The organism is Baekduia sp. (assembly GCF_035318805.1).
Lineage (GTDB): Bacteria > Actinomycetota > Thermoleophilia > Solirubrobacterales > Solirubrobacteraceae > Baekduia.
Genome location: NZ_DATHDY010000019.1, coordinates 1 through 41,384 on the forward strand (window position 1 = coordinate 1; position 41,384 = coordinate 41,384).

General features: G+C 72.4%; 42 protein-coding genes. 22 read left to right on the forward strand and 20 right to left on the reverse strand.

What is annotated here, in order from left to right:
- The 9 genes from rplM to VK501_RS04990 form a co-directional block, all read left to right on the forward strand.
- A partial coding sequence (rplM, locus tag VK501_RS04950) for a 50S ribosomal protein L13 (protein ID WP_324335241.1) occupies nucleotides 1-334 on the forward strand: 334 nt, incomplete at its 5' end.
- Nucleotides 335-336: 2 nt separating this feature from the next.
- Nucleotides 337-1,194 (forward strand): 30S ribosomal protein S9, encoded by an 858-nt coding sequence (rpsI, locus tag VK501_RS28875; protein ID WP_414641061.1) that lies wholly within the window; start codon nucleotides 337-339, stop codon nucleotides 1,192-1,194.
- A 2-nt stretch (nucleotides 1,195-1,196) separates the two neighbouring features.
- Nucleotides 1,197-2,534, forward strand: coding sequence for a phosphoglucosamine mutase (glmM, locus tag VK501_RS04960; protein WP_324335243.1), 1,338 nt, complete (start codon nucleotides 1,197-1,199; stop codon nucleotides 2,532-2,534).
- 214 nt (nucleotides 2,535-2,748) lie between these two features.
- Nucleotides 2,749-4,623: a glutamine--fructose-6-phosphate transaminase (isomerizing) gene (gene glmS / locus VK501_RS04965; RefSeq protein ID WP_324335245.1), complete on the forward strand. Its 1,875-nt coding sequence runs from the start codon at nucleotides 2,749-2,751 to the stop codon at nucleotides 4,621-4,623.
- Between the two features lie 2 nt (nucleotides 4,624-4,625).
- Nucleotides 4,626-4,985 carry a holo-ACP synthase gene (locus tag VK501_RS04970; RefSeq protein ID WP_324335247.1) on the forward strand — a complete coding sequence of 120 codons (360 nt, stop codon included), beginning with the start codon at nucleotides 4,626-4,628 and terminating at the stop codon, nucleotides 4,983-4,985.
- Entirely contained in the window at nucleotides 4,982-6,511 is a 1,530-nt protein-coding gene (locus tag VK501_RS04975) for an NAD(P)H-hydrate dehydratase (protein WP_324335249.1), read from the forward strand. Before VK501_RS04970 ends, VK501_RS04975 begins: the two co-directional genes overlap by 4 nt.
- A gap of 27 nt (nucleotides 6,512-6,538) precedes the next feature.
- A complete protein-coding gene (locus tag VK501_RS04980) occupies nucleotides 6,539-7,009 on the forward strand; it encodes a CBS domain-containing protein (RefSeq protein WP_324335251.1) in 471 nt (156 codons plus the stop codon).
- A 5-nt stretch (nucleotides 7,010-7,014) separates the two neighbouring features.
- Nucleotides 7,015-8,145 (forward strand): alanine racemase, encoded by a 1,131-nt coding sequence (gene alr / locus VK501_RS04985; protein WP_324335252.1) that lies wholly within the window; start codon nucleotides 7,015-7,017, stop codon nucleotides 8,143-8,145.
- Nucleotides 8,142-9,542 (forward strand): HDIG domain-containing metalloprotein, encoded by a 1,401-nt coding sequence (locus VK501_RS04990; protein ID WP_324335254.1) that lies wholly within the window; start codon nucleotides 8,142-8,144, stop codon nucleotides 9,540-9,542. Before alr ends, VK501_RS04990 begins: the two co-directional genes overlap by 4 nt.
- A gap of 688 nt (nucleotides 9,543-10,230) precedes the next feature.
- Here the strand turns inward: VK501_RS04990 and VK501_RS04995 are convergent.
- Nucleotides 10,231-11,430, reverse strand: coding sequence for a M28 family metallopeptidase (locus tag VK501_RS04995; protein ID WP_324335255.1), 1,200 nt, complete (start codon nucleotides 11,428-11,430; stop codon nucleotides 10,231-10,233).
- A 93-nt stretch (nucleotides 11,431-11,523) separates the two neighbouring features.
- Between VK501_RS04995 and VK501_RS05000 the strand changes: the two genes are divergently transcribed.
- From VK501_RS05000 to VK501_RS05020, 5 genes are all read left to right on the forward strand, one after another.
- Nucleotides 11,524-11,946, forward strand: a complete 423-nt coding sequence (locus tag VK501_RS05000; protein ID WP_324335256.1) for an HIT family protein — start codon at nucleotides 11,524-11,526, stop codon at nucleotides 11,944-11,946.
- Nucleotides 11,943-12,722 (forward strand): enoyl-CoA hydratase/isomerase family protein, encoded by a 780-nt coding sequence (locus tag VK501_RS05005; protein ID WP_324335257.1) that lies wholly within the window; start codon nucleotides 11,943-11,945, stop codon nucleotides 12,720-12,722. Before VK501_RS05000 ends, VK501_RS05005 begins: the two co-directional genes overlap by 4 nt.
- Nucleotides 12,723-12,725: 3 nt before the next feature.
- Nucleotides 12,726-13,307 carry a hypothetical protein gene (locus tag VK501_RS05010; protein ID WP_324335259.1) on the forward strand — a complete coding sequence of 194 codons (582 nt, stop codon included), beginning with the start codon at nucleotides 12,726-12,728 and terminating at the stop codon, nucleotides 13,305-13,307.
- Nucleotides 13,308-13,438: 131 nt separating this feature from the next.
- A complete protein-coding gene (locus VK501_RS05015) occupies nucleotides 13,439-14,089 on the forward strand; it encodes a hypothetical protein (RefSeq protein ID WP_324335261.1) in 651 nt (216 codons plus the stop codon).
- A gap of 188 nt (nucleotides 14,090-14,277) precedes the next feature.
- Nucleotides 14,278-16,104, forward strand: a complete 1,827-nt coding sequence (locus VK501_RS05020) for a hypothetical protein (RefSeq protein ID WP_324335263.1) — start codon at nucleotides 14,278-14,280, stop codon at nucleotides 16,102-16,104.
- 21 nt (nucleotides 16,105-16,125) lie between these two features.
- On the opposite strand, the gene VK501_RS05025 is transcribed toward VK501_RS05020, so the two are convergent.
- On the reverse strand, nucleotides 16,126-16,602 hold the full coding sequence (locus VK501_RS05025) for a hypothetical protein (protein ID WP_324335265.1): 477 nt from the start codon (nucleotides 16,600-16,602) through the stop codon (nucleotides 16,126-16,128).
- Nucleotides 16,603-16,609: 7 nt separating this feature from the next.
- On the reverse strand, nucleotides 16,610-16,888 hold the full coding sequence (locus VK501_RS05030) for a hypothetical protein (RefSeq protein WP_324335267.1): 279 nt from the start codon (nucleotides 16,886-16,888) through the stop codon (nucleotides 16,610-16,612).
- A gap of 60 nt (nucleotides 16,889-16,948) precedes the next feature.
- On the opposite strand from VK501_RS05030, the gene VK501_RS05035 reads away from it, so the two are divergent.
- Both VK501_RS05035 and VK501_RS05040 read left to right on the forward strand, forming a co-directional pair.
- Nucleotides 16,949-18,526, forward strand: a complete 1,578-nt coding sequence (locus VK501_RS05035) for a glycosyltransferase family 4 protein (RefSeq protein WP_324335269.1) — start codon at nucleotides 16,949-16,951, stop codon at nucleotides 18,524-18,526.
- Between the two features lie 131 nt (nucleotides 18,527-18,657).
- Nucleotides 18,658-19,320, forward strand: coding sequence for a c-type cytochrome (locus VK501_RS05040; protein WP_324335318.1), 663 nt, complete (start codon nucleotides 18,658-18,660; stop codon nucleotides 19,318-19,320).
- Nucleotides 19,321-19,380: 60 nt separating this feature from the next.
- Here VK501_RS05040 and VK501_RS05045 read toward each other — a convergent pair whose 3' ends face one another.
- The 6 genes from VK501_RS05045 to VK501_RS05070 all read right to left on the reverse strand — a co-directional run bounded on the left by VK501_RS05045 (nucleotide 19,381) and on the right by VK501_RS05070 (nucleotide 24,552).
- A complete protein-coding gene (locus VK501_RS05045) occupies nucleotides 19,381-19,551 on the reverse strand; it encodes a hypothetical protein (protein WP_324335271.1) in 171 nt (56 codons plus the stop codon).
- The gene (locus VK501_RS05050; RefSeq protein ID WP_324335273.1) at nucleotides 19,551-20,174 is read right to left on the reverse strand and encodes a heme-copper oxidase subunit III; all 624 of its coding nucleotides are present in this window, start codon (nucleotides 20,172-20,174) and stop codon (nucleotides 19,551-19,553) included. Before VK501_RS05050 ends, VK501_RS05045 begins: the two co-directional genes overlap by 1 nt.
- Nucleotides 20,175-20,183: 9 nt before the next feature.
- The gene (locus tag VK501_RS05055) at nucleotides 20,184-21,026 is read right to left on the reverse strand and encodes a hypothetical protein (RefSeq protein ID WP_324335275.1); all 843 of its coding nucleotides are present in this window, start codon (nucleotides 21,024-21,026) and stop codon (nucleotides 20,184-20,186) included.
- A 16-nt stretch (nucleotides 21,027-21,042) separates the two neighbouring features.
- A complete protein-coding gene (gene ctaD, locus VK501_RS05060) occupies nucleotides 21,043-22,797 on the reverse strand; it encodes a cytochrome c oxidase subunit I (protein WP_414641073.1) in 1,755 nt (584 codons plus the stop codon).
- A 155-nt stretch (nucleotides 22,798-22,952) separates the two neighbouring features.
- Nucleotides 22,953-24,002 carry a cytochrome c oxidase subunit II gene (gene coxB, locus VK501_RS05065; protein ID WP_324335279.1) on the reverse strand — a complete coding sequence of 350 codons (1,050 nt, stop codon included), beginning with the start codon at nucleotides 24,000-24,002 and terminating at the stop codon, nucleotides 22,953-22,955.
- Between the two features lie 154 nt (nucleotides 24,003-24,156).
- Nucleotides 24,157-24,552, reverse strand: a complete 396-nt coding sequence (locus VK501_RS05070) for a helix-turn-helix transcriptional regulator (RefSeq protein ID WP_324335281.1) — start codon at nucleotides 24,550-24,552, stop codon at nucleotides 24,157-24,159.
- 132 nt (nucleotides 24,553-24,684) lie between these two features.
- Between VK501_RS05070 and VK501_RS05075 the strand changes: the two genes are divergently transcribed.
- Nucleotides 24,685-25,110, forward strand: a complete 426-nt coding sequence (locus VK501_RS05075; protein WP_349260973.1) for a cyclic nucleotide-binding/CBS domain-containing protein — start codon at nucleotides 24,685-24,687, stop codon at nucleotides 25,108-25,110.
- Between the two features lie 73 nt (nucleotides 25,111-25,183).
- Here the strand turns inward: VK501_RS05075 and VK501_RS05080 are convergent, their stop codons facing one another.
- From VK501_RS05080 to VK501_RS05100, 5 genes are all read right to left on the reverse strand, one after another.
- The gene (locus VK501_RS05080; protein WP_324335284.1) at nucleotides 25,184-25,423 is read right to left on the reverse strand and encodes a hypothetical protein; all 240 of its coding nucleotides are present in this window, start codon (nucleotides 25,421-25,423) and stop codon (nucleotides 25,184-25,186) included.
- Nucleotides 25,424-25,556: 133 nt separating this feature from the next.
- Nucleotides 25,557-26,459: a heme o synthase gene (locus VK501_RS05085; RefSeq protein ID WP_324335287.1), complete on the reverse strand. Its 903-nt coding sequence runs from the start codon at nucleotides 26,457-26,459 to the stop codon at nucleotides 25,557-25,559.
- Between the two features lie 25 nt (nucleotides 26,460-26,484).
- A complete protein-coding gene (gene ctaD, locus VK501_RS05090) occupies nucleotides 26,485-28,224 on the reverse strand; it encodes a cytochrome c oxidase subunit I (RefSeq protein WP_324335289.1) in 1,740 nt (579 codons plus the stop codon).
- A 23-nt stretch (nucleotides 28,225-28,247) separates the two neighbouring features.
- The gene (gene coxB, locus VK501_RS05095) at nucleotides 28,248-29,126 is read right to left on the reverse strand and encodes a cytochrome c oxidase subunit II (protein ID WP_324335291.1); all 879 of its coding nucleotides are present in this window, start codon (nucleotides 29,124-29,126) and stop codon (nucleotides 28,248-28,250) included.
- A gap of 141 nt (nucleotides 29,127-29,267) precedes the next feature.
- Nucleotides 29,268-30,068, reverse strand: coding sequence for an enoyl-CoA hydratase/isomerase family protein (locus VK501_RS05100; protein WP_324335293.1), 801 nt, complete (start codon nucleotides 30,066-30,068; stop codon nucleotides 29,268-29,270).
- A 118-nt stretch (nucleotides 30,069-30,186) separates the two neighbouring features.
- Here VK501_RS05100 and VK501_RS05105 point away from each other — a divergent pair, with 118 nt between their 5' ends.
- Entirely contained in the window at nucleotides 30,187-30,933 is a 747-nt protein-coding gene (locus VK501_RS05105; protein ID WP_324335294.1) for a gamma-glutamyl-gamma-aminobutyrate hydrolase family protein, read from the forward strand.
- Nucleotides 30,934-30,945: 12 nt separating this feature from the next.
- Here the strand turns inward: VK501_RS05105 and VK501_RS05110 are convergent, their stop codons facing one another.
- The 5 genes from VK501_RS05110 to VK501_RS05130 are packed head-to-tail and all read right to left on the reverse strand — an operon-like array spanning nucleotide 30,946 to nucleotide 35,172.
- A complete protein-coding gene (locus tag VK501_RS05110) occupies nucleotides 30,946-31,431 on the reverse strand; it encodes an SRPBCC family protein (protein WP_324335296.1) in 486 nt (161 codons plus the stop codon).
- Nucleotides 31,428-31,766 (reverse strand): metalloregulator ArsR/SmtB family transcription factor, encoded by a 339-nt coding sequence (locus VK501_RS05115; protein ID WP_324335298.1) that lies wholly within the window; start codon nucleotides 31,764-31,766, stop codon nucleotides 31,428-31,430. Before VK501_RS05115 ends, VK501_RS05110 begins: the two co-directional genes overlap by 4 nt.
- Nucleotides 31,767-31,824: 58 nt before the next feature.
- Nucleotides 31,825-32,376, reverse strand: a complete 552-nt coding sequence (locus tag VK501_RS05120; protein ID WP_324335300.1) for a gamma-glutamylcyclotransferase family protein — start codon at nucleotides 32,374-32,376, stop codon at nucleotides 31,825-31,827.
- A gap of 14 nt (nucleotides 32,377-32,390) precedes the next feature.
- Nucleotides 32,391-34,523 carry a hypothetical protein gene (locus VK501_RS05125; protein WP_324335302.1) on the reverse strand — a complete coding sequence of 711 codons (2,133 nt, stop codon included), beginning with the start codon at nucleotides 34,521-34,523 and terminating at the stop codon, nucleotides 32,391-32,393.
- Between the two features lie 55 nt (nucleotides 34,524-34,578).
- Entirely contained in the window at nucleotides 34,579-35,172 is a 594-nt protein-coding gene (locus VK501_RS05130; RefSeq protein WP_324335304.1) for a sigma-70 family RNA polymerase sigma factor, read from the reverse strand.
- A 187-nt stretch (nucleotides 35,173-35,359) separates the two neighbouring features.
- Here VK501_RS05130 and VK501_RS05135 point away from each other — a divergent pair, with 187 nt between their 5' ends.
- Nucleotides 35,360-35,980 carry an FHA domain-containing protein gene (locus tag VK501_RS05135; protein WP_414641075.1) on the forward strand — a complete coding sequence of 207 codons (621 nt, stop codon included), beginning with the start codon at nucleotides 35,360-35,362 and terminating at the stop codon, nucleotides 35,978-35,980.
- Nucleotides 35,981-36,080: 100 nt separating this feature from the next.
- Here VK501_RS05135 and VK501_RS05140 read toward each other — a convergent pair whose 3' ends face one another.
- A complete protein-coding gene (locus tag VK501_RS05140; RefSeq protein ID WP_324335308.1) occupies nucleotides 36,081-38,060 on the reverse strand; it encodes a protein kinase domain-containing protein in 1,980 nt (659 codons plus the stop codon).
- An 80-nt stretch (nucleotides 38,061-38,140) separates the two neighbouring features.
- Between VK501_RS05140 and VK501_RS05145 the strand changes: the two genes are divergently transcribed.
- From VK501_RS05145 to trxB, 3 genes are all read left to right on the forward strand, one after another.
- Nucleotides 38,141-39,073, forward strand: coding sequence for a phosphatase PAP2 family protein (locus VK501_RS05145; RefSeq protein ID WP_324335310.1), 933 nt, complete (start codon nucleotides 38,141-38,143; stop codon nucleotides 39,071-39,073).
- 17 nt (nucleotides 39,074-39,090) lie between these two features.
- The gene (locus VK501_RS05150; RefSeq protein WP_324335312.1) at nucleotides 39,091-40,254 is read left to right on the forward strand and encodes a lysylphosphatidylglycerol synthase transmembrane domain-containing protein; all 1,164 of its coding nucleotides are present in this window, start codon (nucleotides 39,091-39,093) and stop codon (nucleotides 40,252-40,254) included.
- Nucleotides 40,255-40,332: 78 nt separating this feature from the next.
- Entirely contained in the window at nucleotides 40,333-41,349 is a 1,017-nt protein-coding gene (gene trxB, locus VK501_RS05155; protein ID WP_324335314.1) for a thioredoxin-disulfide reductase, read from the forward strand.
- Nucleotides 41,350-41,384 lie beyond the last annotated feature (35 nt).

A 41,384-nucleotide genomic window follows, 5' to 3' on the forward strand; every position in this document is an offset into this window, starting at 1 on the left:
TGCCCTGCGCGGCAAGCGCAAGCCCGAGTACACCCCCCACGTCGACACCGGTGACTTCGTCATCGTCGTCAACGCGGAGAAGATCTCGGTCACCGGCAACAAGCGCGCCGAGAAGCGCTACTACCGCCACTCCGGCTACCCCGGCGGGATCAAGTCCCGCACGCTGGAGGAGATGCTGGAGCGGCGCCCAGAAGAGGTCATCCGGCTCGCGGTCAAGGGCATGCTGCCCCGCAACCGCCTCGCCCGCAAGCAGCTCACGAAGCTGAAGGTCTACGCCGGCCCGGATCATCCGCACGTCGCGCAGCAGCCTCAGCCCCTGGAGATCAAGTCTTAGGCATGTCCGACCAGACGCCGCAGGATCCGCAGGACGAGCAGCCGACGACGCCCGAGGGCGCGGCTGCCGACAACCAGGCCGAGGAGACGCCCGCCGAGGCGGCTCCGGCTCCGGCCGCCGAGGAGGCGCCGGCTGCCGACGAGGCGCCCGCCGCCGAGGAGGCGCCCGTCGCCGCCGAGGCTCCGGCCGAGGAGGCCGCCCCGGCTCCGGCCGTGCCGCAGGCCGCCGACGCCGAGCAGGTCGACGAGCACCTGGAGGACGACGAGGACGAGGCGCCCGCCGCTCCGCGCGTCAAGCCCGCGATCCCCGGCGCCGACCTCGAGGTCGACATCGTCGTGGACGGCGACGATCGGGCGGCCGGGTCCTGGTCCGAGGACCACGATCCGGACGGCGACGAGCCGGTCGTGACGTCCGACGACGAGCACGACGTCGTCGACGAGCAGCCGATCACGGCGCAGATCCAGCTGGCCGACGACGCGCGCTACCGCGCGACGGGCAAGCGCAAGACCGCCATCGCGCGCGTCATCCTCAAGCCGGGCACCGGGGTCTACACGATCAACGGCCGGACGATGGACGAGTTCTTCCCACGCGCCACGCTCCAGCGCACGATCCGCCAGCCCCTGGAGACGGTGGGCTACGAGGACCGCATGGACGTCGTGGCTCGCATGCACGGCGGCGGGGTGTCGGCCCAGGCCGGCGCGCTGCGCCACGGCATCTCCCGCGCGCTGCTGGAGGCCGATCCCAACCTGCGCACCGAGCTCAAGCGCCGCGGCTTCCTGACGCGTGACGCGCGCGCCAAGGAGCGCAAGAAGGCCGGCCTCAAGAAGGCGCGCAAGAAGCCGCAGTTCAGCAAGCGCTAGCGATGGCGGTGCCACCGGCCCGCCGGCTCTTCGGAACCGACGGCGTCCGCGGCGTCGCCGGCGAGGTCCTGACCGCGGAGCTCGCGCTCGCGCTGGGTCGTGCGGTCGCGACCCAGTCGCCGGTCGACCGGCCGCGCGTGCTGGTCATCCGCGACACGCGCGAGTCGGGCGAGATGCTGGAGGCCGCGCTGGCGGCGGGGATCACCTCCGCCGGCGGCGACGTGCTCCTCGGTGGCGTGCTGCCGACGCCGGCCGCGCCGCTGCTGCTCGGGCGCTACAAGCTCGACCTCGCGGCGGTCATCTCCGCGTCGCACAACCCGTACGCCGACAACGGCATCAAGTTCTTCGGCCCGGACGGCTTCAAGCTCTCCGACGCCGACGAGTCCGCGATCGAGCGTCTGCTCGACGAGCAGGCCGACGTGGGTGGCGGAGCGGCCATCGGCCGCGTCAGCGAGCTGCACGGCACGCTGGAGGACTACCTCCGCGAGCTGCAGACGCGCTTCGCCGAGCTCGACCTCACCGGCGTCAACGTCCTCCTGGACTGCGCCCACGGCGCGACGTACCGCGCCGCGCCCGAGATCTTCCGGCGCCTCGGCGCCGACGTGAGCGTCCTGGCCGACGCGCCCGACGGGCGCAACATCAACGCCGGCTGCGGCTCGACGCACATCGCCGCGCTGGCGCAGGCCGTCGTCGACGGCGGCCACGACCTCGGCTTCGCCTTCGACGGCGACGGCGACCGCGTGCTCGCCGCCGACCGCCACGGCACCGTGGTCGACGGCGACGAGCTGATCGCACTCGCCGCGCTGAGCCTGCGCGAGCGGGGCCGGCTGTCGGGCGGCGTGGCCGTCACGGTCATGACGAACTACGGCTTCCACCAGGGCATGCGCGAGGCGGGCGTCGAGGTCGCGATCACCTCCGTCGGCGACCGCTACGTGCTCGAGGAGCTGCGCGGCCGCGGCTGGTCGCTGGGCGGCGAGCAGTCGGGCCACATCATCGACATGAACTTCGTGCCGTCGGGCGACGGCATCGCCAGCGCGCTGCTGACGCTGGAGGCCCTCGCCGGGCGCGACCTCGCGGAGCGCGCCAGCATGCAGAAGCTGCCCCAGCGGCTGGTCAACGTGCCCGTCGGCGACCGCGACGCCGCGATGGCGAGCGCCGAGCTGACCGAGGCGGTCACCCGTGAGAGCGAGGCGCTCGAGGGCCGCGGCCGCGTGCTGGTGCGCCCGTCGGGGACCGAGCAGCTGGTGCGCGTGATGGTCGAGGCGCCGACCGAGGACGAGGCGGACGCCACCTGCGATCGGCTCGTGTCGATCGTGCAGGGCTCCGCGAGCACCGCCTAGCCGCGTGGGTCCCTAGCCCGCCGCGGGTTTCGCCCCCTGGGCGAAGACCCGCAGGGAACCTGGCCCTCTGAGCCAGTGTTCCCCTAGCCCCCGCCCGGACGGCCAGGGTGGCGTGGGCTGTCGTTGGTACCCTCGACATCCCTCCGGCGGGCGGTCCAAGCCCGGTCGGGCGCAGCATCCGGACCCGTACCTGATCCGAAAGAGGAGGCCCCGTATGTGCGGCATCGTCGGCTACGTCGGCAAGCGCCCCGCGCAGGAGATCCTGCTCGCCGGCCTGCAGAAGCTCGAGTACCGCGGGTACGACTCCGCGGGGATCTCGGTGATCGACCAGGACGAGATCGAGTCGGTCCGCGCCGTGGGCAACCTGGCCAACCTCCGGGCCGCCGTCGAGGCGCAGGAGGCCACCGAGGCCGGAGGCGGCACCGCCGTCGCCACGCGCGCCGGCACCACGGGCATCGGCCACACGCGCTGGGCGACGCACGGGCGCGTCAACGAGGAGAACGCCCACCCGCACTTCGACACGACCAACCGCGTGCACGTGGTCGTCAACGGCATCGTCGAGAACTACCTGGCGCTCAAGCAGCGCCTGGCCGGCCTCGGGGCGCGCTTCACGAGCGAGACCGACGCCGAGGTCATCGCGCACCTGATCTCCCACCACCTGGGCGCGCGCGGGTCGGCGTCGCTGATCGACGCCGTGCGTGGCGCCTATGCCGAGCTGCAGGGCCACTTCGCGTTCGTCGCGATGTCCATCGAGGAGCCCGAGACGCTCGTCGGCGCCCGTCGCGAGTGCCCGCTGATCGTCGGCCGCGGCGAGGGCGAGACCTTCCTGGCCTCCGCGATCCCCGCCTTCCTGGCGAGCACGCACCGGGTGCAGTACATCGAGAACGGCGAGATCGTCGTGGTCACGCCTGAGGGCACGACGTTCCTGCTGCCCGACGGCACCGTGCTGGACCGCGAGGTCGTCGAGATCGACTGGGACGAGGAGACCGCCGAGAAGGGCGGCTTCGAGACGTTCATGCTCAAGGAGATCCACGAGCAGGCCGACGCCGTCGCCGAAACCATCGCGGACCGCACCGTGCGCGCCGACGGCGTGGACCTCGCCGAGGAGGCGAGCTTCGACGAGGAGCTGCTGCGCGACGTCAACCGCATCATCGTCGTGGCGTGCGGCACCTCCTACCACGCGGGCCTCATCGGCCGGTACGCGATCGAGGAGTGGGCGCGGATCCCGGTCGAGATGGACGTCGCCTCCGAGTACCGCTACCGCAACCCGGTCGTGGGCCCCGGCGACCTCGTCATCGGCATCACGCAGTCGGGCGAGACCGCCGACACGCTGGCCGCGATGCGCCTGGCCCGCGAGCGCGGCGCCAAGGTGATCGCCATCACCAACGTCATGGGCTCGCAGGCCACGCGCGACGCCGACGGCGTGCTCTACACGCGGGCCGGCCTGGAGATCGGCGTCGCCGCGACCAAGACGTTCGTGTGCCAGGTCGCCGTCGTCTACCTGCTGGCGCTGCGCCTGGCCGAGCTGCGCGGCACGCTGGACGCCGAGCAGCGCACGCGCCTGGTCGCCGAGCTCAAGCGCGTCCCGCACGAGATCGACGAGCTGCTGCAGGGGCTCGACCTCGACGCCGTCGCCCAGAAGCACTTCGGCCGCGAGTTCTTCCTGTACCTGGGCCGGCACGTCGGCCTGCCGGTCGCGCTGGAGGGCGCGCTGAAGCTCAAGGAGATCTCCTACATCCCGACCGACGCCTACGCGGCGGGCGAGATGAAGCACGGGCCGATCGCCCTGCTGGACGAGTCGACGCCGGTCGTGTGCATCGCCACCGACTCGCCGATCCTCGACAAGGTGGTGTCCAACGTGCAGGAGGTGCGCGCGCGCGGGGCGCACGTCATCGCGATCGCCAGCGAGGGCAACATCGAGATCGGCGAGCATGCCGACGAGGTCGTCCGGATCCCGGCGATGGACTGGATGCTGCAGCCGCTGCTGGCGGTCATCCCACTGCAGGTGCTGGCTTACAAGATCGCGCGCCTGCGCGGGCTGAACGTCGACCAGCCGCGCAACCTCGCCAAGACCGTCACGGTCGAGTAGGGGTGCCGGCCCGCCCGCCCGGCGGCGTCGGGCTCGACCTCCTGGAGATCGACCGGCTCGAGGCGGCGCTCGCGCGCCGGCCGGCGCTGGCGCAGCGGCTGTTCACCGACGGCGAGCGGGCGTACGCCGCGGGGCGATCGCGGCCGGGGCAGCACCTGGCGGCGCGCTTCTGCGCCAAGGAGGCCGTCGCCAAGGCGCTCGAGCTCGACGCGTGGTCGTGGCAGGACATCGAGGTCGTCAGCGATGGCGGCCCGCCCCGGATCGTGCTGCACGGACCGCTCGCGGGGCTGGTCGGCGAGGTGGCCGTGTCGCTGACGCACTCGCGGGAGACGGCGGGAGCGGTGGCGATGGTGCGCGCGTGACGCCGGCCGACCCGCTTCCGGCGTGGATGCAGCCGCTGCTCGACGTCGAGCAGCTGCGCGCCACCGACGCCTGGGCGATCGAGGAGCTCGGCATCCCGGGCGTCGTGCTGATGGAGCGCGCGGGCGAGGGCCTGGCGCGCGCGGTGGCCGACGTCGCGCCCGGGGGCGACGTGGTCGTCGTGTGCGGCGCCGGGAACAACGGCGGCGACGGATACGTCGTGGCACGGCTGCTGCGCGAGGCCGGGCGGGCCGTGCGGGTGCTGACGACGGCGGACCTGTCGCGGCTCAAGGGCGACGCCCGGATCCAGCTCGAGCGGCTGCCGGGCGACGCGCCCGCGGCCTTCGCGCCGCGCGCGCTGGAGGGCGCGGCCGTGATCGTGGACGCCATCCTCGGCACCGGCTTCACCGGGGTGCCGCGCGACGACGTCGCGGGCGCGATCGCGGCCATCAACGCGTCCGGCGCGCCGGTGGTCGCGGCGGACGTGCCGAGCGGCGTGGACGCGGCGACGGGCGCCGTCGAGGGCGAGGCCGTGCACGCCGCGGTGACCGCGACGTTCCACGCCGCGATGCCCGGCCTGTGGATCCTGCCCGGCAAGGCGCACGCGGGCGAGGTCACGGTGGTCGACATCGGGATCCCGCACGAGGGCGCGCCCGTGCAGCCGTACATCGGGCTGATCGGCCCGGGCGTCCTGGACACCTACCCGCGCCGCGGGCAGGACTCGACGAAGTTCGCGTCCGGCCATGTCCTCGTCGCGGGCGGCTCGCGCGGCATGACGGGCGCGGTCTGCCTGTCGTCGTCGGCGGCGATGCGGGCCGGCGCGGGCTACGTCACGGCGTGCGTGCCCGACTCGCTGAACGACATCTTCGAGATCAAGCTCACCGAGGTGATGAGCGCGCCGCTGCCCGACGACGGCGGCGCCCACACCGCGGCCGGAGCGCAGGACGTGCTGGACCGCGCCCGGACGCGTGGCGGGACGCTCGTGGTGGGGCCGGGGCTGGGCCGCACCGAGGGCGCGTTCGCGTTCGCACGGCGCCTCGCGCGCGAGGCGTCGGTGGCCCTCGTGCTCGACGCCGACGGGCTGAACGCGATCGCCGGTCACCTGGAGACGCTGCGCGACCGCGACGCGCCCGCCGTGCTCACGCCGCACGCGGGCGAGCTGGCGCGCCTGCTGGAGACCGCCTCCGACGCGGTCAACGCCCGGCGCCTGGACCACGTGCGCGAGGCCGCTCGGCGCGCGGGTTCGATCGTCCTGCTCAAGGGCGACGACACGATCGTCGCCGAGCCGGAGGGACGTGTCGCGATCTCGCGCGGGGGCAGCCCGGCGCTCGCGACCGCCGGCACCGGCGACGTCCTCTCCGGCGTGATCGCCGCCTTCCTCTCCCGCGGCATGACGCCGTTCGACGCGACCTGCGCGGCCGTCTTCGTCCACGCCGAGGCCGGCCGCCGCGCCGCCGCCGCGCTGTCGGGCCCCGACGGCGTCATCGCGTCGGACGTGATCGACGAGCTGCCGCACACGCTGGACTGACAAGCGCTCGACTAGAGTCCTCGCCGCATGGCCGCCACCGTCGCCGACATCATGGAGCGCGATGCGCCGTCCATCACCCTCGATGCCGGTGTGGAGGACGTCGTCGCCCGGTTCCGGGACGAGGACGTCTCGGCGCTGCCGGTCGTCAACGACGGAGGGCGCTGCGTCGGGATCGTCACCGAGCAGGATCTCGTCATCGCCGACGAGGAGGGCGACCTGCACATCCCGCACTACATCGAGCTGTTCGGCGGCCTGGTGTTCTTCCCGCCCGAGCTGCGCGTGTTCGAGCGCCGGCTCAGGAAGGCCGCCGCGGCGCGCGTCGCGGACCTGATGACCGAGCCGCCGGTGACCGTCGAGCCGTCGACCACGCTGCACGAGGCGGCGCACGCGATCGTCGAGCGTGGCCACAGCCGGCTTCCCGTCGTCGAGCACGGCCGCTACGTCGGGCTGGTCACCCGCGCCGACGTCCTGGCGGCGCTGAACGCCCTGGAGGCCTGAGCCGCGTGGCGGTGCGTGCGCTGGCCCGCGTCAACCTCGCCGCGATCGAGCGCAACGTCGCGCGGATCGCACGGGACGCCTCGGGGGCCGCGGTCTGCGCCGTGGTCAAGGCCGACGGCTACGGCCACGGCATGGTCCCCTCGGCCCGCGCGGCGCTGCGCGGCGGCGCGACCTGGCTGGCCGTCGCCACGGCGCTGGAGGCGCGCGAGCTGCGGGCGGCGGAGCTGGGCGACGACGTCCCCGTGCTGCTCCTCGGCGCCCTGAGCGACGAGGAGCTGCCGATCGCGCTGGAGTCCGGCGCCGACCTCTCGGTCTGGACCGTCGAGATGGTGCAGGCGCTGGTCGCGGCCGGCCGGCCGGTCCGCGTGCACGTCAAGCTCGACTCCGGGCTCGGCCGGCTCGGCACGCGGGACGCCGAGGAGGCCGACGCGGTCGCCGCGGCCGTGGCCGCCGCCGAGAACCTCGAGCTCGTCGGGGCCTGGACGCACTTCGCCACCGCCGACGAGCGTGGCGACGCGTTCATGGGCGAGCAGCTCGCGCGGTTCCGGGCGTGGGCGGAGCCGCTGCGCGCGCGCCACCCTGGCGTGCTCCTGCACGCCGCCAACAGCGCCGCGACGCTCCGCGACCCCGCCACGCACTTCGACCTCGTCCGCCCGGGCATCGCGATCTACGGCATGGACCCATTTGGCGAGGACCCGGCCGCGCGCGAGCTGGAGCCCGCACTCGAGTTGGTGTCCTACGTCGCGGCGGTCAAGACCACCGCCGCGGGGGACAGCGCGGGCTACGGGCGGCGCTTCGTGGCGGCGCGCGAGACGCTGCTGGCGACCGCGCCGATCGGGTACGGGGACGGCTACCGCCGTGGGCTCGGCGACAAGGCCGAGGCGCTCCTGCACGGCCGCCGCATCCCGCTGGTCGGCACCGTGTCGATGGACAACGTCACCTTCGACGTCGGCGCCGCGGGCCTCGGTCCCAAGGTGGGCGACGACGTCGTGCTGATCGGCGCCCAGGGCGGCGAGCAGGTCACGGCCGAGGACCTGGCCAGCTGGCTCAACACCATCAACTACGAGGTGACGTGCGGGATCTCGGCCCGCGTGCCGCGCCACCATCACCGCGACGGCGAGGTCGTCGACGAGTGAGCGCACCGGCTCTCGACGCCGCACGGGCCGCGCTGGCCGGCGGTGAGCTGGCCTGGGTCGTGGGCGGGGCGGTGCGCGACGCGCTGCTCGGACGGGCGACCGCCGACGTCGATCTCGTCGTCGCCGGCGACGCGCGCAGCGCCGCGCGCACGCTGGCCCGCGACGCCGGCGGCCCGGCCTTCGAGCTGTCGGGCGAGTTCGGCGCGTGGCGGGTCATCGGCCCCGAGCGCCGGTGGCAGGTGGACATCGCCCCGCTGCAGGGCGGCTCGCTGGACGAGGATCTCGCCCGACGCGACTTCACCATCAACGCGATGGCCGAGCCGCTGGCCGGCGGCGACGTGGTCGACCCGCACGGCGGCGCGCGGGACCTTGCGGCGCGCCGGTTGCGCATGGTGTCGCCGGCGAGCTTCGACGACGACCCCCTGCGCACCCTGCGCCTCGCGCGCTTCGCCTCCGAGCTGGACCTCGAGCCCGATCCCGACACGGTGGCGGCCGCGGCGCAGCGGGCGCCCCGGATCGCCGAGGTCGCCGCCGAGCGCGTCTTCGCCGAGCTCAAGCGCGTCGTCGCCGCCGACCGCGTCCTCGACGGCCTGGCGCTGATGGACCGCCTCCGGCTGACCGAGCACGTGCTCCCCGAGATCACGGCCCTGCGCGGAGTCGAGCAGAACCGCTACCACCACCTCGACGTCCACGACCACACGCTTGAAGTGCTGGCCGAGACGGTGGCGCTGGAGCGCGATCCGGGCGCCGTCCTCGGCGAGGAGCTCGCCGGGCCGATCCGCGCCTATCTGGCGCAGCCGCTGTCGGACGAGCTGACCCGCGGCGTGGCACTGCGCTTCGGCGCGTTGCTGCACGACGTCGCCAAGCCCGAGACGCAGACGCGCCACGAGGACGGCTCGATCCTCGGCTTCCCCGGCCACGCCGACCTCGGGGCCGAGCGCGCCCGCGCCGCGCTCACCCGCCTGCGCACCAGCGAACGGCTGCGCGCGCACGTCGCGCTGCTGGCGCGCCACCACCTGGGTCTCGGCTACCTGGTGCACCAGGCGCCGCTGGACCGCCGCGCCATTCACCAGTACCTGGTCAAGACGTCGCCCGTGGAGGTCGACGTGTCGCTGCTGTCGATCGCCGACCGCCTCGCGACGCGCGGCCGCAAGGCCGACGAGGCGATCGCCAAGCACCTCGAGATCGCGCGTGTCGTCCTGCCCGAGGCGCTGGCCTACGCCGACTTCGCCGCCCAGCCGCCGCTGGTACGCGGCGACGAGCTGGCCCGCGCCCTGGGCATCCGGCCCGGCCCGGCGCTCGGGACGCTGCTGGCCCAACTGGAGGAGGCACGCTTCGCCGGCGAGATCACCACGCCCGACGAGGCCATCGAGCTGGCGCGGAGGCTGGTGGGCTGAGGAGCGGGCGCGGTGCGGCCGGCGTCGGGGACTGGCGTCGTGGACGCCGGGGAGCCGCCGGCGTCTGTGCCGGCGCGTTCGAGCCTCCGGCGTCGGGGCGTTTCAGCTCGGCGCGCCGCCGAGGGGCCGGCCTGATCTGGCGATCAGCGACGACAACCCGCCCTTGGCCGCGCGCCGGCGTGGTCGGTCTCCGCGGGCGCCGCGGGCGGGGGTGGGCCTGTTGGGCGCGGTGTGGCCGCGGCGTCCGGGCCCACGTCGGGCTTGGGGTGTTCGGGCTGCCGGGTGGGCCTGTTGGCCGCGGTGTGGCCGCGGCGTCCGGGCCCACGTCGGCCCCGACGCCGATCGGGAGTCGTGTCGCGACGCCGGCGCCGCGCGCGGGGATCGTTCGGGCCTGAATTGCCACCGCCGCGCGATGCATGCTGGATAGACCCCGTGTATCGGGGTCTATCCGACGCGGATCCCCGCCGCTCGGCCCGCGGACGACCGGCGAGGCCGGGGGCTCGGCCGGCGCATGTTCCCGTCATCGACCCCCGGACCCCGCTCCGCCGACCCTGAGCGCCCGAGCGGAACGCCCCGGCGCCGGCAGCTCGGCGGCGCCGGCACACCACGCCCGCGCCACGACGGCGTACACGACGCCAGTCCCCGACGCTCGCGCCCCGGCCCCCGACGCTCGCGCCCTGAGCCCGCCCTACGCCGCCGCCGTCGCCTCCGCGCTCCGTGCGATCGTCGCCATGACGACGTCGCCCGCGGCGGCGACCGTCGCGTAGTTGACGTTGTCGGCGGTGTCGGTCGGCCAGTGGTAGTTGGCCGGCACGAGGTGCTCGGTGACCGAGCCGAGGGAGGCGACCTCGTAGCCGCGGCGCAGCGGGACCAGGCCGTCGGTCGCGAACGTGAGGCGCATGCCGCGCCGCAGCCGGACGCCGGCGTCGCGGGCGGCGGCCGCCACGCGCTGCTTCTGGGCCGACGGGTACTCGTACATCCGCAGGAAGCCCTCGCCCTCGATCAGCACCAGCTCGGGCGAGCCTACGGTGTCCAGGCACAGGAAGCTCGTGCGCTCCACCGGCAGGCGGCCGAAGTGGCGGCGGGCGAAGGCGAGCATGCCCTCCTGGTTGGCCTCCTCGGCGCCGGCCGACAGCAGGATCACGCGGACGCCGGGCGGTGGTGGGCTCGCCTGCAGGCGACGGCCGACCTCGAGGAGCACCGCGACGCCGCTGAGGTTGTCGTTGGCGCCCGGCACGACGGGCTCGCGGCTCATGTGCGCCATGACGGCCGCGGTTCCCGCGGCGAACGCGCCGCCGAGCGCCGCAGCGCGGCGGCCACCCGTGAGCCCGCCGACGGCGACCGCGACCGGCCCGCCGATGACGAGGCCCATCAACGGCGGCCAGCGGTCGATGCGGTCCATGACCGCGGGCACCTTCTCCACCAGGAACTTCGCGGCGCTCTGGTCGAAGATGAAGCTCGTGCGCGCTGCGTCGTGGTGGGCGTGGATGACGAGGGTGTGCGCGGCTTCGGGGTCGCCGAGCTCGGCGACGACGTTCGTCGTCGTCTGGCGCTTGAGGAAGCGCCGCAGCGTGCGCTTGCGCCCGCCGGTCAGGTCCTGCCAGATCCCCGCCGCGGCGAGCGCGCCCAGCACCGTTCCCAGACCGCGCCGGCCCGTCAGCACCGCCACGCCGCCCGCGGCGCCGACGCCGTTGAGCACGCCCAGCGGCGTGAAGTAGGTGCCGTGGACCGTCTCCTCGTCGACGGCGACGCGCGCGCCGCAGGCCTGCAGGCGCTCCGCGATCCACTGCGCGGCCTCGGCTTCGCCGGCGGAGCAGGGGAGGCGGTCGAGGGCCGACAGCGCCGCCACGTCGGCGTGCAGCGCCGCCTCCGTCGCGGTGGGGGCCACATCGGACATTCTGCCCCTGAGACTACTGCGGCACGTTCGGGGCACGACTGAACCGAACCTGAACGCAAAGCCCCGGCGGATAAGGTGCCGCCCATGCCCGCCACCGATCCCGACTGCCTGTTCTGCAAGATCATCGCCGGTGAGATCCCGTCGACGATCGTGGACTCCGACGACCGCACGTTGGCCTTCATGGACATCAACCCGGCGACCCGCGGCCACGCCCTCGTCGTGCCGCGCAACCACAGCGCCGACCTGCTGTCGGTCGACCCCGAGGACCTCGCGGCGACCGCGGTCGCCGCGCAGCGCCTGGCGGGCACCGCCAAGGAGGCGCTCGGCGCCGACGGCGTCAACCTCCTCAACTGCTGCGGCGAGGTCGCCTGGCAGACCGTCTTCCACTTCCACATGCACGTCATCCCGCGCTACACCGACGACGCGGTCCGGCTGCCGTGGATCCCGGCCCCCGGCGACACGGACGAGATCTCGGCCGCCGGCCAGCAGATCAAGGAGCAGTCATGAGCGCCGTCGTCCGCCTCGACCAGGACGGTCCCCTCGCCGTCCTGACCTTCGACAGCCCGCCGCTGAACCTCTTCGACGACGCGATGTTCGACGGCCTGCGCGGCGCGATCGACCAGGTCGCGGCCGACCCGCCACGCGGGCTGCTGATCCGCGCCGAGGGCAAGGTCGTCAGCGGCGGGGTGGACGTCGGCAAGGTCTTCGACGGCATGTCGCCCGAGCGCGGGGGCGCGCTGTGGGACGAGCTGCTCGAGGTCATCCACATCATCGAGGAGCTGCCGCTGCCCACGGTGTTCGCCGCGCACGGCCTCTGCCTCACCGCCGCCTTCGAGATCGCGCTCGGGTGCGACATCCTGCTGGCCTCCGAGAAGGCGAGGTTCGGGCTGGTGGAGATCGTCGTCGGCCTGACGCCCTCGATGGGCGGCCCGCAGCGGCTGGCCGAGCGGGCAGGCCCGGCGCGGGCCAAGGAGCTCATCTACACGGGCGAGCTCTACGACGCCGCGACGCTCGAGCGCTGGAACGTCGTCAACCGCGTCTACGCGCCCGACGCCTTCGAGGCGTCCGCGCGCGCGTTCGCCACCAAGATCGCCAACGGTCCCACGCGCGCGCACGCGGCGACCAAGGCGATCGTCCGCGCCCAGAAGGAGGGCGGCGCCCGCGCCGCCGACGCGATCGTGGGGGAGGTGTCCGGCGCGCTCTTCGCGACCGAGGACCTCAAGAACGCCGTGCGCTCGTTCCTGGAGGACGGGCCCGGCCGCGCGACCTACGAGGGGCGCTGAGCGGTGCGTCGCCGGACGGTCGGCCTCGCGGTGGCCACGGCGCTCGTCGCGACCGGCGCGGTCGGCGCCTCGGCGGCGACGGCGCCCGCGCCCACGCTCGTGAAGACGAGCGATCCCAAGGGCGACGTCAGCGCCGCGCCGGACCTCACGCGCGTCTCGTTGACGCGCGGCAGCGACGGGCGGCTGCGCACGTCGCTGACGCTCGCGGCCGCGTGGGACGGCAAGGCGCTGCTGGCCGACAGCGGCCCGCCCGGCTCGGTGTGCCTGAAGGCGTGGACGACGTCCGCGCCGCCCGACACGGTGCCCGACTACCTCGTCTGCGTGACCGCCGACGCCGACGGCGCCCTGCGCGGCTCGGTCCTGCACGAGCGCGCCAACAAGCTCCCCGAGCGCGTGTCCGGCGCCGACGTGTCGCGCCCGAGCACCCGCACGGTCACGCTGCGCTTCTCGCAGTCGGCGATCGGCAACCCGGCGACGCTGCACGTGGCCGGCGAGGCGACGCGCCCCGGCTGCCCGCGCGTCAGCTGCGTCGACCTCGCGCCGGACGCGCCCAAGACGCTGGCCTTCAAGCTGAAGACGGGATGAGCAAGCCTCACGCGCCGTCGCCGCGCAAGGCCTGGGCGACCAGCTTGGGAAACGGCGATGGACCGCTTTGGCGAGCCTTCGCTGCACGTAACAGCCGCAACTTCGCCGCCGGTTCGTGTTGAATGGCCGTGATGCCTCGCTTCCGTACCGTGCTGGCGGCCGTCGTGGGTGCCGGCCTCGCCCTTCCCGCCGTCGTCTTCGCGACGCTGGACAACGTGCCCGTCGTCGATCCCGGCGACGCCACCCCGAGCTGTCCCGACAAGCCCTGCTACGCCCTCGGCCGCACCACGGGCTACCAGGCCAAGGTCGGCACGAACCGCGGGCTCTACACCGTCCCCAAGGACGGCACGCTCGTGTCGTGGACGGTCAAGCTCTCCAAGCCCGGCGTCAAGCAGATCGACTTCTTCAACAAGTCGCTGGGCGGCGAGTCGCAGGCGGCGATCGCCGTGCTGCGCATGGGAACCAAGCTCCACGCGCGCCTGGTCGCCCAGGGCGAGGTCCAGAAGCTCGAGCCGTACTTCGGCCAGACCGTCGAGTTCCCGCTGCAGAAGACCATCCCGGTCAAGAAGGGCTGGGTCATCGGACTGACGGTGCCGACCTGGGCGCCGGCGCTGGCCGCGGGCCTCGGCGGCGACACGTCCTGGCGCGCGAGCCGCGCCAAGGGCACCTGCGACGACAGCCAGGCGCAGACCGCGCAGGCCGTCAACCAGATCGGCCGCTACTACTGCCTCTACCGCACCGCGCGCATCGTGTACTCCGCGCGGATCGTGTCGACGCCGTAGGGGTGCCGTAGGCGGCCAGCGAGGCCGAGGCCCACGACGGCCAGCCGTCGCCGCCGGAGGTGGGTCCCCAGTCGCGATAGCGACACAGTCTCCTAGCCGCCCGCATCCGGCGGCGCGGGCCGCCAGCCCGAATCGTGCCGGTTGGCTCTGGCACGCATCGGGGTCGACCATGAGAGTCGCGGCAGCTCATGGTCCTGACGTCCGATGTCCGGCGACGCGTCGCCACGGTGGTGCCACCCCTGCTCGTCGGGCTCCTCGCCCTTCCGTTCGTGCTCCATCAGAACTCGTGGTGGGAGTGGTCGACGCCGCTGTGGCTGCTGCAGCGCCAGACGGCGTACGTGTCGGCGCACGGAACGCCAACGTCCTTCCTGCACATCGCGGCGGGGGCCTTCTATCCGTTCTACGTGTTCTACGGGGGATTCACGCTCTCCGTCCTCGCCTATCCGTCCGCCGTGCTCGGTGCGTGGACGGTCTTTGCTGCCGTCAGCGTCGGTGCGCTCGTGTCCGGGTACCTCGGAATCTGGTGGGCCGCTCGCAACCTCGGACTATCGCCGGGGACGGCGGTGCTTCCGGCACTGACGTTCGTCACCACCCCCTACGTCCTGTCCGACCTCTATGGGCGCGGCGCATGGGCCGAGTTCGTCGGCGTCAACGCGGTCGCCGTCATGGTCGGCGGTCTGACATCGCTGATGCTGCATCCGGAGCGCCGTCCGACCAGGGCCTGTGCGGCGTTGGTCGGGTCGGCTGCGCTCGTCGCTGGAACGCACAACATCACCATGCTCCTGAGCACGCTCGCGTTGCCGCTCATCGTGGCGGCACTGCTTCCGTTGGCGCTGCACGCGAACGGCGCGTCGGACATCGCCCGACAGCTGGGGCGCGGCATCTTGGCGATCATGCTCGGAGTGGGGCTCACGGGAGCCTGGCTCGTTTCCGACTTGTGGCTGGGACCGCAGACCGATATCGCCGATCCGACGATCAGCGCGAGCGAGCTGTCGAACACCCTCCCACTTCTTCGTGTGGCCAATGTGCTGTCCCCATGGCCCAGCATTCCGGCGGAGTTCCGGCTTCCGATGAAGCCCATGGTCTTCGTTCAGCCTCCGGTACTGGCCATGGCGTTCGCGTCGACCGCCCTCGTGGCGGTCGCGTGGAGACGCCGACGTGGCGCGGACGGGGTCGCCGCCTCCGCGGCCGTGCTGGCGGCGCTCGGCACGTTGTTGCTTCTGGTGATCGTGGAGCCCGGATGGTGGGCAAGCTTTCCTGAATTCATCCGGGTGGTTCAGCATCCGATGAGAGTGGTTCCTTACTTGGCCATCGTGGTCGCGTTGGCGAGTGCCATGGCGTTCGCCGCGATGCCTTCTGGCCGTGGACGACGGATCATGACCGGCGGGCTCGTCATCGTCGCCGCCGCGCATTGCGCCATGGCCGCCTTCATCGTCATCGACTCCAAGGCGGGTCCGAGCTATCCGCCGCCTCAGGGCCACGCGAGCGTGCGCGCTGAAGTTGAGCCCCCGACCTTCGCATATCCACTACTGCCGGCCGTCCAGTTTCGCGTCAGCGACCGGCCGATCGGCATGGGTGCGACGAGATCCGCCTACACCGGTATCTGGAATGCCGAGACGTCAGAAGGCGCAACCCTCAAGGGCACGGGTCGGGTCGGCGAGCATCGCCGAACGGCGGTCGTCTGGTCGCCGTTGGTACGCGTCGATGGTGACGCACGCATCACGGGTCGCAGGGCGGACGGTAGTGCCGTCGTGACGATCACCCACACCGACGGCGCAGGGCGCTGGTCGGCGACCGCCCGGTCCCGGTGCGCGCTGTGCCTGGGCGCGCTGAGCGGTCGCGACCCATGGCAGCTGCTGGCCGGGCGGCTGATGACGCTGCTCAGCGGCATCGTCCTGGCGGGTGCGGTCGTCGTCGCGCTCCACCGCCGCCGGCGGCGCAGAGCCAATCGAGCCGTGGCCGTCGAGGAGAAGATCGACCCGGCCCCCGAGCGAGCGCCCGCGCCGGTCCGGTAGGGCGGGTGCGACGCCGGCGCCCTACGGCGACGCGCAGGCGCCCGGGTTCTGGGCGCAGAAGTCGCTGAAGCCGCCGGAGTCCGTCGTGCCGGTGCCCTGCGGGGTGGTCGCCGTGCCGGTGGCGGTTCCGCCGCTTCCCGTGCCGCCCGTGGCCGCGCCGGTCCCGCCGGTCGTCGCGCCCGTGCCGCCGGTGGTCGCGCCCGAGGTCCCCGAGGTCCCGGAGCCGGTGCCGGCGGTGCCCGAGGTGGACGGCGTGCTCGGCGGCGTCGTGCCGGTGCTCGTGTTCGACGGCGTCGAGCTTGAGGTGTTGCTCGGCGTCGAGCTCGAAGCCGAGCCGCTCGATGACGCGCGGGCGGTCCCGATGGACGCGTTCTCCGGCGCCACGAGATCGGGCGTCGACTTGGGCACGACGTCGTGGAGGGTGCTGCTCCCACCGCAGGCGCTCAGGCCGCCGGTCAGGACGAGCAGGAGAGCCAGGGCCGCGGCGGGACGGCGCATCAGGAGATCAGGCCGGCGACTTGGCGACGGGACCCATACGGCGGCCGCACGTCGAGCAGTCGTTGAGGTCCTTCTGCGCAAGCTGGTCGCACCAGTTGCAGAAGCGGAGGTTCTCGACCGCCCACGGCAGACGGGACGTGGTGGGGGCGAGCGGCAGGACCTTGCCGACGACCTCGAGCGGCTCGCCGGTCTCACGGTCGCGGTAGACCGTGTCGGGCTCCGCCTCGAGCAGGATCTCGCGCCCCGTCGAGGGGGTGCGCATGCGGTAGCGCTGCTTCAGGCTCACGCGGCGAAGCCTAGCGATCGGGGGCGTCGGAGGCAGGGCCAACGGGCATGATGGTCGGCCTTGCGCATCCTGATCTTCCACGGCTATCTGCTCCGCGGCACCGGGTCCAACGTCTACAACGCGCTGCTGGCCACCGCGCTGGCCCGCAACGGCCACGACGTGCACCTCCTCAGCCAGGAGCGCCACCCCGAGGACCTCGACGCGGTCGGCGCCTCGGGCGACTGGGACTCCGGCACGCTGCGGATCCGCCCGCTGCGCCCCGACCGGCGCGTCACCGTCTACCGCCCCGACATCGGCTCGGTGCTGCCCGTCTACGTCGCCGACCGCTACGAGGACCTCGAAGCGCGGACGTACGCCGAGCTCGACGACGCGCAGGTCGCCGACTACGTGGCGCGCAACGTGGCGGCCGCCCGCGAGGTCGCCGAGCTCGTCCAGCCCGACGTCGCTCTGGCCAACCACCTCGTGATGGGCCCGCTGATCGTCGCCCGCGCCCTCGGCGACACGGTGCCCTACGCGGTCAAGGTCCACGGCAGCGCGCTGGAGTACACGGTCAAGCCGCAGCCCGAGCGCTTCCTGCCCGCCGCCCGCGAAGGGTTGGTCCGGGCGCGGACGGTCCTCGTCGGCTCTCGCCACACCGCCGAGAGCCTGTGGGCGGCGATGGACGATCCGGGCCTGCCGGCCCGCACCCGCCTCGGCCCGCCGGGAGTGGACGTGGCCGAGTTCCGGCCGCGCTCGCGCGGCGAGGCCGCTGCGGACCTCCGCCGGCTCGTCGCCGACCTCGAGTCCCAGGCCGCCGCAGCCCCGGTCGCGACGGCGGGCGATCCGCCGGCCTCGGCCTTCAGCATCGACGCCGGCGCCGCCGCCCGCGCCATCGCGCGCCTCGATCCCGAGCGCGACCGCCACGTCGCGTTCGTCGGCAAGCTCATCGTCTCCAAGGGCGTGGACCTGCTGGCGGCCGCCTGGCCGCTCGTCCTGGCCGGGGTGCCCGAGGCCCGCCTGGTCGTCGTCGGATTCGGCGCCTACCGCGAGCCCTTCGAGCGCCTGCTCGCCGCGCTGGCCGCCGGCGATCTCGCCGCCGTCCGCGCGCTGGCCGCCGAGGGTCGCGCGGCCGAGGGCGGACCGCGGTCGGCACTGCAGCTGCTGGACGCCTTCCTGGACGACCTCGACGGCGCGCCCGACCGCGACGCCTACCTGGCCGCCGCGCGCGGCCTCGACGACCGCGTGGTGCTCACAGGCCGCCTGGAGCACGAAGAGCTCGCGCCGCTGCTGGCCGGATGCGAGGCGCAGGTCGTGCCCTCGACGTTCCCCGAGGCCTTCGGCATGGTCGCCGTGGAGGCCGCGGCGTGCGGCGCGCTGCCGGTCGTCGCCGACCACTCGGGCCTCGGCGAGGTTCGCGCGATCCTGGCCGGCGCCGTGCCCGAGGAGGCACGCGACTGGCTGGGCTTCGCCACCGGCCCGCGGGCGGTGCGCGACCTGGCCGAGCGGCTGATCGCGTGGCTGCAGGCGCCCGAGGAGCTGCGCGACGCGGTGCGGAGCGCGCTCGTCGCCACCGCGCGCGAGCGCTTCTCCTGGGACGGCGTGGCCGACGGGGTGATCGCCGCGGCGCGCGGCGAGCACGACGCGCTGCCCGCGCCCTGACCCGTCCGCGTGGACATCTGACCCCGACCTGGACATGTCCTCCGCGGTTGCGGATAGGATCCGCGACGATCATGGGGAAGAGGATCATGCCGCGCGCGGCGCTCTGCGCTGCCCTTGTCACTGCCGTGCCGATGCTGTCTGCCTGTGGGGTCAAAGACCCGCAGGCCGACGTCGTCGCGGGCAAGAAGCTCTTCGTGCAGAAGTGCGGTGCGTGCCACACGCTCGGCCGCGCGGGCACCAAGGGCACGACGGGGCCGAACCTCGACGAGGCGTTCCAGGAGTCGCTGAAGGGGGGCTTCGGCCGCACGGCCGTGCGCGGGGTCATCTACAAGCAGATCCTGTTCCCGAACCGGCTCCCGAGCGCCGACGGCGTGAAGATGCCGGCCAAGCTGGTCGACGGCGACAACGCCCACGACGTGGCGGCCTACGTCGCGTCGGTGTCGGCCGTGGGAGGCAAGGACACGGGGCTGCTGGCCACCGCGGTCCAAGCGGCCGGCGGCGGCACCGCGACCGAGAAGAACGGCGTGATCAGCATCCCGGCCGACCCCAACGGCCAGCTGGCCTACGCCGACGCCAAGGCGATCGGCCAGCCCGGCCCGGTGACGGTCGAGATGCCCAACAAGTCGGGCGTCGGCCACGACATCGTCATCGACGGCCTCGGCAAGGGCCAGGTCGTCACGGAGGGCACGTCGTCGTTCAAGGCCGACCTCGCGGCGGGTCAGAAGTACACGTACTACTGCTCGGTGCCGGGGCACCGACAGGCCGGCATGCAGGGCACGCTGACGGTCAAGTAGCGCACGGGCGGTGCGGAGCCCGCGCCGTCGTCGGTCCCCCGGTAGGGGCACTGCCGCGCCTCAGAGCGCGCGGGCGAGCAGCACGACGGCGATCAGCACGCCGAAGATCGCCACGACGACCATCAGCACGCGGAACGCCGCGGCCTCGGTGCGAAACGGGGCCAGCACGCGCTCCAGCAGCGCGTTCCAGTCCCGGCCGCCGTCGTCGGTCGGCTCGTCGGCCGGGCCCATCAGATGACGTAGATCGTCGTGTACACGACGATCCACATGACGTCGACGAAGTGCCAGTAGATCCCGGGCACCTCGAGACCCTGGTGGTGCTCGGGGGAGAAGTGTCCCCTGAACGAGCGGACGGTCACCATCCCGAGGAGCAGCAGGCCGATCGTCACGTGCGCGCCGTGCAGGCCCGTGAGGCTGAAGAAGACCGTCGCCTGCGCGTTGTCCTGCGGCGCGAACCCGATGTGGACGTACTCGTTGATCTGGATGAACAGGAACGTCAGGCCGAGCAGGAACGTGGCCGTCATGCCGGCCTGCAGGCCGAAGCGGTTGCCGTTCTTGATGGACGTCTGTGCCCAGTGCAGCGTCAGCGAGGACGACACGAGGATCGCCGTGTTGACGCCGGCGACGGCGACCGGGAGGTCCTTGCCGTCGACCGGGAACCAGGTGTGCCCCTCCGCCACGACCCTGATGAAGAAGTAGGCCGTGAAGAAGGCCCCGAACACCATGATCTCGCTGATGATGAACAACATCATCCCGAGCAGCGCGGGCTCGACCCGCGAGCTGCGGTTGGCCGGCGGCGGCCCGTGATGGTGGTCGTCGTGGCCGTGGGCGGCCGGGATCGAGGCAGCTTCCATGGTCTCTCTCTAGGCGGCGTTGGCGGACGAGCGCTCGGCGGTCTCGACGTGCTCGACCGGCTTGTGGCTGGCCTTGCGCACGCGCTCGATCAGGTCGGCGCGCAGCCAGCCCGAGCGGGTCGCCGGAAGGGTCGAGATGACGATGTCGTCGACGCGGAAGAACTGCAGCGCGTTCATCGTCGCGGTGTACGGGTCGGGGTCGCCGATCATGCCCGCGGCGATCAGCCCCTCGGAGATCAGGCGGTCGACCACCTGGGCCATGCGCGCCCGGGCGCGGGCGGCGTGCTGGCCCTCGCCGCCGTCCTGCGGGACGATGACGATGAAGAGCGTGCCGCGCTTGTCCGCGGCGGCCTTCTCCTTCAGCGCGGACAGGAGCTCGTCGCCGCTGGCCGTCCGCGCCGCCACGACCAGCGTGACGTGGAACGGGATGCCCTCGGCGTCGATGTCCTGCACGACGTGCGTGACGGGCAGGCCGCTGGCCTGCTCGATGCGCTCGATGAGGTCGCGGCGCAGCCAGCCCGAGATGGTCGCCGGGTAGGTCGAGACGATGATCTCGTCCGGCTGGTGCTCGGCCACCGCGTCCATCGTCGCGGTGTACGGATCCGGATCGCCGATGTCGCCGATGGCCGTGATGCCCTGGTCGCGCAGGAAGCGGCGGGCCAGGTCGATGCGCACCTTGGCGGCGTCGAAGACGAAGTCGTCGTAGATGATGTTGCCGTGCTTGGGCCGGTTGCGCGGCACGCACACGACGACGCGCGTGCCGTCGCCGCTGTGCTCGGCACGGTCCTTGATGACGTCGAGCAGCTTGGCGCCCGCGAGCGTCTCGTTGGCGACCACCAGGATGGTTCTCATGGCGTGCGGCTCCTTCTCACTCGGTCGGCGGCTGGGCGTGGGTGCCCGCCGGTGTCGGCTTGGCCTCGGCCGCGGCGGGCGGCGCGAAGATGCCGTGCACCGCACCGGGGACGCCGTACTCGTACGGGCCGCCCACGACGGTGGGCACCTGGTCGAAGTTGAACACCGGCGGCGGCGAGGAGACCTGCCACTCCAGCGTCAGCGCCCGCCACGGGTTGGCGGGGGCGCGGGCGCCGCCGCGCCACGAGGCGATCATGTTGTAGGCGAAGATCAACGTGCTGATGCCCAGCGCGAACGACGCCAGCGAGATCACCAGGTTCCACGTGGCGAACTGGTCGGCGTAGTCGGCGACGCGCCGCGGCATGCCCTTGACGCCGATGAGGTGCATCGGCGCGAACGTCAGGTTGAAGAAGACGAACGTCAGCCAGAAGTGCAGCTTGCCGAGGCGCTCGTCGTACATCCGGCCCGTCATCTTCGGGAACCAGTAGTAGACGCCGGCGAAGATCGTGAACAGCGATCCGCCGAAGAGCACGTAGTGGATGTGGGCGACGATGAAGTAGGTGTCGCTGACGTGGATGTCGATGGGGATCATCGACAGCACCACGCCGGAGATGCCGCCGCAGGTGAACATCGTCAGGAAGCCGAGCGCGAAGAGCATCGGCGTGTCCAGGCGGATCACGCCCCGCCACAGCGTGGCGAGCCAGCTGAAGATCTTGATGCCCGTCGGCACCGCGATGATGGCCGTGGTGATCATCATCGGCACGCGGATCCACGACTGCATGCCCGAGACGAACATGTGGTGGGCCCAGACCGTGAACCCGAGGACCACGATCGCCAGCAGCGAGAAGGCCATCATCCGGTAGCCGAAGATCGGCTTGCGGGACTTGACCGACAGGACCTCGCTGACGATGCCGAAGCCCGGCAGCATCATGATGTACACGGCCGGGTGCGAGTAGAACCAGAAGACGTGCTGGTACATCAGCACGTCCCCGCCCTTGGCGGCGTTGAAGAAGTTGAAGCCCAGCGCGTAGTCCAGCAGCACGAAGAACTGCGAGGCGGCGATGAACGGCGTGGCGATCACCACGAGCAGCGAGGTCGAGAAGTTCGCCCAGGCCAGCAGCGGCATCCGGAAGAACGACATGCCCGGCGCGCGCATGGTGATGATGGTCACCAGGAAGTTCAGCGCCGTCGCGATCGACGACGCGCCGGCGAACTGCACGGCGATCGTGAAGAACATCTGCCCGAGCGGCGCCGATGTCGAGAGCGGGGCGTAGGCCGTCCAGCCGCTGGCGAACGAGCCGCCGGGGGCGAAGAAGGACGCCAGCATCATGACGCCGGCGATCGGCAGCAGCCAGAACGACAGCGCGTTGAGCCGCGGGAACGCCATGTCGGGCGCGCCGATCATCAGCGGCAGGACGTAGTTCGCCAGGCCCGCGAACACGGGGATGATGAACAGGAAGATCAGGATCGACGCGTGGACGCTGAAGAGCCCGTTGAACGTGTTGGAGTCCACGAACTGGCGGCCCGGCTGCGCGAGCTCGGCGCGCATCAGCATGGCCATCAGGCCGCCCACGAACAGGAAGAAGAACGAGTGGACGGTGTACTGGATCCCGATGACCTTGTGGTCGGTGTTCGGGTAGAAGTACGACTTCCACGACGTCGCGCCGTGGCCCGAGTGATCCTCGGGCCGCGTCGGCTTGCCGGCCGCCCAGTAGAACCAGTAGTCGAAGGCGCCGAGCCCGATCAGGAACGCGAAGGGCAGGACGAACATCGAGATGAGGACGAACGACTCGGCCTCGAGGTAATGGCTGTAGGTGCCGTGCCCGTAGAGCATCCGCACGAGCCAGCTGATGCCGACGCTGAACGCGGCGCCGCACAGCATGAACGCCGCGGCGCGGGTCCAGCCGGGCTGACGCACTCGGACGGTCACTTGGCCGCCACCTCCTCGAGGTACTTGACCAGGGCATCCACTTCGGGCTTGCTCAGCAGCTTGGCGTAGGTGGCGGGCATGATGCCCTTCGAGAAGCCCTGCGCGACCTCCGCGTCGGGCTGCAGGATCGACTGGCGGATGAACGCCTCGTCCTTGCCCTTCAGGACCGTGTCGAGATCGGGGCCGACGCCGCCGGCGGTGCCCGCGTCGGCCAGCTTGTGGCAGGCGCCGCACGCGGTCGCGCCGGTCTGCTGGTTGCCCTCGCTGAAGAGCTTCTTGGCGTCGACCGCGGGGGCCGCGCCGCCGGCGGCGGGCGCCGTGGCGGCGGGCGCCGTGGCGGCGGGCTTGGTCATCTTCGCGACCCAGGCGTCGAACTTCGGCTTGCTCAGGACGTGCGCCGTCTGGCGCATGAAGGCATGCCCGAGGCCGCAGAGCTCGGCGCAGACCACCGGATAGCCGTCAGTGGGGGTGAGCTTGGTCGGCGTGACGCGGTAGTGGGTCGTGAGGCCCGGGACGGCGTCGATCTTCATCCGCCAGGCCGGCACCCAGAAGTCGTGCAGGACGTCCTTGGTGGTGACGTTGAAGTGCACCGACTCACCCACGGGGACGTACAGCTGGGCGGAGGAGAACTTCTTGCCGCCCTCGTTGTAGTCGAAGGTCCAGGTGAACTGCTGGCCGTGGACGGCGATGTTGCGCTCGCTCCCGGCGGCGGGAGCCTTCTCGATGTCGTGCAGCACGAGGTAGGCGTAGGTGCAGAGCGATACGAGCATGATCGCCGGGATCGCCGTCCAGATCACCTCGAGCTTGGTGTTGCCGTGGATGGGCGGGCCGTCGAGGTGCTCCTCGCCCGGACGCATCCGGAAGTCCCGGGCGGCGAACAGCACCACCGTCGTCACGAGGACGAACACCGGGACCGAGCAGATGATCAGCACGTTCCACAACGTGTCGATCTTGTCGGCCTGCTTGCTCCCCTGAACGGGGAACCAATTGATTGCGAGCCCGAGGGCGATGCCTAGGGCTGACGCGATGAGGCCGACGATCGCCATCTGCTGAATGGCGCGCCGGCCCCCTCGTCCTCCCAGGGGATCCGCCTCGGCTCGAGTGCTCTCCTCACCCATAGCCCGGCGATCCTATGTGCAGGGCTAGACGGTGCGCAATGCGGATCCGCAGTTCGCGGACGTGAGTTGCCGTCGCAGGCGGCTAGAACACCGCGCCGCCGGCCGCCACGGAGGCCGTCTGCGGGGCTCCCAGGCGCCCCTGGGCGCGGAAGTCCGAGGGCGCGACCCCGTGGTGGCGCCGGAACGCCTTGGCGAACTGGGCGGGCTGGCGGTAGCCCACGCGGTGGGCGACGTCGCGCACCGTCAGGCCGCGGATGCGCAGCAGGTCGGCCGCCCGCTCCATGCGGACGCCGGTCAGGTGCTCGCGGAAGGTGGTGCTGCCGATCTCGCTGTAGGCCCGCTGGAGCTGGCGCCGGGACGACGCCACGCGGCGGGCGATGTCGTCCAGGGAGAGGTCGGAGGCGAACTCGGACTCGACGATCGCGACGGCGTCTTCGAAGAGGCTTGTCCGCAGGCGGATGGTGGCGGGTCGATGCATGGCGTCTGGTGGGGAGTACGTCCGGAGCTGCCGATCGGATCATCGAGCACGTTGGCGGATGCCCGCGCCGATGATAGATTGAAGCTTGAGGCAATCGTTGCAAGCTGATCGACGGAAGGGAACGAGCACGGCATGCAGGTTCGCGACGGAATGAGCAGCATGGTCCTCACCGTGGGACCGGGCCACACGCTCCGCGAGGCGGCGAGGCAGATGTCCTCGCGCCACGTCGGCGCCGCCGTGGTGCTCGATCCCGACGCCGCTGGCCCGGGCATCCTGACCGAGCGCGACGTGCTCGACTCGATCGGCCGCGGTCAGGACCCGGATACCGAGGTCGTGGCCGACCACCTGACCAGCGATGTCGTCTACGCGGCGCCGGAGTGGTCGCTCGAGGAGGCCGCCGTCGCGATGGTGCGCGGCAGCTTCCGCCACCTGATCGTCTACGACCAGGGGGAGATCGTCGGGGTCCTGTCGGTGCGCGACGTCGTGCGCTGCTGGACCGACGACGGAGCGATCTGCGACGTGCCGGAGAGCGCACCAGCCGGGGCACAGGTGCGCTGAAAGCGCCCGCTGGGCCGGGGGAGGCCCGGGCGCCGACGGAGGGCGGGGGCTTCTGGCGCCCGCCCTTCTGGCGCTAGTCCTCGCCGCCCTCGTGATGGGCGGGCAGCTCGGCGATGTCGCGACGCGTGTCCGCGATCCAGCGGATCAGCGTCCACACGGTCAGGATGAGGCCCGTGACGACGAGGACGGTCGAGACGGTCACGCCGACGAGCGCGATCGTGATGCCGACCGTCAGCAGCAGCGGCTGGATCGAGCCGCCCGGGAGGTGGATCTCCTCGCCGACGTCGGGGAGCTTCGGATCGACCGGGCTCACGAGACGTACACCGCGGCGGCGACGAAGGTCAGGCCGAACATGACGAAGCAGACGGCCCCCGCGATGAGGCCGGTGCGCACGTTCTTACGGGCGAGGTTGCGATCCATACGGCTTCGGATTCTCCCAGACGGGGCTACAGCTTGACGTCCGCCACCATCGCGACGAACAGCAGCGCGAGGTAGAGGAGCGAGAACAGGTAGAGGCGCAGAGCGGCCTTGCGGTCGGCCTGGCGCTTCAGGAGCGCGGCGAGGCCCACGAACACGACCCCGAGCACCAGTGACGCGACGAGGTAGATGGCGTCGAGCCCGCCGCCGCCGCAGAAGGGCAGCTGGGTCACGGCGTACAGCAGCACGCTGTAGAGCAGGATCTGGCGGCGCGTCTCGTCCTCGCCGCGCACGACCGGCAGCATCGGCACGCCGACCTTCGCGTACTCGTCCTTCATCAGGAGCGACAGCGCCCAGAAGTGCGGAGGCGTCCAGAAGAAGACGATCGCGAACAGGTAGATCGGCAGGCCCGTGAGCTCGCCGGTGACGGCGGCCCAGCCGACCAGCGGCGGCACGGCGCCCGCGGCGCCGCCCCACACGATGTTCTGCCACGTGCGGCGCTTGAGCCACACGGTGTACATCAGCGTGTAGCCCAGGAACCCGGAGAACGACAGGGCGGCCGCGAGGACGTTGGTCGTCAGCGTGAGCCAGACGAACGCCAGGATCGCCAGCCCGATGCCGAACCACAGCGCCGTCGCGGGGGCGATGCGCCCGGCCGGGATCGGCCGCGTGGCCGTGCGGGCCATCTGGGCGTCGATGTCGCGGTCGTACCAGTGGTTGACCGCCCCGGCCCCGCCGGCCGACAGGTAGCCGCCCAGGCACGTCGCCAGGATCAGCCCGATGGACGGGGTGCCGGCGACGAGCATGGTAATCACGGTCGTCAGCAGCAGCAGCGACTGGACCTTGGGCTTGGTCAGCGCCAGCAGGTCGGCGGCGACCTGACGGACACCCGATGCCGGCAGTGCGGCGGTGGTTGCGGGGGATGCCTCCATGGCGTGGCGAGCCTACCGCCCGGTCCTAGTGCTCGTCGCCGCCGTGGGCGGCGAGGCGACCTGCCTCGACCGGCGTGGGCGACGACGGGTCGACGTTGCCGCCGGTCTGCGCGAGCACCTGGCGACGGATGTCCTTCATCGGCTCGACGGAGCGGATGCGGGGCACGGCGTCGAAGTTGTTGACGGGCGGCGGCGAGGTGGTGAACCACTCGAGCGTGTTGCCCTTCCACGGGTCGGGCCCGGCGATCGGGCCCTTCTTGAGCGACACGAGCACGTTGATCGCGGTCACGAGGATGCCGAGGCCGAGGATGAAGGCGCCGATCGTCGAGATCAGGTTCAGGATCGCGAGGTCCTGGATGTCTGAGTACTCGTAGATCCGTCGCGGCATGCCCTCCATGCCCGCGGAGTGCTGCACCAGGAAGGTGGTGTGGAACCCGATGAGCATCAGCCAGAAGCTGGTCTTGCCCAGGCCCTCGCCCAGCATGCGGCCCGACATCTTCGGGAACCAGTAGTAGAGGCCCGCGAAGATCGCGAACACCGCGCCGCCCATGAGCACGTAATGGAAGTGCGCGACGATGAAGTAGGTGTCGTGCAGCTGCCAGTCGACGGGGAACACGGCGACGAAGATGCCGGTGATGCCGCCGATCAGGAACGTCCCGATGAAGCCGACCGCGAACAGCAGCGACGTCGTGTACTCGATCGTCCCTCGCCAGAGCGTCGCGATCCAGTTGAAGATCTTGACGCCCGTGGGCACCGCGATGAGGAACGAGCTCATCATGAAGAAGATCAGGACCAGCGACGGGCTCGGCGTCGTGAACATGTGGTGCGCCCACACGAGGAGGCCGAGGAAGGCGATGACCAGCGTCGCCGCGGCGATCGCCTTGTAGCCGAAGATCGGCTTGCGGGCGAAGACCGGCAGGACCTCGGAGATGATGCCGAAGCCCGGCAGCACCATGATGTACACCTCGGGGTGGCCGAAGAACCAGAAGAGGTGCTGCCACAGCAACGGCGAGCCGCCGTTGGTCGGGTCGTAGAAGTGCGTGCCGAAGTGGCGGTCGGTCAGCAGCAGCGTGACCGCGGCCGCGATGACCGGCAGCGCGAGGATCAGCAGTACCGCGTAGGTGAGGATCGCCCAGACGAACAGCGGCAGGCGGCCCCAGCCCATGCCGGGCGCGCGCATGTTCGCGATCGTCGCGTAGAAGTTGATCGCGCCGACCAGCGAGCTCAGGCCGGTGAGGTGGATGAGGAAGATCCACGCGTCGACGCCGCCGGAGGGCAGGTAGTCGGTGTCGCTCAGCGGCGAGTAGCAGGTCCAGCCGCACTCGGGCGGGCTGAAGAAGATCGAGGCGTAGAAGACGAGGCCACCGGCCGCCAGGAGCCAGAACGACAGCGCGTTGAGCTTCGGGAAGGCCATGTCGCGCGCGCCGATCATCAACGGCACGAAGTAGTTGCCGAACCCGGCCATGACCGGCACGACGAACAGGAAGATCATCGTCGTCCCGTGCATCGTGAACAGCTCGTTGTAGGTTTGCGGCGTCAGCAGGTCGTTGTTCGGGACCGCGAGCTGCAGGCGGATGAGCAGTGCCTCGACGCCGCCCAGGATGAAGAACCCGAACGTCAGGACCAAGTACATGATCCCGATGCGCTTGTGGTCGGTCGTGGTGACCCACGACGTCCAGCCGGTGGGGGCCGGCTCGACCCTGTGCGCGACGACCTGGGGAAGGGGCGCGACGGTGGTGGTGGGAGCTTCGACGGTGGCGGCCATGCGAGTCAGTCAGGTCCTCGGGACTACGGGGTCTGGGTGGTGGAGCTGTCCAGCTTCTTGCGCTCCGCGGCCGCGGCTTCCTCGGCGGCCTTGATGTCGGTCTTGCGCTGCTCGAGCCACCGCTGGTACTCGTCGACCGACACGGCGCGGACGCGGGCGGTCATGTTGGCGTGGTTGCGGCCGCAGAGCTCGGCGCACTGGCCGAAGAAGACGGTCCCGCCCGGCTTGAGGCCGAACTTGCCGGGGACCTTGAACCACGTGTGGTTGGTGTAGCCGGGGATGGCGTCGAACTTGCCGCCGAGCTTCGGGATCCACCAGGAGTGGGCGACGTCCTGGGAGCCGATGTCGAGCGTCACCGTCGTGTTGACCGGGACGACCATCTCCTCGTAGGCGAACGGCGCGCCGAGGTTCTTGCCCGTGCGGCAGTCGTCGGCGTACGTGTAGCGCCAGATGTACTGCTGGCCGTTGACGCAGATGTTCAGCGACTTGCCGTTGGGCGGCAGGCGACGGCTCGTGTCGGCCAGCTGCAGCCCGTCGGGGCCGCTGTCGGGCGGGTTGCGGATGTCGTCGAGCTTGACGAACGTCAGCGTGGCGAGGATCACGAGGATCACCGCGGCGCCGACGGTCCAGCCGATCTCCAGGCGCGTGTTGCCGCGGATCTGCGCGGCGACGGCGCCCTTGCGGGCCTTGAACTTGAAGACGGAGTAGAGGAGCACGCCCTCCACGCCCACGAAGACGATGATCGCGACGGCGAAGACGAACTTGTAGAGCCAGTCGATGTCGTCGGCGTTCGGCGATCCACCCGACTCGGGGGACCAGAGGTCGGCCGAAGCGATCGGGGCGAGCACGAGTGCGCCGGTCACTACGACGAGCAGGGTGAGGAGCAGTCGGCGCGAAGTCATGAGGTTGCGAAGGCGAGAGGTGTCCAAGGCGGCGGGGATTCTATTCATGAACCGGCACGGGGCGGCCGCTCGCCGACAGGGGCAGGCGCGGGCGGACTCGGTTCGGCACCGTACGGGTGTTCGATGTCGCCGGCCGGACGGTCATCGACCCTGGAACTCGGCCGGGCGCTTCTGCAGGAACGCCGACACGCCCTCCATGAAGTCGTCGGAGTGCGCCATCTCCTGCTGGATCCCGGCCTCGAGCTCGAGCTGCCCCTCCATGCGCGCGAAGAGCCAGGCGTTCAGCTGGCGCTTGATGGCGGCGTGGGCCGCGGTCGCGCCGGCGGCGAGGCGGTCCACCAGCGCCTCGACCTCGGCGTCGAAGGCGTCGTCGGCCACGGCGCGGTTGATCAGCCCCCATTCGGCGGCCTGCCGCGCGCCGACGCGCTCGCCGAGCATCGCCATCTCGGCCGCGCGTGTGAAACCAACCCGCTCCGGGACGAAGAGCGACGAGCCGCCGTCGGGGGCGAGCCCGATGTTCACGAACGCCAGCAGGAAGTACGCCGACTCCTTGGCGACGACGAGGTCGGCGGCCAGCGCGAGCGAGAGGCCGATGCCGACCGCCGGGCCGTTGACGGCGGCGACGACCGGCTTGGGCATGGTCCGCACGCCGGTGATGATCGGGTGGTAGCGCTCGGTCAGCGCCTTCTGCACGTCGGGCCGCCCCTGCGCGCTGAGCTCCTCGCCGCTGAGATCCTTGAGGTCGGCGCCCGACGAGAACCCGCGACCCGCGCCCGTGATGCAGACCGCGCGCACCGAGTCGTCCTGAGCGACCTGTTCCACGGCCGCGCGCAGGTCGAGGCCGAACTGCTTGTTCCACGCGTTCATCGACTCCGGGCGCGACAGCTCGATGGTGGCCGCGCCGCCGCGCCGGTGGACGTTGATCGTCGCGAACTCGCTCATGGCGCGGATCCTATGGGCGAGCCCGACGACGCACGTTCGTCGCGAAGCCGTTGCGGGGCCTGGCCCCGTTGCGGGGTTGCCGTTTCGTTGCGGGGCCTGGCCCCGTTAACGTGGGGGTATGGCCGACAGACCGGTGATCGGGTTGTGCGCCGCGATCGAGCGGGCGCGCTGGGCTGCGTGGGATCAGCCCGCGCACCTGCTGCCGCGCGAATACGGCGACGCCGTGCAGCGCGCCGGCGGCATCGCCCTGCTGCTGCCGCCTGACCCGCGCGCCGTCGACCATCCCGACGAGCTGCTGGACCTGCTCGACGGGCTGATCCTGGCCGGCGGCTCCGATGTCGACCCCGCCGCCTACGGCGCCGAGCGCCACCCCGAGACCGTGGGCACCAACCCCGAGCGCGACGCGTTCGAGCTGGCCCTGGCCGGCCGCGCGATCGAGCGCGACCTCCCGTTCCTCGGCATCTGCCGCGGGATGCAGGTGCTCAACGTCGCCCGTGGCGGCACGCTGCTGCAGCACCTGCCCGAGAGCCACGGCCACGACGACCACCGCCGCACCTCCGGCACCTTCGACGGCAATGACCACCTCGTGCGGCTGCAGTCCGCCTCGCTGGCGGCGCGGGCCGTGGGCGAGGAGTCGCACCGCACGCTCAGCCACCACCACCAGGCCGTCGACGCGGTGGGCGAGGGGCTGGTCGTGACCGGCCACTCCGCGCTGGACGACCTGCCCGAGGCGATCGAGCTGCCCGACCGCCGCTACGTCCTCGGCGTCCAGTGGCACCCGGAGGTCGACGAGACGAGCCGGCTCATCGGCTCGCTGGTCGACGAGGCGCGGGCGCGGGCCGTCGGAGCAGCCCGCGCCGCGTAGCGCCGAACGCGGCTACGCCAGCGAGCGGAGCAGCTCCTCGAGGCGCTCGTAGCCCTCGGTCATGCCGTCCTTCATGCCCGACGCGAGCGTGGCGTCGCGGGCCTCCGGGGAGTCGTAGAGGACCGTGACCGTCGCGGTCGTGCGGCCGTCCTGCTCGGTGAAGACGATCGTGTTGCGCGTCTCGCCCGGGAAGTCGTCGAACGACTCGACCGCCACGATTCGCTCGGGCGGCGACACCTCGAGGTACGTGCCGCCCATGGCCATCACCGCGCCGTCCGAGCCGCTCCAGGCCCAGCGATAGGTGCCGCCCACGCGCAGGTCGATCTCGCACGTGACCATGGTGAAGATGGCCGGGCCCATCCAGTTGGGCAGGTGCTCGGGCTGCGTGAACGCCGCGAACACGAGCTCGCGCGGGGCGTCGAAGCTGCGGGTGATGACGATCTCGCGATCGCTCGGCGTCGTGAACGTCGTGTCGCCGTTGCGGGTGGTGCTGCTCATGGCTTGCTCTCCTCGTCCTGCAGTCGTTTGAGGTAGTCGTCCAGGCGCTCGTAGCTCTCGTCCCAGAAGCGGCGGTACTCCTCCGCCCACTTCGAGACCTCCTTCAGCGGCGTCGCGTCGAGCCGGCACGGACGCCACTGCGCGTCGCGGCCGCGGGTGATGAGCCCGGCGCGCTCCAGCACCCGCAGGTGCTTGGAGATCGCGGGCCCGCTCATCGCGAACGGCGCCGACAGCTCCTTGACCGTGGCCTCGCCCGCCGTGAGGCGGGCGAGGATCGCGCGGCGGGTGGGGTCGGCGAGGGCGGAGAAGGTGGCGCTGAGGGGGTCGATGGCCATGAAGTTAACCTGGTGGTTAGATAACCAATTGGTTTTATACGCGAGGCGCCGCGGCGTGTCAAGGGGAGCCGGGAAGATCGACGCGCGCCAGCTCGGCGAGCGGGAACGGCGGCGGCTCGGTGCTCGCCCGGTAGCGCGCGAACTCGGCCGCCCCGAGCGACGCGAACGCGGCCTCGACGAGCTCGGCGTAGGCGCGCTGCACGACGACCTCAGCCGTTCCCGCGCGGCCCGCCGCCACGCGCGCCCGCCCCGGCGCCCGCCCGACGTAGGCCCACACCGGCCCGTCGCCGTCCGCGACCGCGGGGGCGACGGCGGCGGTCACGTCGAGGCGCTCGTACTGGCGCTCGCGCTCGTCGAGGCGGGCCAGCGCGGCGTCGGCGACGGGCAGCAGGCCGCCGTTGACCGCCGTCCCGGCGTCGGGCGCGAGGTCGAGGAACGCGACCGACACCGGCGGCCGCGTGCCGTCGGGCAACTCATACACCTTGTATCCCGGCACCGCGACGCGGTTGTCCATGGCCACGCCCCAGACGCGCCGGTGGCCGCGCAGCGTGACGATCCGCGCCGCGCCCGTCACCAGCGAGCCGTAGCCGAAGACCTGGGCGGGGGACACGACCGCGCGCGATCCTAGGTCAGCGGCACCGTCGTGCCGCCGCGCACCAGCGCGACCGACCGCACCTGCGGCGTGCCGGCGCTGGAGGTCCAGTCGTGCTGGGCGGTGAACTGCGAGTAGCCCGTGGCCGCCGGGAACCGCACCGTGGAGTCACGGCCGGCCGGGATGGTGTAGGCCTTGCCGGCGACGGTCACGGTCTGCGGCACGCGGCCGCCGCGGTAGCGGACCTGCACGGTCGCGGGCGCGTCGAGCCACAGCGCCCCGGTGAGCGCGGCGCGGCAGGTGATCGGCACGGTCGGCGGCGTGATGTCGGGAACGTCGGAGTGGTAGTCGGGCGTGCGCCGCGGGCACGGCAGGATCACGAGCGACTGCGCCCGCGGGATCGCCGCCGGGGCGACCTCGACCAGGCGGCCGACGTTCGGATGCGAGGCCGACCGGATCTCGTCGCGGAACGTCACGCGCGCCGACGGGTCGTTGATGAGGAAGCGGTGGGGAACCGGCCCGCAATCGGGCTGCACCTCGACCGCGCCGGACACCGCGAACTGGAACGTGCAGATCTTGCCCTCCACGCGGCGGCCGGCGAGCCCGGCCTTCGGGCCGTAGGCCTGCGTGATGGAGCGGTTGAAGAAGTCGAGGTCGTCGAACTGCGGGGCGTTCTGCGTGATGCCCAGCAAGGCGACGGGGCCGCCGGTGTGGTGGTCGACCCACTCGAGGTCGGCCGGCAGCGTGGTGCGAAACGAGGAGCCGGTCTTGTCCATCTGCCACCAGCTCGCCTGGCCCTGTACCGCGAAGACGGCGCCGAGCACCGCCGCCAGCACGAGCGCGGCACGCGCGCCGCCCCGGCGCCACAGCCCCGCCGCGACGGCGAGCGTCGCCAGCGCGACGACCGTCAGCGCGAGGCCCGTGCCGAGGCCGAGCACCTGGTGCACGCGGTAGGCCGTCGCCCACGTCGCGCGCTCCTCGCCCATCATCTCGATGCCCGGCCGGGCCAGCAGCGTGAGCGCCAGCAGCCCCGCGATGGCCAGCGACGCGCGCGTGAGTAGCTGCGGGCGCGTCATGAGCAGCGTGGCGAGGATCAGCGCGAGCGGCACGGCGTAGGTGACGTAGCGCCCGATGCCCGAGACCGCCGGCGGGTAGCCGGCGAGGAAGAAGCCGCTCTGCAGCGCGGTCGCCAGCGCCGCGGGCCAGAAGACCGCCAGCAGCGGGCCGGTCGCGTCGTCGCGCCACGCGCGCGGGGAGACGAGCGCGCCCGCAGCCAGCAGCACCGGCGCGAACGCGCCGAGCGCCACGAGCTCCAGCAGCTGCAGGCCGGTCTTCGACAGCACGCGGCCCAGCGAGGGCCGCAGGTCGAAGAACCCGGCGTAGTCGCCGGTCACCGACGGGACGACGAGCGCGACCAGGGCGAGGCCGAGGAACGCGGTCGCCGTCGTCAGCAGGTACGGGCGATGGGCCATCAGCCGCACCCGGCGCTGCGCGGGGTCGCGCAGCGCGTCGAGCAGGAACGCGGCCAGCAGGGCCGGCACGAGCACCGCGAGCTGGATGCGCGCCCACGTGGCGAGGACGAGGAGCCCGAGCGCCAGCCACCCGAGGCGGCTGCCGGGGCGTCGCAGCGCCATCACCGCGACGCACAGCGCCGCGGTGGCCAGCGGGAACGCGAGGACCTCGGTGACGGTCTCGGCGCTGGTCAGCATCCACGTGCCGGCGACCGAGAGCGCGGCCGGCACGAGCGCCAGGCGCGGGCCGACGAGCTCGCGCGCGAGGAGCCAGACGGGCACGACCTGGGCGCACAGCACGAGCGTGCCGAGCACCTTCGACGCGTGGTAGGCGTCGACGGTCGAGTGCAGGAGCGCGTACGCCGGAGCGAGGAAGTACACGTACAACGCCGCCGACTGGTCGACGTGCGCGCCACGCCAGTCGAAGCCCTGGCCGTCGGCCAGCGATCGTGCGAGGTGCGAGTACCGGAACTCGTCCGGGAACAGCACGGGCAGCGGCGAGTGCAGCGCCAGCACGACGTAGAGCGCGGCGGCCACGACGTACAGCCCGGCCAGCAGGAGCCAGGGAGACACGCCGCGGCCGGCCGATGGCGCCGGGGCGTCGCGGTCGCGCCGCGGCGCGGGTGGGGGCTCGGCGGCCCGCACGGTGCTCATCCCCAGGGACTGTAACCGGCCGACCTGCCGCTCCGGCACGGCCCGCAGGCGGGGCTCAGGCGGCGGCGCGGCCGACGGCCTGCGCGACGCCGGCCCGGGCGCGGCAGACCAGCGCCTTGCTGGCGCCGGCCGACACGCCGAGCACGCGGCCGATGTGCGAGTGCGAGCGGTCCTCGAGCTCGTGCATCACCAAGGCTCGGCGCTGGCGCTCGGGCAGGGCCTCCACGCCGCCGACGACCTCGTCGAGCCGCTCGCGGCGGGCGATCGTCGAGACCGGTCCCGGGCCGTGGTCGGCGAGGAACGCCTCGTGCGGGTCGAGGTCGGTCGTGCGGTTGGGCTTGCGGAGCTGGTCGAGGCAGCGGTTGCGCACGATGGCGTGCAGCCACGGACGCAGCGCGATCTCGGCGTCGCCGTGGGTGATCGAGCGCAGCGCGCGGACGAAGGCGTCCTGGACGCATTCCTCGGCGTCGTGGTGGCGGCCGCCGAGCACCTGGCGGGCGTAGGCCATCAGCTGCGGCTCGTAGCGGCGGACGATGGCGGAGAAGGCGGCATCCGAGCCTGCACGGACGGCGGCGACAAGGGCCTCGTCGGTGGCCGAGCCGGCGCGCGGGGCACGCGCCTTGGAGGTGGAGGTGAGGACCGGGTTCATGCTCACCATGGTCGCCCCGACGGCGCCGCGCGACCAGCGACCCCGGGGCTACACCTTGCACACCCCAGGTGAGGCCGGTCCACACCTAGGGGTCATCGGTCAGGGGCTGGGACTACCCTGGACGGCAGTGTCCGACGACTCCCCGCTCGCCGCCCACGCCGCGTCGCCCGCCGAGCTCCAGGAGCGCCTGAGCGCCGAGCGCGCCGGCGATCCGTACGTCGTGCTGCGCGACGGCGGCGGCCGCCAGCAGCTGCTGCGCCTCGCCGGCGAGCGGCTCAGCGTCGGCCGCGGCGAGACCAACGACGTCCCGCTGCCGTGGGACACGGAGGTCAGCCGGCTGCACGCCGAGCTCGAGTGCATCGCGGGCGAGTGGACGATCGTCGACGACGGGCTCAGCCGCAACGGGACGTTCGTCAACGGCACGCGCATCTCCGGGCGCGCGCGGCTGCGCGACGGCGACGTCGTGCGCATCGGCCGCACCACGCTCGGCTACCGGCGCCCGGACTCCGAGGAGACCGCCGAGCACACCGTCGTCGCCGGCGAGCCCGTCGCGCTGGCCGACCTGCCGCCGACCCAGCGCGCGGTGCTCGTCGCGCTCGCGCGACCCTACAAGCACGGCGAGTTCGCCGCGCCGGCGACCAACCAGGACATCGCCGGCGAGCTGCACCTCAGCGTCGACGCCGTGAAGGCCCACCTGCGCTCGCTCTTCCAGAAGTTCGGGATCGAATCGCTGCCGCAGAACCAGAAGCGCTCCCGCCTGGTCGCCGAGGCGTTCCAGCGCGGCATGCTCACGCAGCGCGACCTGTAGGAGGCGCGGCGCCTAGGAGCGCGGGTCGCTAACAGGCCGCGGGTTTCGCCCCCTGGGCGAACACCCGCAAGGGAACCTGGCCACCTGGGCCAGCGTTCCCCTAGGGCCGGTCGATCCGCGTCACGGTCCCGCTGCCCAGGTTCGTGACCCACGCGCTCGTGCCGTGGGCCGTGATGGCGAATGGGTTGCGACCCACCGGGATCGGGGCGCCGACGGGCCGGCCCTCGCGGTCGAGCCGGACCACCGTGTCGTCGAGGTTGCTGGCGACCCACACGGTGTCCTTCGACACGGCGATGCCGAGCGGTCCGCGCACCTCGAGCGGGTCGTTGATGCGGTTGGTCAGCGAGCGGTTGTTCTGGGAGACCGTGCCGTCGTCGAAGTTGGTGACCCACACCTGGTTCATGCCGAACGCCACGCGGTGCTGGCCCAGCCCGATGGTCGTGCTCCTGCGCTTGCCCGACGACGGGTCGATCCGGCTGAGGCGGTTGCGCCGCCGGTTGGGCACCCAGACGTAGCCGCCGCCGACGGCGATGTCGCTGATGCCCTCCTGGCCGAACTGGATGATCTGCGTCGCGCCGGTGGTGGGGGAGACCTTGACGATCGACGACGGCGGGTCCGTGCTCTTGATCGCGCGCCGGCCGACCCAGACCGCGCCCTCGCCGGTCGCGACGACGACGGTCTCGCCCGAGCCGAGCAGCCGGTCGCCCTGGACCTTGCCGCTGACCGGGTCGATCCGCACGAGCCGGCTCTGCTGGCCGTTGGTCACCCACAGCGAGCCGAAGCCCGACGCGACGCTCGTCGTGCCGCTGCTCCACGGGAGCCTGATCGTGCGGCGCGGGCCGTCGCCGTCGGCGGGCAGGCCGATCAGCCGGCCCGTCCGCACGCTGGTCACCCATACTCGCCCGCGCGCGTAGGCGATGGCATTCGGCCGCGGGTCGACCGGGACGGCCTTCCCGGCGCGAGCCGTGCCGGTGCCGGTCGGCGCGGTGGTCGTCGTGGTGGGCGCGCTTCCGGACCCGCCGCCGCCGTTCATGAGCAGCACCGTGACGACGACGATCGCCGCCCCCGCGGCCAGCGAGAGGATCGGGGCCAGCCACGAGCGCGGGCGCGCCGGGGTACGCCGGCGCGCCGGCAGCACCTCGGTCGGGGTGACCGAGGCCGGGACGGCGGTCTCCTCGTCGGCCGCGCCGCCGGGCGCCGCCGCGCCGCGGGCGACGACGCGCTCCGGCGGCGGCGGCGGGGCGTCGCCCACGGCCGCCAGCGCCGCGCGGCCGAGGTCGCCCGCCGACGGGAAGCGGTCGTCGGGGTCCTTGGCCAGCGCCCGTTCGACGACGGCGGCCAGTCCGTCGGGCACGCCGGTCTCCAGCGCCCGCGGGTCGGGCGCGGGGTCGTTGAGGTGCGCGTAGAGCGTGGCCTCGTCGGAGTCGCGGCGGTACGGCGCGACCCCGGTCAAGATGTAGAAGAGCAGGCAGCCGAGCGCGTAGACGTCGGCCCGCGCGTCGACCGGCACGCCGCGGATCTGCTCGGGCGCGATGTAGCCCAGCGTGCCGACCCAGCGGCCCGAGCCGGTCATGGTCGTCTCGCCGCTCAGGCGCTTGGTGAGCCCGAAGTCGGTGAGGTAGGCGTGGTCGCCGTCGAGCAGGACGTTGGCCGGCTTGATGTCGCGGTGGATGAGCCCCCGCGCGTGCGCGGCGTCGAGGGCGCCCGCGACCTGGGCGATGACGGCGGCCGCGTCGTGCGGGCTGAGCGGGCCGCCGCGCTGCACGCGCGTCCGCAGGTCCTCGCCGTCGACGTAGCGCATCGCGAGGAAGAGGCGGCCGTCTTCCTCGCCCGCGGAGTACACGGGGATGACGTTGGGGTGGTCGATCGCCGCCGCCGCGCGCGACTCGCGGACGAAGCGCTCGCGGAAGTCCTCGTCGCGGGCCAGCGGGGTGGCGATGAGCTTGAGCGCCACCGGCCGCTCGAGGTCGAGCTGCTCGGCGCGGTACACCACGCCCATGCCGCCGCGACCGGCCAGGCCGGTGATGCGGTGGCCGGCGAAGACGTCGCCGGCCTGCAGCTCTGTGTCGATCGGGCTCACGCAACGGGCGACGCTATCGCCTGCCTCGGCGATCACGCGTCGCCGTCGAGTCCGGCCGGCGCACTAGAGTGGCCTGCCTCGTGCGCCTCTCCTCTGCCGTCCGCACCGCCGCGTGGGGCGTCGTCGCGGTCGGTGTCGCGGTCCCGCTCGTCCGCCGGCGCGCACGGATCCGACCGCCGCTCGTGACGGCCGCCGCCGCCTCCGCGCCGTTCGCCCTGAGCGTGGCGCTGCCGCGCTCGCGCAAGCGCGACGTCGCGCTGTGCGCGCTGCAGATGTACGCGTACACGGTCACCTACCAGATGCCCAACGACGATCCGGAGGCCCTCGAGCGCCGGGTCCGCCTCGACTACCCGGTGCGGATCGACCGGCTCCTCGGGCTCGGCGAGATCCCGAACCTGCGCCTGCAGCGCTGGTTCGCCGCCCCGGGCCGGATCCGCAAGCGCGACCAGGTGCTCGTGTGGTCGCACTGGCTGTGGTTCCTCTTCCCGCACGGCACGGTCGCCTACGTCCTGGTCCGGCATCCCGACCGCTTCCCGCGCACCGCGGCGCTGACCTACGCCGTCTTCGACCTCGGCCTGATCGCCTACTGGAGCGCGCCGACCGCGCCGCCCTGGTACGCGTCGCTGCACGGCCGCCTCGGGGAGGGCGGGGACCTCGCGGTGCGCCGGATGATGGTCGAGCACGGCGAGGCGTTCTGGAAAGACGGGTGGGAGCCTCTTTACAGTGTCCTGGGAGGCAACCCCTTGGCCGCCATGCCCTCCCTGCACTTCGCGACGTCCCTGATGGCCGCCCACCTCCTGGCGGAGGCGGGCCCGGTCGAAGGCGCCATCGGCTGGACCTACGCCCTGACCCTGGGCTTCGCCCTCGTCTACCTCGGCGAGCACTACCTCGTCGACCTGCTCGCCGGCGCCGCGCTGACCGAGGGCATCCGCGCCGCGGCGCCCCACGCGTCGCCGGCCACGGCCGCCATCGGCCGCACGCTGCAGGAGCTGGAACGGCGGGCGCGCGCGTGAGCTCGTCGGAGCCACCCGTGCCCACGCCCCTGCCGCGTCCGCCGCGCGACGACCCGCGCGCCGCGCAGCTCATGGGCCCGCCCAGGCCCGACGACGACGAGGTCGACGACGACGAGGAGATGCCGCTCATCAAGGTGACGCGGCGCACCGTGGTGCTCGGTGGCCTCTTCGTCGTGCTGTGCATCATCTTCCTGGCGGCCGTCCTGCCGCAGTTGGCCGGTCTCGGCGACACGTGGAAGCAGGTCAAGCAGGGCGATCCGCTCTGGCTGCTGGTCGCCGGGATGTTCACCGCGCTGTCGTTCGCCGGCTACGTCCTGCTGTTCCAGGGCGTCTACGTGCGCGACGGCTTCCGGCTGAGCGCGGTCGAGAGCTACCAGATCACCATGGCCGGCCTGGCCGCCACGCGCGTGTTCGCCGCGGGCGGCGCCGGAGGGATCGCGCTGACCGCGTGGGCGCTGCGCCGTGCCGGGATGCCCAAGCGGGTGGTGGCCGACCAGACGCTGGCGTTCCTGGTGCTGACCTACGGCGTGTACATGGCGGCGGTGGTCGTCGGCGGGTTCGGGCTCTACTTCGGGATCCTGCCGGGCTCGCAGGACTGGGCGATCACGCTGCTGCCCGCGATCATCGGCGTCGTCGCGTTCGCGCTGGCGGTCCTGGCGTCGCTCACGCCGCCCGACCTGCAGAAGCGCCTGGACGGCTACGCGCGCCGGCACGGCCGCTGGGCGCGCATCGCCCAGAAGGCGTCCAACCTGCCCGCCGCGCTCTCCTCGGGCATCCGCATCTCGGTGAACCTCGTGCGCAGCGGCGACCCGGCCCTGGCCGGCTCGATCGCCTACTGGGGGTTCAACATCGCGATCCTCTGGGCGTCGTTCAAGGCGTTCGGCGAGGCGCCGCCCTGGGCCGTGATCGTCATGGGCTACTTCGTCGGGATGCTCGCCAACCTGCTGCCGTTGCCGGGCGGCGTCGGCGGGGTCGACGGCGGGATGATCGGTGCCTTCGTGGCGTTCGGCGGCGAGACCAAGGACTCGATCGTCGTCGCGGTCCTCACCTACCGGCTGTTCGCGTTCTACCTGCCGACGATCCCTGGCGCGGTGGCCTACTTCCAGTTGCGACGCACCGTGGCGCGCTGGAAGGAGGAGCGGGCGACGCGCAAGACGACCGTCCAGGCCGCGCAGGCCTAGGGCCGGACCGTCTGTAACGGACGTCCGGTAGTAGCTACTATACAAAGTAAAGTGACTGCAGATGGGAAGGACAACCGCATGGCCGACGTCGAGAACGTGATCATCATCGGAAGTGGACCGGCTGGGTACACGGCCGCGCTGTACACCTCCCGTGCGAACCTCAAGCCGCTCGTGATCGAGGGCTTCATGTGGGGCGGGCTGCTCCAGCAGACCACCGAGGTCGAGAACTACCCCGGCTTCCCGGCCGGCGGCATCGCCGGGCCCGAGCTGATGCAGAAGCTGCGCGACCAGGCCGAGGACTTCGGCACGCGCTACCTCACCGACCAGGCGACCTCCGTCGAGCTGGCCACCGAGCCCGGCGGCATCCACAAGGTCCACGTGGGCTCCGACGTCTACCAGGCCCGCTCGGTGATCCTCTCGATGGGCGCCGAGCACAAGAAGCTCGGCGTGCCGGGCGAGCAGGAGCTCGCCGGCGCCGGCGTCAGCTACTGCGCCACGTGTGACGCCGCGTTCTTCAAGGACCAGGTCATCATGGTCGTCGGCGGTGGCGACAGCGCCTTCGAGGAGGCGATGTTCCTCGCCAAGTTCGGCCGCAAGGTCCTGCTCGTGCACCGCCGCGACGAGTTCCGCGCGTCGAAGATCATGGTCGAGCGCGCTCGCGCGTTCGAGAACATCGAGTTCAAGACCCCGTACGCGCCGATCGAGTTCCACGAGGGCGACGGGCCGTTCAAGCGCATCGCGCGCCTGAAGCACGCCGGCACGGACGAGGTCGAGGACGTCGAGATCGGCGGCGCGTTCATCGCGATCGGCCACGAGCCGCAGTCCGAGATCGTCGAAGGCGTGATCGACGTCGACGACGAGGGTTACGTCAAGGTCGACGGGCGCTCCACGCGCACGAACCTCCCCGGCGTCTTCGCCGCCGGCGACCTGGTCGACCACACCTACCGCCAGGCCATCACCGCAGCCGGCTCCGGCTGTGCCGCGGCCCTGGACGCCGAGCGCTACCTCGCCGACCGCGAACACGCCGGCACACCCGCCACCGACGCCGCCCTCACCGAACCCGTGCGCACCGACGAACGCGCGCTCACCCAATGAGCGACGGCAGCTACCACACCGCCCCGCCCCGCCGC

What these genes read in the sequence shown, in the direction of transcription:
- rpsI (WP_414641061.1), top strand. Translation starts at nt 337, where the DNA reads ATGTCCGACCAGACGCCGCAGGATCCGCAGGACGAGCAGCCGACGACG.
- glmM (WP_324335243.1), top strand. Translation starts at nt 1,197, where the DNA reads ATGGCGGTGCCACCGGCCCGCCGGCTCTTCGGAACCGACGGCGTCCGC.
- glmS (WP_324335245.1), top strand. Translation starts at nt 2,749, where the DNA reads ATGTGCGGCATCGTCGGCTACGTCGGCAAGCGCCCCGCGCAGGAGATC.
- VK501_RS04980 (WP_324335251.1), top strand. Translation starts at nt 6,539, where the DNA reads ATGGCCGCCACCGTCGCCGACATCATGGAGCGCGATGCGCCGTCCATC.
- VK501_RS05000 (WP_324335256.1), top strand. Translation starts at nt 11,524, where the DNA reads ATGCCCGCCACCGATCCCGACTGCCTGTTCTGCAAGATCATCGCCGGT.
- VK501_RS05005 (WP_324335257.1), top strand. Translation starts at nt 11,943, where the DNA reads ATGAGCGCCGTCGTCCGCCTCGACCAGGACGGTCCCCTCGCCGTCCTG.
- VK501_RS05015 (WP_324335261.1), top strand. Translation starts at nt 13,439, where the DNA reads ATGCCTCGCTTCCGTACCGTGCTGGCGGCCGTCGTGGGTGCCGGCCTC.
- VK501_RS05020 (WP_324335263.1), top strand. Translation starts at nt 14,278, where the DNA reads ATGGTCCTGACGTCCGATGTCCGGCGACGCGTCGCCACGGTGGTGCCA.
- VK501_RS05025 (WP_324335265.1), bottom strand. Translation starts at nt 16,602, where the DNA reads ATGCGCCGTCCCGCCGCGGCCCTGGCTCTCCTGCTCGTCCTGACCGGC.
- VK501_RS05040 (WP_324335318.1), top strand. Translation starts at nt 18,658, where the DNA reads ATGCTGTCTGCCTGTGGGGTCAAAGACCCGCAGGCCGACGTCGTCGCG.
- VK501_RS05045 (WP_324335271.1), bottom strand. Translation starts at nt 19,551, where the DNA reads ATGGGCCCGGCCGACGAGCCGACCGACGACGGCGGCCGGGACTGGAAC.
- VK501_RS05050 (WP_324335273.1), bottom strand. Translation starts at nt 20,174, where the DNA reads ATGGAAGCTGCCTCGATCCCGGCCGCCCACGGCCACGACGACCACCAT.
- VK501_RS05055 (WP_324335275.1), bottom strand. Translation starts at nt 21,026, where the DNA reads ATGAGAACCATCCTGGTGGTCGCCAACGAGACGCTCGCGGGCGCCAAG.
- ctaD (WP_414641073.1), bottom strand. Translation starts at nt 22,797, where the DNA reads ATGTTCGTCCTGCCCTTCGCGTTCCTGATCGGGCTCGGCGCCTTCGAC.
- coxB (WP_324335279.1), bottom strand. Translation starts at nt 24,002, where the DNA reads ATGGCGATCGTCGGCCTCATCGCGTCAGCCCTAGGCATCGCCCTCGGG.
- VK501_RS05070 (WP_324335281.1), bottom strand. Translation starts at nt 24,552, where the DNA reads ATGCATCGACCCGCCACCATCCGCCTGCGGACAAGCCTCTTCGAAGAC.
- VK501_RS05075 (WP_349260973.1), top strand. Translation starts at nt 24,685, where the DNA reads ATGCAGGTTCGCGACGGAATGAGCAGCATGGTCCTCACCGTGGGACCG.
- VK501_RS05085 (WP_324335287.1), bottom strand. Translation starts at nt 26,459, where the DNA reads ATGGAGGCATCCCCCGCAACCACCGCCGCACTGCCGGCATCGGGTGTC.
- ctaD (WP_324335289.1), bottom strand. Translation starts at nt 28,224, where the DNA reads ATGGCCGCCACCGTCGAAGCTCCCACCACCACCGTCGCGCCCCTTCCC.
- coxB (WP_324335291.1), bottom strand. Translation starts at nt 29,126, where the DNA reads ATGACTTCGCGCCGACTGCTCCTCACCCTGCTCGTCGTAGTGACCGGC.
- VK501_RS05100 (WP_324335293.1), bottom strand. Translation starts at nt 30,068, where the DNA reads ATGAGCGAGTTCGCGACGATCAACGTCCACCGGCGCGGCGGCGCGGCC.
- VK501_RS05105 (WP_324335294.1), top strand. Translation starts at nt 30,187, where the DNA reads ATGGCCGACAGACCGGTGATCGGGTTGTGCGCCGCGATCGAGCGGGCG.
- VK501_RS05110 (WP_324335296.1), bottom strand. Translation starts at nt 31,431, where the DNA reads ATGAGCAGCACCACCCGCAACGGCGACACGACGTTCACGACGCCGAGC.
- VK501_RS05115 (WP_324335298.1), bottom strand. Translation starts at nt 31,766, where the DNA reads ATGGCCATCGACCCCCTCAGCGCCACCTTCTCCGCCCTCGCCGACCCC.
- VK501_RS05125 (WP_324335302.1), bottom strand. Translation starts at nt 34,523, where the DNA reads ATGAGCACCGTGCGGGCCGCCGAGCCCCCACCCGCGCCGCGGCGCGAC.
- VK501_RS05130 (WP_324335304.1), bottom strand. Translation starts at nt 35,172, where the DNA reads ATGAACCCGGTCCTCACCTCCACCTCCAAGGCGCGTGCCCCGCGCGCC.
- trxB (WP_324335314.1), top strand. Translation starts at nt 40,333, where the DNA reads ATGGCCGACGTCGAGAACGTGATCATCATCGGAAGTGGACCGGCTGGG.